The following is a 56,184-nucleotide window of genomic DNA, read 5'->3' on the forward strand; positions in this document are numbered from 1 at the left end:
CAACGCCGTGAAGTACACCGCGGCCGGCGAGGTCCCGGCGGTGACGCTGCGCTCGGACGACGACCGTGAGCCGGGCTGGGTGCGGGTGGAGGTCGTCGACCGGGGCATCGGCGTGCCCGAGGGCCAGGAGGAGCAGATCTTCGAGGAGTTCCACCGTGGCCCCGCCGAGGGACGCTCGCAGGGCACCGGCCTGGGGCTGGCGCTGACCCGGCGCATCGTGGCGATGCACGGGGGTCAGATGACGGCGCGGCGCAACCCCGACGGGGGCAGCACCTTCGCCTTCACCGTCCCAGCGGCCTGACGCCGAAGCCCGGGCGACCCGCGCCGGTGCCGCGCATGCCGATGTTGACCAGCAGCCCGATCGCCATCATCGAGGCGAACATCGACGACCCGCCGTAGGAGACCAGCGGCAGCGGCACGCCGGTGACCGGCATGATCCCCAGGCACATCCCGATGTTCTGGAAGGCCTGGAAGGCGAACCAGCAGGCGATGCCCGCCGCGGCGACCCGGCCGAACATGTCCTCGGCGTGCCGGGCGATGAGCAGCGCGCGCCACAGCAGCACCGCGAACAGCACGATGACCAGGCCGGCGCCGACCAGGCCCAGCTCCTCGCCGGCGACGGTGAAGATGAAGTCGGTGTGCTGCTCGGGCACGAACCGCGAGCGCGTCTGCGAGCCGTCGAAGAGCCCCTGGCCGAAGAGCCCGCCGTTGCCGATCGCGATCCGGGCCTGGGTGGTGTTGTAGCCGGCGCCCCGGGGGTCGAGGTCGGGGTTGGTGAAGGCCAGGAAGCGGTTGACCTGGTAGGCCTTGAGCACCCCGGCGGCCACCACGAGCATCGCCAGGGTGAGCCCGCCGGCGAGGAGCCCGACCAGCCAGCGGCGCGGCACCCCCGCCACGGCGAGGACCCCGAAGACGGTGGCGGTGAGCACCAGCATGGTGCCGAGGTCGGGCTGGGCCATGATCAGGATCGCGGGGAGGCCGGCGACCGCGCCCATCAGCGCGACGTCGACCAGCCCGACCTTGCGGCGGCGGGAGTTCTCGGTGCGCTCGGCGACGATCATCGCCATCCCGATCACCACGGCCAGCTTGGCGAACTCGGCCGGCTGGATGGACAGGCCGCCGATCATCAGCCAGGACCGCGAGCCGTTGATGGTGCTGCCCATGACGAGCACGAGCAGCAGCCCGACCACCGACCCGGCGTACACCAGGGGGGTGACGATGCGGACCCACCGGTGGTCGGTGGCCATCACCACCGCGCCGAGCACGAGGCCGATGACGACGTTGACGAGGTGCTTGTGGAGGTACGCCGTGGAGTCGCCGCCGGTGAGCACGTCGTTGGTGGCGGTCGCCGACCACACCAGCAGCGTGCCGATGGTCATGATCAGCCCGGCGCAGCCCACGAGCACCCAGTCCAGCGGCGGGACCACGACGCGGCTGCGGGCCACGGAGAACCGGGCGAGCGGCAGGACGGTCACGGCGTCAGTCCCCCTTCGGGCGCGAGGTGGCGGGCGGCAGGATCGAGCCGTCGTCGGCGAAGGTGGGCAGCTCGGCGGGCGGCGTGGTGCCGGCGATGGCGGCCTGGCCCGGCCGGACGTCGGTGCCCTTGACGCCGTAGAGCTTCTCCCAGATCTTGCGGATCGCCGGGCCGGACGTGCCCGAGCCGGTGCCGCCCTGGCTGACCATCATCACCACGACGTAGTCCTCGGTGTAGGAGGCGACCCAGGAGGTGCTCTGCTTGCCGTAGACCTCGGCCGAGCCGGTCTTGGCGCGGATCGTCACCTCGTCCAGCGGGAACCCCTCGAGGCGCCAGGCCATGGTGCCCACCGAGGCGACGTTCTTCAGCGCGCCGTCGATGTAGTCGAGCACCGCCTGCTTGACCGGCAGCTTCTTGTCCACGACCGGCGGCAGCTCCTTGATGAGGTCGCCGTCGGGGCTGACGATCGCCTTGGCGACCCGCGGCTCGTAGAGCGTGCCGCCGTTGGACAGCGCGGCGTACGCCCGGGCGAGCTGCAGCGGGGTGACCACCGTGTCGCCCTGACCGATCGCGAAGTTGACGGCGTCGCCGGCGCGGTAGTGGCTGCCCTCGACGCAGAACTCACGGGCGAAGCGGTGCTGGAAGTCGCTGCCCTCCTGCTTGCCGATCTTGCAGTAGTAGTCCTTCATCGACTCCCAGTAGGCGAGCTTCCACTTGCGGTCGGCGATCCGGCCCGAGGCCTCGCCCGGGAGGTCGATGCCGGTGGGCTTGCCGAAGCCGAAGGTCTTGGCCATCGAGACCAGCGGGTCCTTGGCCTCGACGTCGGTCTCGTCGCTGCCCAGCTCCTGCCAGTAGTCAAAGCCGATCTTGTAGAAGAACGTGTTGCAGGAGACCTCGAGCGCCTTGGCGAAGGTGATGTTGCCGTAGGCGCCGGACTCGTAGTTCTTGAAGGTGCGGTTGCCGACCTGGAAGCCGGACCCGCAGGCGAGCACGGTCTCGGGGCTGTAGCCGTTCGAGAGCGCGGCGGCGGTCATCATCGGCTTCCACGTCGAGCCCGGTGCGAACTGCCCCTGCGTGGCGCGCGAGAGCAGCGGGGTGCCGGCCTCCTCGGAGTAGAGCCGTTCCAGCTGCTTGCTGGTGATGCCGCCCGACCACACCTCGGGGTCGTACGTCGGCTGGCTGGCCATCGCCACGACCCGGCCGGTCTTCGCGTCGAGCACCACGGCCGCCCCGCTGTCGGCGGCGTAGCGACGGCCGGTGACGGTGTCGGTGGTCCCCCGCGCGGTCTGGATGGTCTGGGCGAGCTGCTTCTCGACGTAGCCCTGGACCTCGGCGTCGATGGAGGTGACCAGGGTGGCGCCCGGGGTCGACTCGACCTCGCCGGAGTCGCCGAGGACGCGGCCCATGGAGTCCACGGCCACCTTCTTGTAGCCGGGGGTGCCGCGCAGGTAGCGGTCGTAGGCCTTCTCCACGCCGGCCCGGCCGACCACCGAGGCGCCGTTGACCGAGGTGTCGCTCTCCTTCTCGGCCTCCTCGAGCTCGCCGCCGGTGATCGGGCTGAGGTAGCCCAGGACGTGGGCGCCGTTGACGCCGAAGGGATTCGGGTAGGCCCGCACGCTCTCCTGCTGGGCGAGCACCGCGGGGAACTCCTCGGTGCGCTCGAGCAGCTTGACCGCGACCTGCTGCGGCACGTCGCGTGCGACCGGGACCGGCTGGTAGGGCGAGCCGTTCCAGCAGCTGCCGGCCTCGGCGCCGCTCTGGCCGCAGACCACCATCCGGGCATCGATCGTCGCGCGCTCGACCTTGACCACGCCGGCGAGCCGGTCGAGGGTCCGCTCGCGGATGTCCTCGGGCAGCTTGCCCAGCAGGGTGCGGTCGACGCTGACGACCCAGCTGCTGCGGTTGGCCACGAGCGGACGGCCGACGTCGTCGACGATCAGGCCGCGGGCCGGCTGCACCACCACGTCGCGCACGGACTGCTCCGCCGCGGCGGCCTGGTAGCCCTCGCCGGTGGCGACCTGCATGTACCAGAGCCGGACGAACAGGGTGAGGAACAGCGAGACCACCAGCGCCTGGACGACGAACAGGCGCAGCCTGCTCTTCTCCGAGGCGTTGGGGCGGATCAGGACGGCAGCCATGAGGCCCTTCTAGACGGCGAGCTCGCGCGCGGGGCTGCGCTCGAGCAGCCGCATCAGCACGGGGAGGACGAGGGGGGCGACGACCACGTCCCACAGCAGGGCGAGGAACACCACGCCGATCATCTGGCCGACCGGGACGGCGTGGTCGCCGAGCACCTGGCCGGACAGCGCGAAGACCGAGGTCGCGACGAAGGAGCAGGCGCCCACGGTGGCGAGCGCGGCGAGCGGGCTCTCGCGCGCGTCGCCGCGCACGCGGCCGGCGAGGATGGCGGCCAGCACGAACGCCAGGGCCCAGCGGCCGGCGACGTGCTCGGCGGGCGGGGCGAGGTCGAGCAGCATCCCGGCGGTGAAGCCCACGGCGACACCGACCTCGGGGCCGCGCACGAGCGCGGCGGCCACGACCACCAGCAGCGCCAGGTTGGGCACCACGCCGTTGACGGCCACCACCGGCAGCACGGCGACCTGCGCCACGACGGCGAGGACGACCACCGCCGCGAGCACGAGGGTGCGGTAGAGGACCGACATCACTGACCCGCCCGTCCGTTGACGACGATGCGGTCACCGTCGGTGTCCTCGTCCACCACGACGCCGACGACGTCGAGGGAGGTGAAGTCGACGTAGGGGTCGATCACGGCCCGCTTGGCCAGCTCGCGCGGCGTGGAGTACACCGACTCGACGGTGCCGATCGGGATGCCGGCGACGTAGGGCCGACCGTTCTGGCTGCCCCAGGTCACCACCACGTCGCCCGTGGCGGGGCTGGCGGCGTTGTCGACGAGGTCGAGGTCGAGGCGACCGCGGTCGGCGGTCACGCCCCGGCCGCGCAGGAAGCCGATCTCGAGGTTGGAGCCGAGCCGTCCGCCCACCACCGACTCGGTGTCGACCACCAGCAGCACGGTCGCGGTGCTGGAGGTCGCGCTGATGACCCGGCCCACCAGGCCGTCGTTGTTGAGCACCGTCATGTCGCGCGTGACGCCCGAGGAGGTGCCGGCGTCGATGGTGACGGTGCGGGAGAAGGACTGCATCGGGCCCATGCCCACCACCCGGGCCGCGACCAGCGCCTGCCCGGTGCGGTTGGCGGTGCGGGTGAGGCCGTCGAGCTCGGCGAGCCGGTTGCGGTCCAGCGGCACCTGCTCGGCCTCGGAGCGGAGCTGGGAGTTCTGCGCCGACAGCGTCGCGACCTCCTCGCGCAGCGACCGGTTGGAGCTGAAGTAGGCCAGTGCCTCGCGCAGCGGGCGGGCGGCGGTGGCGCTGCCGGTCTCGACCGGGCCCACCACGGTGCCCACGGCGTGCCGGACGGGGTCGACGGGCGACTCCTCGCCGCCGGCCGCATCGACGGTGATCACCGCGACCGAGGCGGCGACCATGAGGCCGGCCACCACGCGCGAGGAGCCCGAGCGGCCGCGGCGGCCGAAGCCGGTGCCGCGCTCGCCGTCGGAGAGGGAGGGACGGGCGGTGGTGCGGCGCCCGCCGCGCAGTCGTTGCCGAGCCACCCGCTACCGCCTGCGATCCGTGACGAGCACCTGCTGGAGCGCCTCGAACTCCTCGACGCACTTGCCCGCGCCGAGGGCGACCGAGGTCAGCGGGTCGCTGGCGATGTGGACCGGCATGCCGGTCTCGTGACGGATCCGCTCGTCCAGGCCGAGCAGCAGCGCGCCACCCCCGGTGAGCACGATACCGCGGTCCATGATGTCGCCGGCCAGCTCGGGCGGCGTCTGGTCCAGCGTGGTGCGGACGGCGTCGACGATGCTGTGCAGCTGCTCCTCGATCGCCCGCCGGATCTCGGGGCTGGAGACGTTGACCGTGCGGGGCAGCCCGGAGACCATGTCGCGCCCGCGGACCTCGGCCTGGCGCTCCTGCGGGAGGGGGAAGGCCGAGCCGAGGGTCATCTTGATCTCCTCGGCGGTGCGCTCCCCCAGCATCAGGGAGTGCTCCTTCTTCATCCACGCCACGATCGCCTGGTCGATCTCGTCGCCGGCGGTGCGCACGCTGAGCGTCGTCACGATGCCGCCCAGCGAGATCACGGCGACCTCGGTGGTGCCGCCGCCGATGTCGACGACCATGTTGCCGGTCGCCTCGTGCACCGGCAGTCCGGCACCGATGGCGGCGGCCATCGGCTCCTCGATGATGTAGACCCGGCGGCCACCGGCCTGGTAGCCGGCCTCCTTCACCGCACGCTGCTCGACCGCGGTCACGCCGCTGGGCACGCAGATGATCATCCGGGGCTTGGCGAAGTAGCGACGCTTGTGCACCTGCTGGATGAAGAAGCGGAGCATCTCCTCGGTCGCGTCCAGGTCGGCGATGACGCCGTCCTTGAGCGGGCGGATGGCGGTGATGCCGTCCGGCGTACGCCCGATCATGCGCTTGGCCTCGTGGCCGACGGCCAGGATCTCCTGGGTCTGCTCGTGGAGTGCGACCACCGACGGCTCGTCGACGAGGATGCCGCGGCCACGCACGTAGACGAGCGTGTTGGCCGTGCCGAGATCCACCGCCATGTCACGGCCGATCAGACTGTTGGGCATCGCTACGCCTCGCTGTTCCCGGGGAAGCGGGAGGCCGCACGTCCTCCCGTGATGCGAGGGTATGAGCCCGGGAAGGGCCTACGGCGACGACACGCCGCCGGTCCAGGACCTCAGCGCGCGGGGAACCAGAGCGCGATCTCGCGCTCGGCCGACTCGGGGCTGTCGGAGCCGTGCACGAGGTTCTCGCGGTTGGACAGCGAGAGGTCGCCGCGGATGGTGCCCGGGGCCGCCTTGCGGCCGTCGGTGGCGCCGTTGAGCGCCCGGACGACCTCGACCGCCTCGTCGCCCTCGAGCACGGCGGCGAGCAGCGGGCCGCTGGTGACGAAGTCGCGCAGCGGCGGGTAGAAGTCGCGCTCGACGTGCTCGGCGTAGTGCGCGTCGGCCTGGGCCGCGTCGATGTGGCGCAGCTCGAGCGCCACCAGGCTCAGGCCCTTGGCCTCGAAGCGGGAGAGGATCTCCCCCACCAGGCCCCGGCGGACGGCGTCGGGCTTGAGCAGGACCAGGGTGCGCTGAGACATGGGAGCAACCTAGGGCAAGGAACGGACCGGGCGGCAGACTGGGCCCATGCGCGTGATGGAGTTCGACGAGTACGGCGGTCCCGAGGTCCTCCACGAGGGCGAGCGGGACGCACCGCACGCGGGGCCCGGGCAGGTGCGGGTGCGCACCACGGCGGTCGGGGTCAACCCCTACGACTGGAAGGTCCGCTCCGGCGCGATGTCGGCCTTCGCCCCGGTCGCGTTCCCGCACGTCCCCGGCAGCGAGGCCGCCGGCGTCGTCGACGAGCTCGGCGAGGGCGTCGAGGGCGTGGCGATCGGCGACCGGGTCCTCGGCTCGGGAAGCGCCGCCACCGCCGAGCACGTCGTGCTGCGGCGGTTCGTGCGGGTGCCCGAGGGGCTCAGCGACCCGGAGGCTGCGGCGCTGCCCGCCGCGGCGGAGACCGCGGCCCGCGCGCTCGGCCTGCTGGAGCTGGGGCCCGGCGACCTGCTCGTGGTCGACGGCGCCGCCGGGGGCGTCGGCACCGCGGTCGTGCAGCTCGCGGTCGCCCGCGGGATCGCGGTCGTCGGCACTGCCTCCGCCCGCAACCACGACCACCTGCGGGAGCTCGGTGCAGCCGCCACCACCTACGGCCCCGGGCTGCCCGGCCGCGTCCGGGCGCTGACCGGCGAGCCGGTCACCGGCGCGCTCGACCTGGCCGGGCGCGGGTCGGTGCCCGAGCTCGTCGAGCTGGTGGGCGACCCGCGCCACGTCCTCACGCTGGTCGACTTCGGGGCGGCCGACCTCGGCGTCCAGGTCAGCGACGGCAGCGAGCCCGCCGGCCCCGCCCTGGAGGAGGTGGCCGAGCTGGTGGCCCGGGGCCGGTTCCGGGTGGTGCTCGACGAGGTGCTGCCGTGGACCTCGGTCGCGCAGGCGCACGCGCGCAGCCAGCAGGGCCACGCCCGCGGCAAGCTGGTGCTGCGGGTCGACTAGGACCCGTCGGGGCCCGGCTGCGGAGCGCCGGGGAAGCGCCCGGTGGCGGTCCACTCGGCCCGCTCGCGCTCGATCTTGGCCCCCAGGAAGTACGCCGTGGCCCACAGCGCCAGGAAGACCAGGCCGAGGAACACCATGGCCCGGACCTCGATGCCGACGGCGATCGCGGCCACCTGCACGGCCCACCCGACCGCGTAGGCCCAGCGGAACCGCAGCAGCCCGGCCACCAGCACGCAGGCCACGAGCAGGCCCACCCCGATGACCACGGCGGTGCCGGCCGGGACCCCGGCCACGGCGATCAGCACCGGGGTGCTCAGCCCGAACGCGATCGCCTCGAGGCTGAGGATCGCGGCGCACAGCCGTCGCTGCATCAGGCCTCCTTCTCGCGGGTGTGCTCGCGGGTCCGGACCAGCAGGCTGCGGGCCTCGCCGACGGTGACGACGGAGCCCGTGACCAGCACGGCCCCCGAGCCGATCGCCTCGCCGAGCGCCCCGCCGGCCTCGGCCAGCGCGGCCGCCTGGTCGATGGCGTCGGAGAGCCGGTCGGCCTCGCTGACCCGGTCCCGGCCGAAGATGCCGCGCGCGACCTCGGCGAGCTCCGACGGGGAGGTCGAGCGGTCGCTGCTGTTGCGGGTGCACACGACGTGGGCGAGGACCGGCTCGAGCTCGGAGAGCAGCCCCTCGACGTCCTTGTCGCCCATCACCCCGATCACCCCGATCAGCGGGGAGAACACGAAGGAGTCCTCGAGGGCGGCGACCAGCGCCGCGGCCCCGTGGGGGTTGTGCGCCGCGTCGAGCACGACGGTGGGCGATCGGCGTACGACCTCGAGGCGGCCGGGCGAGGTCACCTCGGCGAAGGCGGCCTGCACCACCTCGGCGTCGAGCGGGTCCTCGCCCCCGACGAAGGCCTCCACGGCGGCCAGGGCGAGGGCGGCGTTCTGCGCCTGGTGGGCGCCGTAGAGCGGCACGAACAGGTCGTCGTAGCGACCCCGCAGGCCCTGCAGCGAGAGCACCTGCCCACCGACCGCCGGGGTGCGCGCGGCGACACCGAAGTCGATGCCCTCGCGGGCGAGGGTGGCGCCCACCTCGGCGCACCGCTCCGCCACCACCACGGCCACGTCGTCGTCCTGCACCGCGCTGACCACGATCGCGCCCGGCTTGACGATGCCGACCTTCTCCAGCGCCACGGCCGCCGGGGTGTCGCCGAGGTACTGCGCGTGGTCGACGGCGATCGGGGTCAGCACCGCGACCTTGGCGTCGACGACGTTGGTGGCGTCCCAGGTGCCGCCCATGCCGACCTCGACCACGGCCGCGTCCACCGGGGCGTCGGCGAACGCGGCGTACGCCATGCCGACGACGGTCTCGAAGAACGACAGCGGGTGGGGGCCGTCCTCGTCGACGAGGTGGGTGTACGGCGCGACGTCGTTGAAGGCGGCGACGAAGGCCTCCTCGCTGATCGGTCGGCCGTCGAGGCTGATCCGCTCGGTCATCGACTCCAGGTGGGGGCTGGTGAAGCGGCCCACGCGCAGTCCCAGGGCCGCGACCAGCGTCTCGACCATGCGCGCGGTCGAGGTCTTGCCGTTGGTGCCGGTGAGGTGGATCGCGGGGTAGCCGCGCTGGGGGTCCCCCAGCAGCTCGAGGAACGCGGTGATCCGGTCGAGGGAGGGCTCGAGGCGGGTCTCCGGCCAGCGGCTGAGCAGCGCGTCCTCCACCTCGGCGTAGGTCTCGGCGGGACGGGCCTGCGGGGGGAGCTCAGTCATGACCCCCCGAGTCTAGGTGGGGGCGGGTGCGCGGGGTCGCGGGCACCCGGACCCACCTGCGGGTACCGGTGGAGCCCCGGGGGCGCGAGGTGCTGCGCACCGGGCGGGTGGAGGTTTCGTAGGATTCGGGCATGACCTCCCCCTCCCCGTCCGACGCGTCCACGACGACCGCAGCGCCCGCGGTCGTCGTACCGGACCGGGCGGCGCTGGAGGGCCTCGAGGCGACCTGGTCGCAGCGCTGGAAGGAGCAGGACACCTACGCCTTCGACCGCACCCAGCCGCGCAGCAACGTCTACTCCATCGACACCCCTCCCCCGACGGTGTCGGGGTCGCTGCACGTCGGGCACGTCTTCAGCTACACCCACACCGACCTCGTCGCCCGGTTCCAGCGGATGCGCGGCAAGTCGGTGTTCTACCCGATGGGGTGGGACGACAACGGCCTGCCGACCGAGCGACGGGTGCAGAACTACTTCGGCGTGCGCTGCGACCCCTCGCTGCCCTACGACGCCGACTTCACCCCGCCGGAGAAGCCCGACCCCAAGCGCCAGGTCCCGGTCAGCCGGCCCAACTTCGTCGCGCTGTGCGAGCGGCTCGTCGAGGAGGACGAGCAGGTCTTCGAGCAGCTGTGGCGCACGCTCGGCCTCTCGGTCGACTGGTCCCAGCACTACACGACCATCGGGCCCCGGGCCCAGACCGTGAGCCAGCGCGCGTTCCTGCGCAACTTCGCCCGCGGCGAGGCCTACCTGCAGGAGGCCCCCACGCTGTGGGACGTCACCTTCCAGACCGCGGTCGCCCAGGCCGAGCTCGAGGCCCGGGAGTACGCCGGCGCCTACCACCGGGTCGCCTTCCACGGCGCGGACGGTCCGGTCCACATCGAGACCACCCGTCCCGAGCTGATCCCGAGCGTCGTGGCGCTGATCGCCCACCCCGACGACGAGCGCTACGCCTCGCTGTTCGGCACCACCGTGACCTCACCTGTCTTCGGCGTCGAGGTGCCGGTGCTCGCCCACCCGGCGGCCGAGCCCGACAAGGGCGCCGGCATCGCGATGTGCTGCACCTTCGGCGACCTGACCGACGTCACCTGGTGGCGCGAGCTGCAGCTGCCGGTGCGCACCGTGGTCGGGCGCGACGGTCGGCTGACCCGCGAGACCCCGTCCTGGCTGGCCGCGCCGGCGGCAGCAGCGGCGTACTCCGAGCTGGCGGGGAAGACCACCTTCAGCGCCCGCGAGGCCATGGTGGCCGCGCTGCGCGAGTCCGGCGACCTCGACGGCGAGCCGAGGCCGACCCAGCGGATGGCCAACTTCTACGAGAAGGGCGACAAGCCGCTCGAGATCGTCGCGACGCGGCAGTGGTACCTCACCAACGGCGGCCGCGACGCCGACCTGCGCGGCGAGATGCTCGACCGGGGCGCCGAGATCACGTGGGTGCCGACCCACATGAAGCACCGCTACGACAACTGGGTCGGCGGCCTGAACGGCGACTGGCTGATCTCGCGGCAGCGCTTCTTCGGCATCCCGTTCCCGGTCTGGTACCCCCTCGACGCCGACGGCGAGCCCGACTACGAGCACCCGCTGATGCCCCGCGAGGAGCAGCTGCCCGTCGACCCCTCCACCGACGCCCCCTCCGGGTTCGGCGAGGACCAGCGCGGCCGTCCGGGCGGCTTCATCGGCGACCCCGACGTGATGGACACCTGGGCGACCTCGTCGCTGACGCCGCAGATCGCCGGTGGCTGGGAGAGCGACCCCGACCTGTTCGAGCGCGTCTTCCCCATGGACCTCGCCACCCAGGCGCACGACATCATCCGCACCTGGCTGTTCTCCCGCGTCGTCCGCGCGCACTTCGAGAACCACGCCGCCCCGTGGAGCCACGCGCTCATCTCGGGCTTCATCGTCGATCCCGACCGCAAGAAGATGTCGAAGTCCAAGGGCAACGTCGTGGTGCCCTCCGACGTGCTCGAGCGGTACGGCGCCGACGCGGTGCGCTGGCGCGCCGCGATGGCCCGCCCCGGGCTCGACTCGCCGTTCGACGAGACCCAGATGAAGGTCGGCCGTCGGCTGGCCATGAAGGTGCTCAACGTCGCCAAGTTCGTGCTCGGCAGCGTGGGCGCCACCACGGTGGACCCGGCCCTGGTCACCGTCCCGGTCGACCGCGCGCTGCTGGCCCGGCTCGACGCCACCGTGACCGAGGCGACGCGCGCCTTCGAGGCCTACGACTACACCACCGCGCTCGAGGTCTCCGAGCGGTTCTTCTGGGACTTCTGCGACGACTACGTCGAGCTGGTCAAGGAGCGGGCGTACGGCGAGCAGGGCGACGCCGACGACCCGGACACCTCCTCGGCCCGGGCTGCGCTGGCGACCGCTCTGCACGTGCAGCTGCGGCTGTTCGCCCCGTTCCTGCCCTACGCCACCGAGGAGGTCTGGTCGTGGTGGCAGCAGGGCTCGGTGCACCTCTCGGCCTGGCCCGGCACCGACGAGCTGGGTGACACCAGCGGCGGGGACGCCGCCGAGCTGACGGCGGTGGCAGCGGTGCTGGCCGGCGTCCGCGGCGCCAAGTCCACCGCCAAGGTCGGCATGCGCACCCCGGTGCTGCACGCCCGGGTCTCGGGTCCCGCCGCGGCGCTCGACGCCGTCCGGGCCGCCGAGCGCGACCTGCGCGCCGTCGGGTCGATCACCGGCGACGTCGAGATGGTCGAGGCGGACGGCGAGGTCTCCGTCGAGGCCACCCTGGGCGACCCGCCGCCCAAGCGCTGAGGCCGCGCCGCCGGGCCCGGGCACGCGTGGAGGTCACCGAGGTGGCCGACGGTGCCCGGGGTGCTGCCTGGGCTCAGCGGCCCCGGCCGCGCCCGCCGTGCGAACCGTGCGACTTCCCGTGGCCGCGCTCGTCGCGGGCGGCGCGGTCGTCCCGCCGGGCACGATCGGGTCGCTCACGCTCGACCCGCGTGGGGCGCTCGACCCGAGGCCGCTCGACGCGTTCGGGCCGCTCGGCACGCACCCGGTCGGGCCGCTCCTGACGCACGGGACGCACCGGGCGCTGCGGCCGGACGACCGGAGCCGGGGTCGCCGTGGGCGCCGCGAAGGACGGGCGTCCACCGGAGCTGCCCTTGCCGGCGTTGCCCTTGCCGGAGCTCCCCGTGCCGGAGCTGCTGGGCGGCTCGGGGGTGGCGACCACGCCGGCCTGCGGCTGCGGTGTGGTCGGCTCGGACGGCCCGGCGGGCCGGGTCGGGGCGAACGGCCGCACCGTCACCGGGCGCGTGGTGGGCCGTGGCGACGGGCGGGGCTTGGTGGCCCCGTTGCCCGCGGTCGGACGGGCCGCGGCGGTGACGGGACGGGCTGCCGTGCTGCGGGTCGAGGCCCTGGCCCCGACGGTGCGCGCGAGGACGGTGGTCACCGCGGACGTGCTGCTGGCCGCGGTCGGGGCGCTCGTGGGGCTGTCGGCGGGGGTGCCGGCCGTGGCGGTGGCGGCGGCGGTCGGTCCGACGACGAACGGAACCCCGAGCGCCTCGGGCAGCGGGGTCGCGGGCGCTGCGGGCCGCGGCGTCGGCTGGGCCGCGAGCTGCTCGCCCAGGAGCAGCGTGGTGCCCCGGACGTCGCGGGCCTGCGCCATCGCCGCCTGCTCGTCGCGCACGTCGGTCGGCCGGCTCAGCGCCTGGCCCAGGATCAGGGCGGCCAGGCAGCTCACGCCCAGGAACGCCAGCAGCGGCCGCCGGTGCTGTGCCTGCATGCTGCCTCCCCCGCCTTCACGACCCTGTGGGCCGCCCCCGTAATGGCAAGAATACGGGCAAAATCGGACTTGCGGTGGGTGGTCTAGCAAAGCGGGCAGGTGGTCTACCCCGGAGAGGCTCGGGGCTAGGCCGACTTCTTCTTCTTGGGCTCCTCGCGGGGCACCAACGTCGGGTTCACGTGGTCGGAGACCACGTCGCCGGTCACCACGACCTTGCCGATGTCGGTGCGCGAGGGCACGTCGTACATCACGTTGAGGAGGACCTCCTCGATGATGGCGCGCAGTCCGCGGGCACCCGTGCCGCGCTCCATCGCCTTGTCGGCGATGGCCTCGACGGCGTCGTCGGTGAACTCGAGCTCGACACCGTCGAGGTCGAACAGCTTCTGGTACTGCTTGATCAACGCGTTGCGGGGCTCGGTCAGGATCTGCACGAGCGCGGCCTGGTCGAGCTTGTTGACGCTGGCGATGAGCGGGAGCCGGCCGATGAACTCGGGGATCAGCCCGAACTTGACGAGGTCCTCGGGACGCACCTGGTCGAACATCTCGTCGGGGTCGGTGTCGTTGGTCGCCCGCATCTCGGCGGTGAACCCCAACGACTTCTTGCCCACGCGCTGCTCGACGATGTGCTCGAGGCCCGCGAACGCACCGCCGACCACGAACAGGATGTTGGTGGTGTCGATCTGGATGAACTCCTGGTGGGGGTGCTTGCGCCCACCCTGCGGCGGCACCGAGGCGGTGGTGCCCTCGAGGATCTTCAGCAGCGCCTGCTGCACGCCCTCGCCCGAGACGTCGCGCGTGATCGAGGGGTTCTCCGCCTTGCGGGCCACCTTGTCGATCTCGTCGATGTAGATGATGCCCGTCTCGGCCTTCTTGACGTCGTAGTCGGCCGCCTGGATCAGCTTGAGCAAGATGTTCTCGACGTCCTCGCCGACGTAGCCGGCCTCGGTCAGCGCCGTGGCGTCGGCGATGGCGAAGGGGACGTTGAGCATCCGCGCCAGCGTCTGGGCGAGGTAGGTCTTGCCGCAGCCGGTGGGGCCGATGACGAGGATGTTGGACTTGGCCACCTCGACCGCGTCCTCACGGCTCTTCGACGAGCCCGACGCCACCCCGGCCTGCACCCGCTTGTAGTGGTTGTAGACCGCGACCGCGAGCGACTTCTTGGCCTGCTCCTGGCCGATGACGTAGGAGTTGAGGAACTCGAAGATCTCCCGCGGCTTGGGCAGCTCGTCCAGACCGACCTCGGAGGTCTCGTTGAGCTCCTCCTCGATGATCTCGTTGCACAGGTCGATGCACTCGTCGCAGATGTAGACCCCGGGGCCTGCGATGAGCTTCTTGACCTGCTTCTGGCTCTTGCCGCAGAAGGAGCACTTCAGGAGGTCTCCCCCGTCACCGATCCGTGCCATGCACACCCTCTTCGTCGGACTGGGCCCCGGCGACCCAGTGCATCCGGCACCGCCTCGCGGCGGTGTCTCGAAACCGTACTCCGATGTCGTCCCTCCCACGTGGGGACACGACGACCCGGACGGCGCAGGAACGGGCTAGCGCCCGGCCCCGATCGCCACGGCCTTGCGGGACTCCAGCAGCGAGTCGATCAGGCCGTAGTCCAGAGCGCCCTGGGCGGTGAGGATCTTGTCGCGCTCGATGTCGAGGTTGACCTCGGCGGGCGTCTTGCCCGAGTGCTCGGCGATGAGCCGCTCGAGCAGCTCGCGCATCCGCAGGATCTCGTTGGCCTGGATCTCGATGTCCGAGCTCTGGCCGTAGGTGCCCTCGGTGTAGGGCTGGTGGATCAGGATCCGGCTGTTGGGAAGCGCCAGGCGCTTGCCCGGCGCGCCGGCGGCCAGCAGCACGGCCGCGGCGGAGGCGGCCTGACCCAGGCACACCGTCTGCACGTCGGGCTGGATGAACTGCATCGTGTCGTAGATGGCGGTCATCGCCGTGAACGATCCACCGGGGCTGTTGATGTAGATCTGGATGTCGCGCGAGGGGTCCATCGACTCCAGGCACAGCAGCTGCGCCATCACCGCGTTGGCGATGTCGTCGCTGATCGGGGTGCCGAGGAAGATGATGCGGTCCTCGAAGAGCTTGGCGTAGGGGTCGATGCGACGGACGCCGTAGGACGTCCGCTCCTCCCACTGCGGGATGTAGTAGTTCATGTCGAGCTCGATTCTGGTCGCGTCGGGACGGTCGGGAGGGTCACTTGCCGCGGGCCGGGCGGCCCTCGTCGGCCGCCTCGCGGGCGCTGCTGATGACGTGGTCGATGAAGCCGTAGTCCTTGGCCTGGCTGGCGGTGAACCAGCGGTCGCGGTCGGAGTCGCGCTCGATCTGCTCCAGGGTCTGGCCGGTGTGCTCGGCGATCAGCTCCTGCATCACCTTCTTGATGTGCAGCGACTGCTCGGCCTGGATCCGGATGTCGGACGCGGAGCCGCCCATGCCGCCGGAGGGCTGGTGCATCATGATCCGCGCGTGGGGCAGCGAGTAGCGCTTGCCCGCCGTGCCGGCGCAGAGCAGGAACTGGCCCATCGAGGCCGCGAGGCCCATGGCCACGGTCGCGACGTCGTTGGGGATGTAGTTCATGGTGTCGTAGATCGCCATGCCGGAGTCCACCGAGCCGCCGGGGCTGTTGATGTGGAGGAAGATGTCGGCCTCGGGGTCCTCCGCGCTCAGCAGGAGCAGCTGCGCGCAGATCGCGTTGGCGTTCTGGTCGCGCACCTCCGAGCCGAGGAAGACGATCCGCTCGCGGAGCAGACGCTGGTAGATGTGGTCGTCGAGACCGTAGGACGACCCGCCGTTCATCTGCGGTGCGACGCGGTCGGGCCGGTCGGTCGTGGAGTTCTCAGTCACGGGACCGACCCTAGACGGCTGCTCCGACAATTCCACGGGCCCACCCCCCGTGTTCGCCCACAGCGGATCAGACGGGTGCTTCCTCGCGGGTCGGGGGGTCGGTGCGGTCGCGCAGCCAGCCCTTGAGGGCGGCGTACACGTCGTCGTGGTTGAGCAGGTCGAAGTGACCGCCCCGGATGTGCAGCGTCTCGGCCCCGGGGAACATCTCCTGCCCACGCCGAGGCCGGCCCAGCGCCGAGGCGTAGGGCACGAGCATGTCGCCGAGCGAGGCCGCCGAGACCGAGCCCGACGACCTCGACAGGGTCGCGGCCACCAGCCGGTAGCGGGCCCGCGGCAGGTTCTGCACGTCCCGGGCCAGGCCGTGGCGCAGGTCGAGGATGCCCACGGAGCGGTACTCCAGGATCCGGCCGAAGGGCGCGGACTCCGGCAACCGGCCGAGCGCCGCGACGCCGCGGTTGACGACCCGCTCCAGCGGTGCGCCGAGGTGCGGCGTGCCGAGGCACACCACGTCGGTGACGAGGTCGGTCCAGGGGGTGTCGCGGTCGGTGGTCACGGCGCACGCGGCCCGCAGGATCAGCCCACCCATCGAGTGCCCCACCAGCGCGAGGCGGCGCACGTCGCTCGGCCAGCACGCCACCAGCCGGTCGAGCAGCGCCGCCATCGCGACGCCGTTCTCGGCCACCGGGAGCCCTGTGTTGACCCGGACGAAGACGGGGGTCCACCCGTCCTCGGTCCGCAGCCGCTCGCCGTAGCTGGTGGTGACCGCGGACCGGACCTCGGGACCGACCGGGCCCTCGGTGGCGGGGTCCTCGCGCCGCGGTCGCGCCTCGCGGTTCCAGAACGCCTCGTTCTCGCACAGGCCGTGCACGAACACGACCACCTTCTCCCCCGCGTCCGGGAACGCCGCGGCCACCCCGGCGGGGTCGAGGACGACGTCCTGGTGGCCGACCCGCACGCCCATGTCGAAGGCGAAGGGGTGGGCCTCCTCGGCCAGCCGGTCCCCGATCAGCCCGTTGACCGCCGAGGTGAGGAAGCGGCCGTGGGGCGTGTCCTCGAGCCGGCCCCCGACGCCGGTGCGGCCGACCTGGGTCAGGCCTCGGGCCCCGGCCTTGAGACCGACGCTGATGCCGCCGTAGACGCATCGGGCGATGCCGTCGTGCAACCGGTGGGAGACCGTGGGCCCACCGCCGTTGAGCTTGTCGTTGATCCCGTGGATGCGCCCGGCGATCGCGCCGTGCACGTCACGGACCGTGCCGAGGAGGAGGTCCTCCGCATAGTGGGCCGCCAACGCGGCCGCGTCCAGGTTGTTCGCCTCTGCCTGCTTCACAGTGAACAAGTGTTCACCGAAAAGCGGGGCCGGGTCAACGACCCGGCCCCGCTCGTCGCGTGGTGATCTGCTCAGGACTCCTTGGTGTCGCCCTCCGCGTCCGCGGCGGGCTCCTCCGAGGACTCCGTGGCGGTGTCGGTCGCGGCCTCGTCGGCGGGCGCCTCGACGGCGTCCTCCGCCTCCTCGGCCGCGGGCTCACCCAGGCTGCCGTCGGGACGGAGGTTCTTCAGGTCGACCGGGTTCCCGGACTCGTCGGTGACGGTCGCGGACTCCACGATGCTCGCCAGCGCCTTGCCGCGCACGACCTCGGAGACCATCTCGGGCACGTGGTTGTGCTCGAGCATGTGCTTGATGAACTCCTCGGGGTTCTGGCCCGACTGCTGCGCACGGCGCATCAGGTGGGCCTGCAGCTCCTCCTGCTCGACGCCGATCTCCTGGCTCTTGGCGATCTCGTCGAGCAGGAACTGCGACGCCACGGCGTCGCGCACGCGCTTCTCGAGCTCGGCCTCGAACTCGTCGATGGTCTGCTCCTCGGAGTCGAGGTAGGCCTCCATCGTCATGCCGGCGTAGGCCAGCTGCTGCTCGATCTCCTGCCGACGGGCAGCGAGCTCCTCGGTGACGAGGCTCTCCGGCAGCGGCACCTCGGCGCCGTCGAGCAGCTGCTCGAGGACCGCGTCACGGGCGGCCGCGGCCTGCTCGAGGCGCTTGCCACGCTCGAGCCGGGTGGTGACGTCGGCGCGCAGCTCCTCGACGGTGTCGAACTCCGAGGCGGTCTGGGCGAAGTCGTCGTCGAGCTCGGGGAGCTCCTGCTCCTTGACGGCCGAGACCTTGACGGTCACCGAGACGTCCTGGCCGGCGAGGTCGCCGCCGACGAGCTGGGAGGTGAAGGTCGACTCCTCGCCGGCGGAGAGGCCGCGCAGCGCGTCGTCGATGCCCTCGAGCATGTCGCCCGAGCCCACCTTGTAGGAGTAGTCGGAGACCTGACCGCCCTCGATGGCCTCGCCGTCGGGGGTGGTGGCCTCGAGGTCGATGGTGACCAGGTCGCCGTCGGCGGCAGCGCGCTCGACGTCCTTGAGGGTGGCGAACCGCTCGCGCAGCGCCTCCACCTGCTCCTGGACGTCCTCGTCGCTCACGGCCAGGTCGTCGACCTGCACGCTGAGCCCCTCGTACGACGGCAGCTCGATGCTCGGCCGCACGTCGACCTCGGCGGTGAACTCGAAGAGCGTGTTGTCCTCGAGCCGCGTGACGTCGATCTCGGGCTGGGCCAGCGGCTGCAGGTCGTTCTCCTGCAGCGCCTGCACGTAGAGCTGGGGCAGCGCGTCGTTGATCGCCTGGTCCAGGACGGCGCCGCGGCCGACCTGGCGGTCGATCACCGGCGGCGGGACCTTGCCCTTGCGGAAGCCGGGGATGTTCACCTGCTTGGCGATGGACTGGTAGGCCGCGTCGAGGCTCGGCTTGAGCTCCTCGAAGGGCACCTCGACGGTGATCTTGGCCCGGGTCGGGCTCAGCGTCTCGACGGCGCTCTTCACAGGTCTGTCTCCTCGTTGTGGTCGGTGGTGCGTCGTGGGGTCGGGGCGACAGGACTCGAACCTGCGGTCTCCTGCTCCCAAAGCAGGCGCGCTAGCCACTACGCTACGCCCCGCGAAGGGCTCTCCCACGGGCGTGGGAAGGCCCTTGCAGAGCGGATGACGGGAATCGAACCCGCGTCATCAGTTTGGAAGACTGAGGCTCTACCATTGAGCTACATCCGCGCGCCCGGGCGCGCGTCAGCGCGCCTGTGCTTCTCGGGCACGGACCATCGTGCCACAGCCGCGTGCCCTGGTCCGAACCAGCCCCGGGCGGGCTACCAGCGTCGGTGCACCACGATCAGGGCGCGGTCGTCGTTGGTGTGGGTGATCGCGGAGACGGTCCGCTCCGCGGCGCCGTCGAAGCCGCGCTGCAGCATCCCCTCCCCCAGCCCCGCGAGCTTGTCGATGCCCAGCGAGATGTCGCGCGTGGCGGTCTCCACCAGCCCGTCGGTGAACAGCATCAACCCGTCGCCGGCCGCCAGGCGGCCACGCACGCACTCGAAGTCGGCGTCCGCGATGAGCCCCAGCACGGGACCGTCGGAGGCCACCACCGTCCACCGGCCGGACCCCGCGTGCAGCCAGACCGCCGGCGGGTGACCGGCCTTGCGCAGCTCGAAGTCACCGGTGGCGAGGTCGAGGTGCAGGTGGACGGCGGTGGCGAAGCCCTCGTCCCAGTCCTGCCCCATCAGGTAGGTGTTGGCCGCGGGCAGGAACTCCTCGCCGGGCAGCGCCGAGACGATGCCGTTGAAGGCCCCCGAGAGGAACAACGAGCGCGAGCCCGCCTCGACCCCCTTGCCGGACACGTCGACCAGGACGACGTCGAGCCGGTCGTCGACCGAGCGCCGGGCGACCACGAAGTCGCCGGCGAACTGGGTGCCGCCGGCCGAGCGCACCACGGCCTCCACCGACCACCGGTCGGGCAGCTCCGGCAGCACGCCCTGGCGCGAGATCCGGTCGCGCAGGTCGACGAACATCGACTCCCCGCGCGGACCGGACACGCCGAGCCGGCTGCGGCGGAAGGAGGTGAACAGGATGATCGTCGCGACCGCGAAGATGGTGCCGGTGCGCACGGCCGACCTGGCGTTGAGGTTGACCTCCGGGGCCAGCAGCATCACGCACACGCCGAGGCAGACCAGCACCGTGAACCACGGCAGCGTGCGCGGGCCGAGCCACAGGCTGCCGATGATCAGGGGCAGCACCAGCGTGGTGGTGGGCACCCACTCGTAGGCCACGAGACCGGCCACCACGATGCCCACGGTGAGGACGACGAGCACCACGAGCGCCGGGGTGTCGGACGCCGAGAACGACGCCCGCAACCGACGGCGTGCGTCGGGGAGGGACAGGGACTCCAGCAGGCTCACGATCGGCCTACCCTACGGCGCGCGAGCGGAACACGGGCTGGCAACGCGGACACCAGAAGGAGTTGCGGTGCTGCAGCTCCTCGGTGCGCACGGTCGCCCCGCACACCAGGCAGGGCTGGCCCTGCCGGCGGTAGACGTAGTTCTTGACCCGCCGGCGCTCGACCTTGGATGCCTCCCGCGCGACGGCGGCGTGCTCGGGGCGCAGGGTGCGGATCTGGCCCGCACGCACCCCGTCGTGCAGCAGCACCACGAGGTCCTCCCACAGGGCGGCGAACTGGCCGCGGCGCAGCGTCCTGCCGGGCCGCAACGGGTGGAGCCGGTGCCGGAAGAGCACCTCGGCGCGGTAGACGTTGCCGACGCCCGCCACCACCGCCTGGTCCATCAGCAGCCCGCCGATCGGCGCCCGGCTGCGGCTGATCCGGGCCCAGGCACGCTCGGGGTCGGCGCCCGGGTCGAGCGGGTCGGGACCCAGCCGGTCCAGGATGCCCTGGCGCGCCTCCGGGGTGACCAGCTCGCAGGCCGTGGCACCGCGCAGGTCGGCGTACGCCGATCCGGAGACCAGCCGCCACCGCACCTGCCCGACCGGGTCGGGCGCCGGACCGGGCTCGGGGACGGCGCGCACCACGAACTTGCCGTAGAGGCCGAGGTGCACGTGCACGGCGCGGTCCTGCTCGAAGTCGACGAACAGGTGCTTGCCGCGCGAGCTCGCGCCCAGCAGAGTCAGCCCGTCGAGCTGCTCGGCCGAGTCCTGGAACCGCCCCTGCGGGCTCCCCGAGGCCACGACGTCGCCCGCGAACGCGTCGCGCAGCGAGGTGGCCAACCGGAAGAGGGTGTGGCCCTCAGGCATCCGGGCCGAGCCCGACCGCCGACTCCGGCAGCGGCGGCAGCTCGCCGGTGGTCTCGTACGCCGAGAGCATGCCGATCCGCCGGGAGTGACGCTCCTCGCCCGAGAAGTCGGTGCCGAGGAAGACCTCCACGAAGCGGGTCATGTCCTCCAGGCTGTGCATCCTCCCCCCGACCGAGACCACGTTGGCGTCGTTGTGCTGGCGCCCGAGCGCGGCGGTCTCCTCGCTCCACGCCAGCGCGCAGCGGACACCGTCGACCTTGTTGGCCGCGATCTGCTCGCCGTTGCCGGAGCCGCCGACGACGACGCCGAGGCTGCCGGGGTCCGCGACCACGCCCTGCGCCGCCCGCAGGCAGAACACGGGGTAGTCGTCCTGGGCGTCGTGGACGAAGGGGCCGTGGTCGACCGGCTCGTGCCCCTGCTCCCGCAACCACCCGACGAGGTGGTCCTTGAGCTCCAGGCCGGCGTGGTCGGAACCGAGGTGCACGCGCATGGCGCCAGGCTAGTCCGCGGCCCGGGGGCGCGCTTCAGCGGGCGAGCAGGGCGTCCAGCCCCACGGCCATCGAGGCCGCGAGCCGGAAGTCGATCCGGGGGTCGGGCACGGTGACGGTGTAGCGGTCGCGCAGCGACATCTGCCGCTCCGAGCTCATCACCACCTGGCCGGTCTGGTTGTCGACGAAGTCGAAGTGGAACGAGAACGGCAGGTCGACGAAGCGCCGCAGGATGGCCACCACCTGGTTGCGCTCGCGGCCGGTCGCCTCGAGACCGGGGGCGCTGAGGTGGAAGGTCGAGCGCAGCAGGCTCTGCCCGAAGTCCTTGCGGAACGAGCCGAGGTGGCCGCCCTCCGCGTCGCGCACGTCGTAGCCCGCGTTGAGGTCCATCCGCTGCCGTGCGGCGAACGAGAAGGCCGGCTGGGTGCGGCCCTCGTCGCGGAAGAAGGTCACCTGCTCCTTGAAGGCCATCCGCTTCTGCTGGGCGATCGCCATCAGCCGTCCGTCGGACCCGTCGGGGTTGGCCTCGGTGATCGCGTAGCGGTTGACCATCATGGTCACCTTCTGGCGGACGTAGAACCGGGGCAGGTGCATCTGGGCGCTCATGGCGCACACCCTAGGAGGCCGGGGCCCGGCTCAGGGGTGCATCCGCAGGAAGCCCGCGACCTGGCGCGTCAGCGGCTCCGCGGCGTCGAAGACCGACGGGTGGCGCCAGAAGCCGTGGACCTGCCCGAGGTAGCGCGTCGCCGTGACCTCCACGCCCAGCTCGGCCAGGCGCCGCGCGAGCAGCTCGCCCTCGTCGCGCAGCGGGTCGCCCTCGGCGGTGGTGACCAGCGTCGGCGGCAGCGTGGCCAGCCGCGCGTCGCTGGATCGCAGCGGGGCGAGGTCGGGGTCGTCGAGGTCGGCGGGCGTCGCGGCGTACTGCTGCCAGTACCACTCCGCTCCCCCGCGCTCGAAGCCCACGCCCTCCAGCCCGTACGACCCGCCCTCGCCGTGCGGGTCGAGGAACGGGTAGGTCAGCGCGAGCGCGGCGAACCGGCCGGGGTGGCGCAGCGCGGCGACGAGGGCGAGGTTGGCGCCCGCGCTGTCTCCGTGGGCGTACGCCGGGCCGGCGAGCCCCTCCGCGTCGGCGTGCGCGTCGAGCCAGCCGACGACCGTCGAGACGTCGTCGGGCGCGGCCGGGAACCGGTGCTCGGGCGGCCGGCGGTAGTCGACGCTCAGCACGGCCAGGCCGCACCGGTCCGCCAGCCGCCGGGCGGCGTTGTCGTGGACCTCGACGTCGTTGAGCACGAACCCGCCGCCGTGGAGGTGCACCACCACGCCCGGCGCGGCAGCCGCGGGCACGTAGAGGCGGCAGGGCACCCCGTCGGCGTCGACGTCGCGCACGTCGGCCACCGGCTCCCGGGGCTCGGCCAGCGCCGCGCGCTGCGCGTCCGCGCGCGCCGCGGCGACGTCGAAGCCGGGGTCCTGCACGGGGGTGTCGCCGGCGGCGGCCTCGACCGCGTGCCGGGCCTGCGGGAACAGCATCAGGACGCTCCTCCGTCGGCCAGCCGCGCGAGCTCCTCGTCGACGACCTCGGGGTCGAGCTTGGTGAAGACCGGGGTCGGCTTCGCGACCGGGGTGCCCGGCACCACCGGACGGCGCTCCCAGCGCGCGGCGGTGGTGTAGTCGCCGGTGAGCACCGGGTAGCCCGGACCGCCGTCGAGGTCCTCGGACTCGACCAGCTCGGGCATGGGCTGCACCCGGCCCTCCCCGCCCAGCACGAGGTCGACCGCGTTGGCCGAGAACGGCAGGAACGGCGAGAGCACCGTGTTGAGGTCGGCCACGCACTGGGTCAGGACGTGCAGCACGGTGCCCAGCCGCTCGCGCTGGTCCTCGCCCTTCAGCGTCCACGGGGCGGTGTCGGTGACGTAGCGGTTGACCTCGCCCACGACCTTCATCGCCTCGCCGATCGCGGCCTTCTGCCGGTGCCGGGCGATCAGGTCGCCGACCACGGTGAAGCTCTGCTCGACCCGGGCCAGCAGCGCCTCGTCGGCCTCGGTGAGGGGTCCGGCCGCCGGGACCTCGCCGAAGCTCTTGGCCACCATCGAGGCGGTGCGGTTGACCAGGTTGCCCCACCCGGCGACCAGCTCGTCGTTGGTGCGGCGCACGAACTCGGCCCACGTGAAGTCGCTGTCCTGGTTCTCCGGGCCGGCGGCGGCCACGAAGTAGCGGAACGCGTCGGGCTGGTAGCGGCTGAGCAGGTCGCGGACGTAGATCACGACGCGCTGCGAGGAGGAGAACTTGCGGCCCTCCATGGTGAGGAACTCGCTCGAGACCACCTCGGTGGGCAGGTCCAGCTCGCCGAGGCGGCCGGGCTCGCCGCCCTTGTCCCCCTTGCCGGAGTAGGCCAGCAGCTCGGCCGGCCAGATCTGGCTGTGGAAGGTGATGTTGTCCTTGCCCATGAAGTAGTACGACAGCGCGTCGGGGTCGTTCCACCACTGCCGCCAGGCCTCGGGGTCGCCGGTCCTGCGGGCCCACTCGATGCTCGCCGAGAGGTAGCCCACGACCGCGTCGAACCACACGTAGAGGCGCTTGCTGGGGTTCTCGCGCCAGCCGTCCAGCGGGACCGGGATCCCCCAGTCGATGTCGCGGGTCATCGCGCGGGGCCGGATGTCCTCGAGGATGTTCTGGCTGAACTTGATGACGTTGGGCCGCCAGGTGCCGCTGGCCTCGCGCTCGTCCAGCCACTCCCCCAGGGCACCGGCCAGGGCGGGGAGGTCGAGGAAGAAGTGTTGGGTCTCCACGAACTCCGGCGTCTCGCCGTTGATGCGCGAGCGCGGGGCCTTCAGGTCGGCGGGGTCGAGCTGGTTGCCGCAGTTGTCGCACTGGTCGCCGCGGGCCTTGTCGTAGCCGCAGATGGGGCAGGTGCCCTCGATGTAGCGGTCGGGCAGGGTGCGCCCGGTGGAGGGGCTGATGGCGCCGTACGTCGTCTGCTCGAGGAAGTAGCCGTTGGCGTGGACCCCGGTGAACAGCTCCTGGACGACCGCGGTGTGGTTGCGCGTCGTCGTACGGGTGTAGAGGTCGTAGGAGATGCCGAGGGCCGCGAGGTCCTCGGCGATGACGCGGTGGTTGCGGTCGGCGAGCTCCTGGGGGGTGACCCCCTCCTCGTCGGCCGCGATCAGGATCGGGGTGCCGTGCTCGTCGGTGCCCGAGACCATCAGCACGTCGTGGCCCGCCATCCGCATGTAGCGGCTGAAGACGTCGGAGGGGACGCCGAACCCGGCCACGTGGCCGATGTGGCGGGGGCCGTTGGCGTAGGGCCACGCGACGGCGGACAGCACTCTGCTCATGACGGTGATCCTAGGTTCCGGCGACATCTCGCACGCGTGGCGGGGAGGCGGGTCGACCGACGCCACCTCCCTCAGCAGCGGGGTGGGGGCGCCTTCCGCGCAGGCACTGCCTACCGTCGTGGCATGACCCCGGAGTACACCTCGACCGGCGAGAAGCTGCTGCTCCTGCTGCTCGACGACGAGTCGGGGCTGCTCAGCCGCGCCGACCGCCTCGACGCCGTGCTCGGGGCCGCCCACCTGCTCGACCTGGCCAGGCTCGGCTACGTCACGGTGCAGGCACCCACGCGCAGGTGGGGGTTCCTGGTCGGGGGCACGGTCCGGGTCGTGGGGACGCTGCCCGGCCTCCCGGTGCTGCGCTCGGCGTACGACGTGGTGGCCGCGGAGGAGGGCGACTCCCTCGCCGTGGTGAAGCGGCTCGGCCGAGGACAGCGCGACGCGCTCCTGCAGCGACTGGTCGACCGGGGCCTGGTGGAGCGGCGCCGGGGCCGGTTCCTCGGGCTCCCCGCCACGGTGTGGCCGGCGGTCGACGGGGAGCAGGAGAGGCGCACGCGCGGTGCGCTGACCGCCATCCTCGTGCACGGCTACGCCGCCGACGCGAGCTCCGCCGGCCTGGTCGCCCTGCTCCACGGCCTCGGTCTGTCCCACGCGGTGGTCGAGCGCGGCCCGGTCCCGGCCGCGACGGTCTCGGCACGGGCCAGGGCGATCGTCGAGGGCGACTGGGAGGACGACTACGTCGCGCGACGCGTGCCCTCGGTCCAGGCGGCCATCGAGGTGGCCCACCGCACGGTGAACGCGGTGACCCCCGGCCGGGCTAGCTGAAGTCCAGCTCGGCCGAACGGCTCCGCTTGAGCTCGAAGAACAGCGGGTACGACGCCACCGCGACGCAGCCGTCCCACAGCTTCCCGGCCTCCTCGCCGCGCGGCGCCTTGGTGATCACGGGGCCGAAGAACGCGGTGCCGTTGATGTGGATGGTCGGCGTGCCGACGTCGTCGCCGACCGCGTCCATGCCCTCGTGGTGGCTCTTCGCTACGGCCTCGTCGAGCGAGGCGTCGTCGTAGGCCTCGATCAGCTCGGCCGGGAGACCGGCGTCGGCGAGGGCGTCGACCGCGATCTGCCTGCCGAACTCCTGGCCCTCGACGTGGATGCGGGTGCCCATGGCGGTGTAGAGCGGCAGCAGCACCTCGCTGCCGTGCTCCTGCTCGGCCTTGATGCACACCCGCACCGGACCCCAGGCCGCGTCGAGCATGTCGCGGTAGTCCTGCGGGATGTCCTTGTCCTTGTTGAGATAGGCCAGGCTCATCACGTGCCAGTGCACCTCGACGTCACGCACCTGCTCGACCTCGAGCATCCAGCGTGAGGTGATCCAGGCGAAGGGGCAGCGGGGGTCGAACCAGAAGTCGGCGCGGTCTTTGCTCATGGTGGGCGAACCTAGCCGGACGGCCGCTGATTCCCGAGTGACATGATCGGTCCCATGCCTGGAACCAACCTGACCCGCGACGAGGCGCAGCAGCGCGCCCGCCTCCTGGAGGTGGCGTCGTACGACGTCGCGCTCGACCTCACCTCGAGCGAGACCACCTTCGAGTCGACCACCACGCTGCGCTTCCGCTGCGCCGAGACCGGGGCGGAGACCTTCGCCGACCTGGTCGGCGCGACCGTGCACGAGGTGGTCCTCAACGGCACCGCCCTCGACGCCTCCCAGGTGTACGCCGACCACCGCATCGCGCTGGCCGGGCTGCAGGCCGACAACGAGCTGGTCGTGCGCGCCACGCTCCCCTACTCCCGCACCGGCGAGGGCCTGCACCGCTTCGTCGACCCCGCGGACGACCGGGTCTACACCTACTCCCAGTTCGAGGTCCCCGACGCCCGCCGCGTCTACACCACCTTCGAGCAGCCCGACCTCAAGAGCCGCTTCACCTTCCACGTGACGGCCCCCGCCGACTGGGTCGTGGTGAGCAACGCCGCCACCCCGGAGCCCGAGGCCCTCGACGGCAGCCGCGCGGTGTGGCACTTCCCGGCGACCGAGCCGATGTCGACCTACATCACCGCGATCGTGGCCGGCGAGTACCACGCGGAGCACGACGTCTACCGCGGCAAGCACGGCGACATCCCGCTCGGCCACTACTGCCGGCAGTCGCTGGTGGAGCACATGGACACCGCCGAGCTGGTCAAGCTCACCAGCCAGGGCTTCGCCTTCTTCGAGGAGGCCTTCGACTACCCCTACCCGTTCGGCAAGTACGACCAGCTCTACGTGCCGGAGTACAACATGGGTGCGATGGAGAACGCCGGCGCCGTCACGCTGCGCGACGAGTACCTCCCCCGCAGCCGCCAGGACGCCTCGTTCTACGAGTTCCGGGCCTCGGTGATCCTCCACGAGATGGCCCACATGTGGTTCGGCGACCTCGTCACCATGCGCTGGTGGGACGACCTGTGGCTCAACGAGTCCTTCGCCGAGTGGGCCTGCTACCACGCGGCGGTGGAGGCGACCGAGTTCGACGAGTCGTGGACCGGCTTCACCAACGCCCGCAAGAACTGGGCGCTGCGCCAGGACCAGCTCCCCAGCACCCACCCGATCGCGGCCGACAACCACGACCTGCAGGCCGTCGAGGTCAACTTCGACGGCATCACCTACGCCAAGGGCGCCTCGGTGCTCAAGCAGCTGGTCGCCTGGGTCGGGCTCGAGAACTTCCTGGTCGGGCTGCGGGCCTACTTCCGGGCCCACGCCTTCGGCAACTCCGACTTCAGCGACCTGCTGAGCGCGCTGGAGACCGCCTCGGGCCGCGAGCTGGACTCCTGGGCCAAGGAGTGGCTGCAGACCAGCGGCGTCAACACCCTCACCCCGCGCTCGGAGACCGACGCCGACGGCGCCTACACCGCGTTCCGCATCGAGCAGACCGCCACGGTCGAGCACCCGACGCTGCGCCGCCACCGGCTCGGCATCGGGCTCTACGACGAGGTCGACGGCCACCTGGTGCGTCGTACGTCGGTGGAGGTGGACGTCGACGGCGAGACCACCGAGGTCGCCGAGCTGGTCGGCGTACGCCAGCCCGACCTGCTGCTGCTCAACGACGGCGACCTGACCTACGCCAAGATCCGGCTCGACGAGCGCTCGCTCGCCACCGTCGTCGGCGGCCTCGGCCGGCTCGACGACAGCCTGGCCCGCGCCCTGTGCTGGGGCGCCGCCTGGGACATGACCCGCGACGCCGAGATGCGGGCCACCGACTTCGTCGAGCTCGTGCTGGGCAACATCGCCGGCGAGACCGACGCGTTCGGCTCCTCCCGCATCCCCGGCTACGCCAGCCAGGCCGTGCACCACTTCTCCGACCCGGCCCACCGGCCCGCGCTGCGCGCCCGGTGGGAGGGCGGCCTGCGCGACCTGCTCGACGCGGCCGAGCCCGGCAGCGACCACCAGCTGACCTTCTCCCGGGCGCTCGCCTCGGCGGCGCGCAGCGAGGAGTCGGTGGCGCTGCTGGAGGGGTTGCTGGACGGCACCGCCGGCATCGAGGGCCTGGTCGTCGACACCGACCTGCGGTGGACGCTGCTCTCCGCGCTGGCGCGCGAGGGTGCGGCCGACGACGCGCGCATCGACGCCGAGCTGGAGCGCGACCACACCATCTCCGGCCAGGAGCGCGCGGCGTCCGCCCGCGCCGCCCGGCCGACCGCGGAGGCCAAGGCCGCCGCGTGGGAGCTGGCCGTGGTCCGCGACGACGTGCCCAACGAGACCCAGCGCAGCGTGGTCCTGGCCTTCATGCAGCCCGGCCAGGAGGAGGTGCTGCGGCCCTACGTCGCGCGCTACCTCGAGGTCGCGGAGACGCTGTGGGAGGACAAGGGCACCCAGCGCGCCTCGACGGCGCTGGAGTGGCTGTTCCCTCGGCCGATGGCCTCGCCCGAGCTGCTCGAGCAGGTCACCACGTGGCTGCGCGAGTCACCGGCCAACCCGGCGGCGAAGCGCTACGTGCGCGAGGGTGCGGCCGACGTGGAGCGCTACCTCGCCGGTCAGGCGCACGACCGGGGCTAGCGCCGAGCGGGCACGTGTGCTGAGCCCGGCGACGCCGAGCGGGCACTTCTGCTGAGCCCGGCGACGCCGAGCGGGCAGGTGTGGCCAGCGCGCCGGCGTACGACGCGGCACAACTGCCCGGTCGGCGAGTTCTGGCCGAGCACAGCTGCCCGGTCGGCGAGCCCCGGCGCCCGCCGCTCGCGCTGCGGCTCAGCTGCCGTGGAGCGAGCGCGGTGCGCGGGCCGCGTCGGCGAGCTGTGACACGCCGTGCTTGACGCCACCGACGACGTCGCCGGCGGCGAAGGAGCTCTGCATGCCGGCGACGGCGAGGCGGACGGCCTCGTCGCTGAGCGTGCGGCGCACGACCTCGCCGGTGACGACCTCGAGCCGGCGGGCGGCCGGGTCGACGAGCACCATCACGCTGCGGGCCGGGTTGGCCAGCGCGGCGTGCAGCCGGTGGGCGTAGGCACCGGGCTCGCCCTGCGCGGCACCGACGTAGACCGAGAACTCGTAGCGGCAGACCGTCTCGGCGTTGCGGATGGCGCGGTCGATCTCCGCCTGCTGGGCGCCGTTGAACTCACCAGTGGGCACTGGTGCCACCCGCGCCCTTGCCGGCCGACTCGATCTGCTCCGGCGTCACCTGGTCGGCGGCGCCGAGGCCCTTGGTGGGGCCGCCGAACCACTCCGGCTCGCCCCGCCAGGCGGCGCCCTGCTCGTAGCCCTTGTCGCGGGCCATCGAGGGCAGCACCGTCAGCAGCGCCACCACGGCGGCGATGCCGACCGGGATGATCACGAGCACGAGCAGGAAGCCCAGGACCGAGACGTCGGGCGCCTGCTCCCACGCGGCGGGGGTGTCGGCCGAGGCCGGGGTCACCGCCGCCGCCGCGAGCACGAGGCCCAGGGCGCCGGCGGGCGCGAGCAGGGTGCGGCGGACACGGCGGGCGCGACGGCCGGAGTCGTGAGTCAACACACTCCCAGGATAGCCGGGCTGGGCTTGGTCGGGCTCCACGCGGGCTCGTAGCCTCCCTCACATGCTCGTCCCCACCCCCCTGCTCGACATGCCGACCCAGTGCCAGGAGAGCGACAGCTGGACCTGCGCCGCCGTCTTCGAGTGGACCGGCAACGAGGCGTTGGCCCGGGCGGCCACCTGGCTGATCGGCAAGCCGGCCGCCATCGTGGCCATCCTGGTCGGCGCCCTCGTGGTGCGGTGGCTGGCCAGCAAGGCGGTCGACCGCGTCGTACGCCGCGCCACGGTGACGCCCGCCCCCGGCGGCCGCGCCGGCCACACCCGCCGGGCCCAGCGCGCCCGCAGCCTGGGCACGCTGCTCAAGAGCATCGGCACCACCGTGGTCTTCGGCATCGCCTTCGTGATGGCGCTCTCGGAGATCGGCGTCGACGTCGCCCCGATCCTGGCCAGCGCCGGCGTCCTGGGCCTGGCCATCGGCTTCGGCGCCCAGAACCTGGTCAAGGACTTCCTCTCCGGCGTGATGATGATGATCGAGGACCAGTACGGCGTCGGCGACGCCGTCGACCTCGGCGAGGCGGTCGGCACCGTGGAGGCGGTGGGCCTGCGCGTGACGCGGGTGCGCGACGTCAACGGCACCGTCTGGTACGTCCGCAACGGCGAGATCCTCCGCGTCGGCAACCAGAGCCAGAACTGGGCGCGCACCGTGCTCGACGTCAACGTGGGCTACAACGAGGACCTCGTGCGCGTGCGTCGGATCCTCGAGGAGGTCGCCCACGGCCTGTGGGACGACGAGGACTTCCGCGACCTGGTCATCGAGGAGCCCGAGGTCTGGGGCGTGGAGAACCTCGGCCCCGACGCCGTGGCGGTGCGGGTGACGCTCAAGACCGCGCCGCTGGAGCAGTGGGCCGTCGCCCGGGAGATGCGGCAGCGGATCAAGGCCCGCTTCGACCACGAGGGCATCGTGATCCCGCTCCCCCAGCGGGTGGTGTGGCACCACGACGCACCCGGGGCCCCTGCGGCTCCTGCCTCCCCGGCAGGGGCTGAGTAGGGCTACTCTCCGCGGTCGAGTAGCGCGCCGGACGGCGTCGGGCCCCGCCCGGGCCGATGATCGGGCCATGAGCCGACTCGCCGACCCCCGCGTGTGCCCGGACTGCCGGGCCGACCTGGACCCGGACGGCCGGTGCCGCGGCTGCGGGCTGCACCTGCGCGGCCCCCTCGCGGTCGAGCTGTGGGGGGTGATGCAGTCGGCCGACGCGCTGGTCGAGCGGCTGCGCGCGGCGGTCCCGGTCGCCGTCCCGGCGAGCGTCCCGGCGAGCGTCCCGGCGAGCGTCCCGGCGAGCGTGCCCGTGGCCGCCCCCGCCACCGCTGCGACGTCGTCCGCGCCGGTCCCCCCGCCGCCTCCCGGTCGCGGCACCGGCGTCCCGGCGTCGTCGGTCCCGGTCGTGCTGCTCACCCTCGGCGGGCTGTGCCTGATGGTCTTCGCGCTGATCTTCGTCGGCGTCGCGTGGAGCCTGCTCGGGCTGCTGGGCCGCACCCTCGTGCTGCTGGCGGTCACGGCGTCCCTGGGCGGCGTCGCCGGCCTGATGACCCGCCGCGGCCTGCGGGCCTCGGCCGAGGTGATGTGGGTGGTCACCGCCGGCATGCTCACGATCGACCTGTACGCCGCCCGCGCCTCGGGCCTGCTCGGGCTCGACGCGCTGCCCGACCGCGCCGGGCACGCGCTGGTCGGCACCGCCCTGCTGGGCCTCGGTCTCGGGGTCGCGCTGCTGGCCCGTCGTACGCCGCTGGGCACGGTGTGGTCGATGCAGGCGGTCGCCGTCGCCGGGGCCGCCCTGGTGGCCGCCGCCCAGGCGTGGACCCGCCCCGACCCCGCGCTCGCCTCGACGCTGGCCGTCGTCGTGGCCACCGGGCTCGGGCTGGTCGTCCGGCCCCGTGTGCGCGGGGCCGGCCTCGGGCTGCTGGCGCTGGCCCCCGTGAGCTGGCTGGTGCTGCTGGCCGCCGGCGTCGTCCGCAGCCTCGAGCCGCTCGAGGCCGCCACCTGGTGGGCCCAGGGCCGCTGGTGGCCGCTGCTCGCGGCGGCCCTGCTCGCCGCGGTCGCGGTCCACGCGCCCCGGGTGCCGCCCCTCGCCCGGCCCTGGGCGGCCGGGCTGGCGCTGCTCCCGGTCGTCGCGGCCGCCAACGCGCCCGCCACGCTGGGGTCGTCCTCGGCCGACGAGGTGGCGATGGTCGTCTCGGTGCTCCTCCTCGCTGCGGTCAGCGCCCTGGCCTCCCCGACCTGGGCACGGGCCGGCGCCGTGCTGGCAGCCGTCGGCACGCTGCTGCTCGGCCTCGTCCTGGCGGGCCGGTCGCTGGTGGTCGTCGGCGAGGTCGCCACCGGGCCGACCGCACCGGCCACCGGCCTGCTCCCGGCGCCCTCCGACGGCGCGGTGTCCTCCTGGACGGCCGCCGTGATCGCGGTCGGCGTCGTGCTCGGCGCCGCCTCTCTGCTGCGGCACGCGGCCGAGCCCGACGTCCCCGTCTCCCCCGCCACGGCCCGCGGCATCGTCCTGGCCGCGGCTCCCGGCGTGCTGGCGCTGGGCCTGCTCGTGCTGCTGCTCGGCCTGGAGCCGGTGCGCTGGACCGCCGCCCTGGGCGGTCTCCTCGCCACCGGGGTCGCGGCCGGGGCGGCCTGGTGGTGGCGCCACGAGGTGCCGGCCGCGGTCGCCGCGTCGGCGGTCGCGGCGTACGTCGCGATGCTGGCCCTGGGCCTCTCCGCCGGGTCCGACGAGGCCTGGCTGCCCGCCGCCGTCGCCACCGCGCTCGCGGTGCCCGCGCTGGCCGCGGCGCTGCTGCGCGACCGCGAGCGGGCCGCGACCTCAGCCGCGCTGCTGGCCGCCGTCGGCGTGCTGCTGGGCGGGGTCGCGCTGCTGACCTGGGGCGCCCAGCTCGACGTGGGCGAGACCGCGCAGGCCGTCACCCTCGCGTCGTACGCCGCCGTGGTGGGCCTGCTCGCCGCGCCGGTGACCCGGCTGGCCGCCACGCGGGTCGCGCTGGAGGCAGCCGCCCTGGTGGCCGCGGCGGGGGCCGTCGCCCTCGCCCCCGGCGCCGCGGAGGCCGCGGTCGCGCTCACCGTCACCGGCTCGGCGGTCGCCCTGCTGGCGGTGCTGCACCGCGACCGTGAGCCGCTCGCCTGGCTCGCCACGGCCCTGCTGGCGACCGCCACGCTGCTGCGGGTGGTCGCCGAGGTGACGGCGCCCGAGCTGGTGACGCTGCCGGCCGCCGCGCTGCTGCTCGCCGTCGGCACCCTGCGGCTGCGTCGCGACGCGACGATCGGCAGCGCCCGGGTTCTGGGCTCAGGTCTGGTGCTCGCGCTCGTCCCGAGCCTGCTGCTGGCCCTGGCCGACCCGGTCTCGCTCCGCGGCGCGCTGGTCGGCGCCGCCGCCGTACTGACCCTGGCGTGGGGCGTCACCCAGCGGCTCGCGGCGCCCTTCGCCGTCGGTGCCGCGGTCACCGCCGTGCTGGTGCTGCGCCACCTCGGGCCGGTCGCCGACGCCGTCCCCCGCTGGGTCACCATCGGCGCCGTCGGGGTGGCCCTGCTCGTCGTGGGCGTCACCTGGGAGTCCTCGCTGCGCAGCATCGACCGCGCCCGGCGCTACGTCACCTCGCTGCGCTGACCGTCGGGCCCGGCCGTCATGATGAGGGGGTGAGCACCTTCTACGACGAGATCGGCGGCAGCCCGACGATCCGCGCCATCGTGCACCGCTTCTACGCGGGCGTAGCGCAGGACGAGGTGCTGCGGCCGATGTACCCCGAGGCCGACCTCGGTCCCGCCGAGGACCGCTTCGCCTCGTTCCTCGAGCAGTACTGGGGCGGGCCCACCACCTACTCCGAGCGTCGCGGCCACCCGCGGCTGCGGATGCGGCACGCGCCGTTCCCGGTGACGCCGACCGCGGCCCAGCACTGGCTGCGCCACTTCCGCGACGCCCTCGACGAGGTCGCACTGCCGCCCGAGCAGGACCAGCAGTTCTGGGACTACGTCACCCACGCCGCGCAGTTCATGGTCAACACCCTGGAGGAGCCCGAGGAGGTCCCGCGCCCCGGGCGGTAGCCGGCCGGTCAGGCCAGCTCGGCCCGCAGCCGCTCCCGCTGCGGGTCGGTGAGCGCGACCGGTCGCTGGGTGTCGAGGTCGAAGCCGACCAGCACCACCAGCCCGGTCGCGAGCACGGCGTCCCCGGCGTCGGGGTCACGCAGCTCCGAGCGCACGACGAACGACTTCTGCCCCACGTGGGCGACCCACGCCTGCACGTCGTACGCCGCCGCGCGCGGCCGCACCGGGGCGAGCAGCCCGACGTCGGTGCGGGCCACCACGACGCGGCCCCAGTCCTGGCCCCGCTCGTGCAGGTCCATGAAGTAGAGGATGCGGCTCTCCTGGAAGAACTCCACGACCGCGTCGTCGCGGACCAGCCCGTCGGCACCGAGGTCGGAGCCGCGCACGGACAGCGCCAGGTGGTGGCGACCCGGTCGGCGCTCGCCCCGCACCTCGCGCCAGGCGAGCGGCTCGTCGCGCAGGTCCTCGAGCCGGGCGCGGAGGCTGTGGTCGGGCGCGTCGTCCAGCACCACCGTGGTCTCGGCCCGGAGGTGGGTGACGCTGCCCGACGGCGCCTCGTCCCGGACGAGGTGGGCGAGCCGCAGCTCGGCTCCGTCGACGTCGCTCACCCAGGTGTCGACCAGGACCGGGCGCCGGCCGAAGACCAGCGGGGCCGCGAAGTCGATCCGGTGGCCGGTGACCCGCCCCGACCCGGCCCCCAGGTCGGCGAGGAACGCCGCGCGGGCCTGCGCCAGGTAGTCGAGGTAGGTCACGTTGTTGACGTGGCCGAGCAGGTCCATGTCGGCCCAGCGCAGCGGAACGGCACAGGTGTGGGGCACGCGCAGATGCTCCCAGAGGCGGATCAGTGACCCAGGGCGAGGTGGCCGTAGTAGTGCAGCACGCCCTCGTGGCGGCGCAGCCGGGTCCGACGGTTCTGCGCCACGACCGGCGTGGTGGCGACGAGCGCGACCGCGGCGAGGACCAGCGCGAGGCCGGTGAGGACGGCGAAGCCGACCAGGAAGGTCAGCAGGTGGGGCAGCACGACGATGCTCATGGGGGGACATCCTTTCTACGTGTGTAGAACCGACTCTACGTCTGTAGAAAGACCGGGACCAGGCGGCCGGTAGTGTCCTGCGTCACCGACGCACCGCTGGAGGAGGGAGACCCGTGGCAGCGCCCTCCCCCGGCTTCTCCGAGCGCCAGCGGCGACTCCTCGAGGCGGGCGTCCGGGTCGTCGCCCGCGCGGGGCTGCGCGGCCTGACCCACCGGGCGGTCGACCAGGAGGCGGGGCTCGCGCAGGGCACCTGCTCGGCGTACATGCGCACGCGGCTGGCGCTGCTCACCCGCCTCACGGAGTACGTCGTGCACCGGCTCGCCGCGGACATCGACGCCCTGACCGCCGACCTCGAGGCCCACGGGGTCGACCCCGACCACGCGCTGCGGGCCACCTCGGCGGTGCTGCGCGGCTGGCTGCGCGACCCCGACCTGCTCGTCGCGCGCATGGAGCTGTCGCTGGAGAGCACCCGCCAGCCCGAGCTCGCGGTGCCGGTGCGGGCGCACGGCGAGCGGCTCGTCCACGTCGTGGAGCACGCCGTCGCCCGCGCCCATCCGGCCTGGACGGCCCAGGAGACCTCGCTGCGGGCGAGCACGCTGGTCGCGGCGCTCGACGGGGTGCTGCTGCGCAGCCTGCGGGAGCCTCCGGAGGGGCGGGCCGCCGGGCTGGAGGCCGCCGTCGGCCTGCTCCTGGAGCAGCTCGTGGCCGCCCGTCCCTGACCCCGCGGAGGGGCGTCTAGGCTGGCAGGCGGCTACCGGTCGGTAGTCACCTCCGAGACCAGGGAGCACCCATGCCCGAGGCAGTGATCGTGTCCGCAGCCCGCACCCCCATCGGGCGTGCCAACAAGGGCTCGCTCAAGGACTTCCGTCCCGACGACCTCACGGCCCTGGCCGTGCGAGCCGCGCTGGACAAGATCCCGGCCCTGGACCCGACCACGATCGACGACCTGATCCTGGGCTGCGGCCTCCCCGGCGGCGAGTCCGGCTTCAACATGGGCCGCGTCGTCTCCACGCTGCTGGGCCTGGACTCCGTGCCGGGCACCACCGTGACGCGCTACTGCTCCTCCTCGGTGCAGACCTCCCGGATGGCGCTGCACGCCATCAAGGCCGGTGAGGGCGACGTGTTCGTCTCGGCCGGCGTCGAGACCGTCTCGCGGTTCGCCAAGGGCACCTCCGACCACCTCCCCGGCACCGTCAACCCCCGCTTCGACGATGCCCAGTCGCGCAGCGCGAAGCTTGCCGAGGGCGGCCAGGACTGGCGCGACCCGCGCGAGGACGGCGACCTGCCCGACATCTACGTCGCCATGGGCCAGACGGCCGAGAACGTCGCCAACCTGCGCGGCCTGGACCGCCGGGAGCTGGACGAGTTCGGCGTGCGCAGCCAGAACCTCGCCGAGAAGGCCATCGCCGATGGCTTCTGGGCCCGCGAGATCACCCCGGTCACCACCCCCGACGGCACCGTCGTCAGCGCCGACGACGGCCCGCGCGCCGGCGTCACCTACGAGTCGGTCGCCGGCCTGAAGCCGGTCTTCCGGCCCGACGGCGTGGTCACGGCCGGCAACTGCTGCGGCCTCAACGACGGTGCGGCCGCCGTGGTCGTCATGTCCGACACCAAGGCGGCCGAGCTGGGCCTGACCCCGCTCGCGCGCATCGTCTCGACCGGCGTCAGCGGGCTGTCCCCCGAGATCATGGGCCTCGGCCCCGTCGAGGCGACCAGGCGGGCGCTGGCCATCGCCGGCATGTCGATCGGCGACATCGACCTGGTGGAGATCAACGAGGCGTTCGCGGCCCAGGTCGTCCCGTCGTACCAGGAGCTCGGCATCGACCTCGACCGGCTCAACGTCAACGGCGGCGCCATCGCCGTCGGTCACCCCTTCGGCATGACCGGGGCGCGGCTGCAGAACACGATGATCAACTCGCTGGACTGGCACGACAAGTCCACCGGCCTGATCACGATGTGCGTCGGTGGCGGCCAGGGCATGGCCATGATCCTCGAGCGCGTCTGACCCACGGCCCGACCCGACGCCGCCGCTTCACGCCCCTCCGGGTGGGTCGCGGCGGCGTCGTCGCACCTACACTCCGGCCATGGGGAGTGGACACGACGAGGTCACGTGGCTGGAGACCGGGCAGCAGCAGGCCTGGCGCGCCTTCATCATGGGCTCGGAGCTGCTGCTCCACCAGCTCGACCGTGAGCTGCGCGCGGAGCACGAGCTCTCGTTCAGCGAGTACGAGATCCTGGTGCGGCTGTCCGAGGCCGAGGACGGCCGGATGCGGATGGCGCTGCTGGCCGACTCGATGTCGCACTCGCGCAGCCGGGTGACGCACACGATCGCGCGGATGGAGCGGGCCGGCCTGGTCGAGCGCCACGCCTCGGCGTCCGACGGCCGCGGGGTGGTGGCGGTGATGACGCCGCAGGGCCGCGACCTCCTGGTACAGGCGGCGCCCACGCACGTGCGCGGGGTGCGCCAGCACCTCGTCGACCTCGCCTCGCCCGAGGACTTCGCCGCCCTGGGTCGGATCTTCGACGAGGTCAGCGACCGCCTGCTGCGCGACCTGCCGGCCGGCGCCGACATCCGCGACGAGGCCCAGCGCCCGGGCTGAGCCCGGGCGCTGCTGCCCTCACTCGCGGGTGAGGCGGCGGTGGGTCACGCGGTGCGGCCGCGCGGCCTCGATGCCGAGGCGCTCGATCTTGTTGGCCTCGTAGGCCGCGAAGTTGCCCTCGAACCAGAACCAGCGGCCCGGGTCCTGCTCGGTGCCCTCCCACGCCAGGATGTGGGTGGCGGTGCGGTCCAGGAACCACCGGTCGTGCGAGGTGATCACCGCACAGCCCGGGAACTCCAGGAGCGCGTCCTCGAGCGAGGACAGCGTCTCAACGTCGAGGTCGTTGGTGGGCTCGTCGAGCAGCAGCATGTTGCCACCCATCTTCAGCGTGAGCGCCAGGTTGAGCCGGTTGCGCTCGCCGCCGGAGAGCACGCCGGCCTTCTTCTGCTGGTCGGGGCCCTTGAAGCCGAACGACGCGACGTAGGCGCGGGAGTTCATCTCGAAGTTGGCGACCTTGATGAAGTCCAGGCCGTCGGAGACGACCTCCCAGACGTTCTTGCGGGGGTCGATGCCGCCGCGGCTCTGGTCGACGTAGGAGATCTTGACGGTCTTGCCGACGTCGAGCGTGCCCTTGTCGGGCTCCTCCTGGCCCACGATCATCCGGAACAGCGTGGTCTTGCCGACGCCGTTGGGGCCGATGACGCCGACGATGCCGGCCCGCGGGAGCGAGAACGACAGGTCGTCGAGCAGGGTGCGGCCGTCGAAGCCCTTGCCGAGGTGCTCGGCCTCCAGGACCACGTCGCCCAGCCGGGGACCGGCGGGGATGTTGATCTCGGAGGTGTCGATCTTGCGCATCCGGTCGGCCTCGGCCGCCATCTCCTCGTAGCGCGCGAGGCGCGAGCGGCTCTTGGTCTGCCGCGCCTTGGCGTTGGAGCGGACCCACTCGAGCTCGCGCTCGAGGGCCTTGGCGCGCTTGGCGTCCTTCTGCCCCTCGATCTTGAGGCGGTCCTTCTTGGTCTCGAGGTAGGTCGTGTAGTTGCCCTCGTAGGGGTGTGCGCGACCGCGGTCGAGCTCGAGGATCCAGGTGGCGACGTTGTCGAGGAAGTAGCGGTCGTGGGTCACGGCCAGGACGGCGCCGGGGTAGCTCGCGAGGTGGCCCTCGAGCCAGGCCACCGACTCGGCGTCGAGGTGGTTGGTGGGCTCGTCGAGGAGCAGCAGCGAGGGCTGCTGGAGCAGCAGCTTGCACAGCGCGACGCGGCGGCGCTCACCACCGGAGAGGTGGTCGACGATCGCGTCCGGCGGCGGGCAGCGCAGCGCGTCCATCGCCTGGTCGAGGCGGCTGTCGAGGTCCCAGGCGCTGGCGTGGTCGAGGTCGGTCTGCAGGTCGCCCATCTCGGCGAGCAACCGGTCATAGTCCGCGTCGGGGTCGGCCAGCTCCTCGGAGATGGCGTTGTAGCGGTCGAGCTTGCCCTTGATCTCGCCGACCGCCTCCTCGACGTTCTCCAGGACGGTGCGGCCCTCCGACAGCGGCGGCTCCTGCTGGAGCATGCCGACGGTGGCGTCGGGGGCGAGCATCGCGTCGCCGTTGTTGGCCTGGTCGAGCCCCGCCATGATCTTCAGCAGGGTGGACTTGCCGGTGCCGTTGGGTCCGACGACGCCGATCTTGGCGTCGGGCAGGAACGACAGCGTGACGTTGTCGAGCACCACCTTGTCGCCGTGGGCCTTGCGGACGTTGTAGAGCGTGTAGACGTAGTCAGCCATGGTGGTCCCAGCCTAAGGGCTCCCGGGAGCACCGTCCCGCTCCCCTCCTCGCCGGCACCCCGCCACCAGCGCGGCCAGCGCCCGGTCGAGCTCCTCGTCGGTGCAGCCGCCCACCCCGAGCACGAGGCCGGTGTCGCCCGCCCGCCGGCAGTGGTCGGCGAGCATCGGGACCTCGAAGCCGGCCTCGCGGGCAGCGTCGCGGGCGGCCCGAGCCCGGTCCGCGGGCATCCGCCAGGCGACGTACATCCCGGCCGGCGGCGCGGTCAGCTCGGCGTACGGCGACAGCGCCTCGACGACCCGCGGCAGCCGGTCGGCGTAGACGCGACGCCCGGCGCGGACCACGCGGTCGACGTACCCGTCGCGCAGCAGGGACAGGAACGCCCGCTGCACCGGCCACGGCACCGCGTCGTGGGTGGCCGCGCGCAGCGCGACGACCCGGTCGTGGATCGCCGGCGGCGCCACCAGCCAGCCCAGCCGCAGGCTCGGCGACACCGACTTCGACGCGGTGCCGACGTAGGCGACGCGGTCGCGGTCCAGCGCCGCCATCGCCGGGACGGGCGCGACGTCCCAGCGGAACTCCGAGTCGTAGTCGTCCTCGACGACCAGCGTCCCCGCGGCCCGGGCCACCTCGAGCGTGGCCAGCCGGGCGGGCGCCGGGAGGACGGTGCCGAGCGGGTGCTGGTGCGCCGGGGTGAGGTACGCCGCGGCGCAGCCCGCGAGCGACGCCGGGGCCCGACCCGGCTCGAGGTCGACCACCTCGCGCCCCACGGCCCCGGCCAGCGCCACCACCGCCCGGTAGCCCGGGTCCTCCACCGCGACGGCACCCGGCGGCAGGCTCAGCAGCAGGTGGCGCAGCGCGTCGGTGGTGCCGTTCGTGGTCATCACCTCGTCGGGGTGGACCGCCAGGCCGCGGGTCCGGGCCAGGCGCTCGGCGATCGCCTCGCGGAGGGCGTGCAGGCCGCGCGGGTCGTCGTAGCCGGGCGGCGGGTGGGCGGCCGAGACCTCGCGCCACGCCCGGCGCCAGCCGGCCCGCTGCCGCGGGTCGACCCACGGCGTGCCCGTGTCCAGGCGGACCAGGTCGCCCGACGGCTCCGGGACGCGCGGGCCACGCTGCGAGGTCGGCGTGAGGCCGGTGGACGCGACCACCGTGCCGGACCCGTGGCGGGCAGCCGCCCACCCCTCCGCGACCAGCTGGTCGTAGGCCTGCTGCACCACGGCCCGGGACACCCCGAGCTCGACCGCCAGGGTGCGCGACCCCGGCAGCCGGTCGTGCAGCACCAGGGTCCCGTCGAGCACCAGCGCCCGCACCTGGGCCGCCACCTGCGCCGGCAGCGGAGCCGGGTCGGTGCGGTCCAGCGGACGCAGCGGCAGGCTGGGGTGCGCCACGGCGGCTCCTGACTGGACTGCTGGTCTGGGCCTCAAGTGGACCATGACACCGGTCCACTTCACCCTCAGGCTGGACCCATGACCTCCTCCGCCCTGTCCTCGACCCCCGGCACCCGGATCACGCGGCTGCGCGAGCGCGGCCGCACGGACCCGGCCTCGCTGCACGCCCTGCTCGCCGACGGACTGGTCGCCCACGTCGGCGTGGTCCGGGACGGACGCCCGGTCGTGCTCCCCAGCGCGTACGCCGTGGACCCGGCCGGTCCCGACGAGGGCGGCACCCTCTACCTGCACGGCTCGGTCGGCGCCGGCTGGCTGGGCCGGATGGAGGGCACCGAGGTGGCGGTGACCGTGACCGAGCTCGACGGCCTGGTGCTCGCCCGCTCGGCGTTCCACCACTCCATGAACTACCGCTCGGCCGTGGTCCTGGGCCGCGCCCGGCTGGTCACCGACGCGGACGAGCGCCACCGTGCCCTGGACGGCATCGTCGACCAGGTCGTCCCCGGCCGCGCCGCGACGCTGCGCCCGATGTCCCGCAAGGAGCTGGCCGCCACCGTCGTGCTCGCGGTGCCGCTCGCGGAGGCCTCGGTCAAGGTCCGCGAGGGCGACGTCGGGGACGACGCCGAGGACGTGTCCGACGGGGCCTGGGCAGGCGTGCTGCCGCTGCGCCGCGCCTGCGACGGGGTGGTCAGCAACCCCGACTCCCACGACGAGGTGCCCGACGACGTCCGACGCCGCGCCGAGGCGTGGGGAGCCCCGACCGGACGCGCCTGACCGGGCCTGTCCGGGGCCCGGTCTCAGGCGGCCGGGCGGCCCTCCTCCACCACCGGCTCGACCGCCGGTGCGCCGGCCGGCTCCACCGCCGGGCCGGGCTCGGCGGCGGAGCCGTCGCGCCGCGCAGGCCGGGTGAAGGTGGCCGTGCCGCGGTTGAGGTCGTGCCCCACCGAGGTGGCGTCGACCACCACCGTGGTCGAGGTCGACCCGTCGTCGCGGGTCCAGGTGTCCACGCGGAGCCGGCCGTGCACGACGACCGCGTCGCCGCGGCGCACGGACCCCGCGACGTGGCGCGCCAGCCCGCGCCAGCAGTTGACGGTGAACCACGACGTGGGCCCGTCGACCCACTCGCCCTGGCGCTGGTAGCGCGGGGTCGAGGCCAGGCGGAACGACGCCACCTGGCTCTCCCCCACCTCGCGCAGGTCGACGTCGCCGCCGACCCAACCCGGCACGATCACGGTGCTCTCGTTCACGACTTCTCCTCCACGGTGCTCGGTCTCGACACCGACGAGTCCAGCCGTGACGGCCCGCCCGCGCACCCCCGGCTCCCGAGCTGTGGAGGACCGTGCTGCCGGACCGCCCTGTGGAGGCGAGGTGGCGCCTCGCGGGACCTAGCGACGCGCGGTGCGCAGACCCTCGACCGCGCGCCGGTGCGCGGCCAGCTCCGCCTGCAGCGGGCCCACGACGAGGTCGTCGGCCACCTCCACCACGCCCACGCGCAGCCGCTTCTCGGCCCGGCGGGCCCGGGAGCGGGCCGTGAGGCGGATCAGCAGCCGCGACAGCAGCGCCAGGCCGAGCCCCAGCACCACCCCGCCGAGGAGCAGCAGCGTCGGCACCGGGAGCCCCTGGTAGTCGGGCGCCGCCAGGTCGGCCAGCTGGAGGTAGGCCAGGAACGCCAGCGCCCCCAGCCAGAGCGCGCCGACCACCGCGGCCACCAGCAGCACCCACTGCAGCAGGCGTACGCCGCGGGTCCACGCCGGCAGCCCGTCCATGCCGAGGTCGGTGGTGCTCGCGACCCGGTCGAGCCGGTCGTCGAGCTCGTCGAACCGCGAGGTCGAGGCGCGTCGTACGGCACGCGACCAGTCCGGGGACAGGCCCTCGGCCACCCGGTCGCTGAGGCCGCGCACCGCGGACTCGACCCGGGCGTGCTGCACCTGCCCGGGGCCGGGCAGCGACGAGCGGGCGGCGACCACGAGGTCCTTGCCGCTCGTGCGGCGATCGAGGTGCAGCCGTCGCAGCGGGTCGGGCCGGAAGCGCGAGAGCCAGGCCGTCACCGGCCACCCCGTGGCCTGACGGCCCCGGACGGTGGTGGCGCGCGCCACCGCGTCGACGACGACGGGCACACCGGCGGCGTCGGCCAGCGCGTCGTGCAGGCCGCGGCGGTCCTTCTCGCGCAGCTCGCGCGGGTCGGCGCCCCCGGTGGCGGCGGCCAGCCCCTGGGCGGCGTCAGTGACGTCGCCGGCGAGCCGGGCGCGGGAGGCCGCCTTGTCGCGGACCCGGGTGGCGATCTCCGAGCGGAGCTCGTCGACGCCCTCGCCGGTGCGGGCCGAGGTGGCCAGCACGGGCACGCCCTCGAGGCCGTCGAGGGCGAGGAGGCGGCGTACGTCTCCCATCACCGCGTCGCGGCGCTCGGCCGGGACCCGGTCGACGTGGTTGAGCACGACCAGCATCACGTCGCGGTGGGTCGCCAGCGGCGCCAGGAAGCGCTGGTGGAGCGCCGCGTCGGCGTACTTCTGGGGGTCGAGCACGAAGACCATGAGGTCGGTCATCGCGATCAGCCGCTCCACCTCGAGGTGGTGGGCGACCTCGGTGGAGTCGTGGTCGGGCAGGTCGAGCAGCACCAGGCCCTCGAGGGCGGCGTGGTCCTCGCGCACCTCGTCGTCGAGCAGCGAGTCGCGCACCACCCGGTGGCGCGGCGGCACCTCGAGCCAGTCGAGCAGCTCGGTGGCGGGGTCCTCGCCCCAGGTGCAGGAGGCGGCGTGCGACGTCGTCGGGCGGCGTACGCCGGTGGCGGCGATGTCGAGCCCCACCAGCGCGTTGTACGTCGAGGACTTGCCCGACCCCGTCGCGCCGGCCAGCGCCACCACGGTGTGTCCCCCGGCCAGCCGCAGCCGCGTGCCGGCGCGGCGCACGACGGCGTCGGCCCGGTCGACCACGGCGTCGTCGACCCGGCCGCGGGAGGCCTCGGCGGCCTCCTGCAGGCCGGCGACGCGTTCCTCCAGCCGGTCGCCGCGTCGCAGCAGGCGACGGGCGCCCTCGACCACCCCGCTCACGAGGCCTCCCCCCCACGCTCGGCGAAGCGGAGGTCGTCGACGCGACGGGCGAGCGCCCGCAGCTCCACGGCGGCGTCCTCCCCGGTGTCGAGACCCTCGACGAGCTCGACGAAGCGGGCCCGCTCGTGGTCCATCAGCTCGCGCACCCGGCGCTCGAGGTCGGCCCGGGCTGCCTCGGCGAGACGTCGCACCGCCTGGTCGCCGAACACCGCCTCCAGCAGCTTCTGGCCCACCACCGCCGAGCCGCCGGCGATGCCGACCTCGGCTCCGAGCAGGCCACCGGTGGAGGCGAAGACGACGACCATGAGCGCGACCGTCAGGCCGTTGACGCCGAAGGCGAGGAAGCGCGCGGTGCTGCGCTTCTCGGCGCCCTCGCTGCGCACCAGCTCCAGCACGCCCTGCTGCCAGTCGCGCACCAGCCGCTCGCTGCGGTCGCGGCACTCCCGCGAGGCCCGCGAGAGGTCGCGCCCGCCCGCCTCGAGCACCTGGCGCCCGGCCGGGCTCCCCCGCCAGGCCGCGTCGGCGCGCTCGGCGGCGGCCTCGGCGTGCTCGAGGAGCAGCGACTGCAGCCCGGTCTCGAGCGCGACGGTGACCCGCTCGGCCTGCTGCGGCTTGCCCCGCAGCACGTTGGTGACGCGGTCGCGCAGCCAGCTGATCCGCGACTCCAGCGCCCGCATCATCTCGCCGGTGCCGACGAAGTCCTGCCAGCGCGCGAGCACCTCGCCCCGGAGCAGGGTGCCGTCGGCCGTGGCCTCGTCGACCTCCCGCACCGCGTGGTCGTACGCCGCGTCGACGTCGGTCATCAACGAGGCCCGCGCCGCCGACTGCGCCTCGCACGCCTGGGCGACGGCGAAGCTGTCCTTGGCCACGGTGCGGATCGCGCCGTCGAGGGTCTGCCGGACGACCTGGCTGCGCGCCTCGGCGTCCGCGCCGAGCTCGGCCAGCCAGCCACGGATCTCCTCGACCCCGGCCGATCCCGGCAGCAGCCCGGAGCCGTCCAGCGGCGCCTCCTCGACGGTGAAGAGCGGGGAGTCGCGCAGGCCGCGCGAGCTCAGCATCCGGGCGAGGTCGTGGGAGACCTCCACCACGGCCTCGGGCGGCGTCCGGTCGAGCACGATGGCCACGGCCGCGCTGCGCTCGGCCGCGGTGCGCAGGAAGTCCCACGGCACCTGGTCGGCGTACCGCGCCGCCGACGTCACGAACAGCCACAGGTCGGCCGCGCCGAGCAGCTGCGTGGCCAGCGTGCGGTTGCGCTCCTCGACCGAGTCGATGTCGGGCGCGTCGAGCAGGGCCAGCCCCTGGGGGACGCTGGCGGCGGCGACGAGCCGGAGCGCGCCGGGGTCGTCGGTGGCGCGGGCGGTGCGCTCGAGCTCGGGCAGCACGCGCTGGCGGTCGAACCAGCCGGCGTCGTCGGGGTGGTGCACCAGCACCGGGCTGCGGGTGGTCGGGCGCAGCACGCCCGGCTCGCTGATCACCTGGCCGACGAGCGAGTTGACCAGCGTCGACTTGCCGGCGCCGGTCGAGCCGCCGACCACCGCGAGCAGCGGGGCATCGATCTGACGCAGCCGGGGCAGCACGTAGTCCTCGAGCTGCTCGGCCAGCTCGCGGCTGCGGGTGCGCTGGGCCGCGACACCGGTGACCTCCAACGGCAGCCGCACCTGCGACAGCACCGTGCGGAGCCGGTCGAGCACCTCGAGCATCGTCGTCGCGTCGCTCACCAGGGACCTCGATCCTGCGCCTGCGCGGACTGCGGGGACTGCTGCTGGTGCACCACGGGCATGTGGCCGGGCGTGTCCCGGGAGGGCTGCGGCCAGAGCAGGCCGGGCCGCAGGACGCGCATCGCCTCGACGTGGGACTGGCCGCGCACGGCGAAGTCCGACGGCGCGACGCCGCGCAGGTAGCGGTGGTGCAGGAAGCCCAGCTCCACGGCCTCGCCCTGGTAGGCGACCATCACCCGCCGGCCCTGCTGCCCGCCGGCGCGCTCGGCGTACCTCCGGGCGAAGCGGCGCGCGGAGATGCGCGCCAGCCACGGCACCTCGGCGGGGTCGAGGAAGCCGCGGCGCGCGCAGTCGTCCAGGGCGCGGGTCAGCACCCGGCGCTCGCGCTGGCGCGACCAGACCGCGAACCCGCTGAGCAGCAGGAAGGCCGGCACCATGAGGAAGAGGTAGGTCGTGAACGCGTTGGCGCCGTCGTCGATCACCAGGGAGCCGTTCCAGGCCCCGTGGGCCAGCACCGCGAGCACGTAGCCGCCCAGCGGGGCGAGCACGCGGACCGCCCAGCTGCGGCTGGTGACCGCGAGGCCGACACCGATGCCGATGAAGGAGGTGAAGAAGGGGTGGGCGAACGGGCTGAAGATCCCTCGTACGACGAACAGGCCGACCGCGCCGGAGAAGCCGCCCGGCACCCCGTCCTCACCGGCGTACGCCGAGGTCAGGTAGAGGATGTTCTCGGTGAAGGCGAAGCCGATGCCGACCATGCCGGCGTACACCAGGCCGTCGAGGACGCCGTCGAGCTCGTGACGCCGGAAGAAGAGCAGCAGCAGGATGAACAGGCCCTTGGTCGCCTCCTCGGTGACCGGGGCGACCACGGCCGAGGACCAGCCCTCGCCGGTGCCGAGCACAGCGCTGTCGGCGAGCTGCAGCACCAGCGCCACCGAGGTCGCGACGAACGCTCCCCAGCCCAGCGCCAGCACCAGCAGCGAGCGCGGCTCGGGCTCGTAGCGGTCGAGCCACATGTAGACGCCGACCAGGGGGGCCACGGGCAGCGCTGCCAGCACCAGGCCGACCGCCAGCGCCCCGGGGGTGCCGCTGAGGAAGAGCACCAGGCCCATCACCAGCGCCCCGACCAGCATCACGACCGAGACGACGACGGTGAACGCGGCGGAGCTGCGGCGTCGTTGCATGGCCGACAGCGTATCGGCGTGACGACCGGCGCCGGACGTAGCATGACGCGGTGAGCGAGAACCAGAGCGAGCAGCACGTCGAGAGCCACGACCCGCCCGTCCCGGACGCCTACGCCGCGTTCATGCGCACCGGCTGGGCCGACCGCGAGCGGGTCCTCACGCCCCACCCGGTGGTGCCCTGGGCGGCGGCCCGACGGGAGCGGCTGGCCGAGCAGTTCTCCGGCGAGCGCCTCGTGGTGCCGGCCGGCGGCTTCAAGGTCCGGGCCAATGACACCGACTACCGCTTCCGTGCCGAGACCGCGCACACCCACCTGAGCGGCAACCAGACCTCCGACGCGGTGCTGGTCGTGGAGTCCGGCGAGAGCGTGCTCTACGCCCGGCCGCGCAGCTCGCGCGAGACCGACGAGTTCTTCCGCGACCGGCAGTACGGCGAGCTGTGGGCCGGCAGCCGCCCCTCCCTGCGCGAGCTCTCGGACTCCCTGGGCGTCGAGACCCGCCACGTCGACGAGCTCCCCGACCGGCTCACCGGCGCCGCCAAGACGCGCGTGCTCCGCGGTGTCGACGCCCGCGTCGACGGGCTCGTGGCCGCCGACGAGGGCCGTGACCAGGAGCTGGCCCGGGTGCTCTCGGAGCTGCGGCTGGTCAAGGACGCCTGGGAGCTCGACGAGCTGCAGGCCGCCTGCGACATCACCACGCTCGGGTTCGAGGACGCGGTGCGCGAGTGGGACCGGGCGCTGGAGTTCGGCGAGCGCTGGATCGAGGGCACCTTCTTCCGTCGCGCCCGCGCGATGGGCAACGACCTCGGCTACGACTCGATCGTGGGCGGTGGCTCCCACGCCACGACGCTGCACTGGATCGAGAACACCGGCCAGCTGACCCCCGGCACGCTCGTACTGCTCGACATGGGCGCCGAGGCGACCTCGCTGCACACCGCCGACGTCACCCGCACCCTCCCGGTCGACGGGCGCTTCACCCCGCTGCAGCGCGACCTCTACACGCTGGTGCTGCAGGCGCAGCAGGCCGGCTTCGAGGCGGTGCGGCCGGGCAACGCGTTCCGGGCGCCGCACGAGGCGGCGATGCGGGTGCTGGCCCACGGCCTGGCCGACCTCGACCTGCTGCCGGTCAGCCCGGAGGAGGCGCTCGCCCCCGACAGCCGCGTCTACGCCCGGTGGACGCTGCACGGCACCAGCCACATGCTCGGGATGGACGTCCACGACTGCGCGGCGACCGACCCCTCGACGTACCCCGGGGGGCCGCTGGAGGAGGGCATGGTGCTCACCGTCGAGCCGGGGCTCTACTTCCAGGAGGACGACCTGCTGGTGCCTGCGGAGCTGCGCGGCATCGGCATCCGCATCGAGGACGACCTGGTCGTGACGTCCGACGGGTGCCGCAACCTCTCCGAGGCCCTGCCGCGCGAGCCCGACGCCGTCGAGGAGTGGATGGGCCGCCTGCGCGGCTGAGCAGGTCGGGCGCCTGGGCGCCGGGGCCGTCGGCCGTCAGCCGGCGCGGTCGGTGTCGATCAGCCAGCCGCCCTCGCCGTCCTCGACCAGGCCCTCGACCTTGTTCTCGGTCGAGGTGCTGCCGTCGGCGCGGGTGTAGACGAGCCGCACCCGGACGTCGTCGCTGCCCTCGGTGGCGCCGACCTGCTGCACGTCGACCGACTCGATGCCGCGCCAGAACCGGTCGTAGGAAGCACGCCCCTGCGCCTGCAGGCTCGGACCCAGCATCGCCCAGGCCTCGTCCGTGCCTCCCGGGGCGGCGGCGTAGTAGTCGCGGACGGTCTGCTCCTTGGCCGCGACCTCGCCGGCCGGGGCCGACGCGCTGGGGCTCTCGCTCGGGCTGGCGGTCGGGCCCTGGCTCGGAGAGGCGGTCCGGCTCCCCCCGGACTGCTCCTGCGACGGTGAGGCGGTCGGCTCGGCCGCACCCGCACCGGCGTCGCCCTCGCCGAGCTGCCGGGCCACGAGCCAGGCCCCGGCGACGAGACCGACCACGAGCAGGGCGGCCAGGACGAGCGGCCAGGCCCGGTGCCGCGAGCGGTCGTCGCCGCGGCGGGGACCTGACGGCGGCGTCGCCGCGATCACGACCGGTGCCGTACGCCGCGGCTCCTCCTCGGCGCGCTGGCGGGACGGCTGCGGGGTCGGACGGGGGGCCGCCGCCGCGGCCGCACGGGTCTGCTCGCGGGTCTGGTGCAGCGTGGCGTCGCCGCGGTGCTGGTCGGCGACGCGGCGCAGCACGTGGGCGGCCTCGTCCATCGACCAGCGCGACCCGGGGTCGCGGTCCAGCATCCCCTCCAGCGCCTGGGTCAGCACGCCGGCGCGGGTCGGCGGGGCGGGCGGGCTCGAGACGATCTCGTGCAGCACGGCGATCGGGTTCGGCTGCTGCTCGTAGGGCGGTCGGCCCTCGACGGCGGCGTACAGCGTCGCACCGAGCGCCCAGACGTCGTCCTCGGGCGCCGGGGAGCCGCCGCGGGCGAGCGACGGGGAGAAGTACGTCGGGGTGCCGGTCATGCTCCCGGCGTGGGTGAGCGTGGCGTCACCGGCGGTCCGGGCGATGCCGAAGTCGCTGATCTTGGCGACGCCGTCGTGGCGCACCAGCACGTTGCCGGGCTTGACGTCGCGGTGGACCGTGCCCTCCGCATGCAGGGCCGCCAGCCCGTCGGCGACCTGCGCCCCGAGGTCGGCCACCGCGGCGGGCTCGAGCGGCCCGTCCTGCTTGATGATCTGCGACAGCGACCGGCCGGGGACCAGCTCCATCACCAGCCACAGGTGGCCGGCCTCCTCGACGACGTCGAAGACGGTCACGACGTGCGGGTGGTTGAGACCGGCCGAGGACCGCGCCTCGCGCAGCGCGCGGGCGGAGTCGGTCACGGACTCACCGGGCAGCCGACCCACCTGCTTGACGGCGACGACGCGGTGGAGCGTCTCGTCACGGGCGGACCACACGGTGCCCATGCCCCCGCGGCCGATCACGTCCTCGACGCGGTAGCGGCCGCCGATCAGCTCGGGCTGCATGGGTCTCCTCGCGGCTCGACGACGTGGGCGGTGCGCTTCGGCGTACCCAGGCGGCCCGACGCTACTCGCCCCGCTCCCGGCTCAGTGGCTCGGCAGCCGCCCGGTGAGACGACCGTGCCGCTCGGCGCTGGCGCCGTCCAGCCCGACGATCTCGACGTGCTTGTGCTTGCGGGCGTACTTGGTGGTGATGGCGTCCAGCGACGCCACGGTGGAGGCGTCCCAGACGTGCGCGCCGGACAGGTCGATGACGACGCGGTCGGGGTCGGCGGCGTACTCGAACTGGGTGTAGAGGTCGTTGCTGGAGGCGAAGAACAGCTCGCCGGTGACGGTGTAGACGGCCGTGGTCGTGCCGTCGGCGCTCTCGACGACCTCGCGGTGGGTCTCGGTCAGGTGCGCGACCCGGCGGGCGAAGAGGGTCATGGCGACGAGGACGCCGACGACCACGCCGATGGCGAGGTTGTGGGTGGTGACGGTGACCACGACGGTGGCCAGCATGACGGTGGTCTCCGACTTGGGCATGCGGCGCAGGGTCGCGGGCTGGATGCTGTGCCAGTCGAAGGTGCCGACCGAGACCATGATCATCACCGCCACCAGGGCAGCCATCGGGATGATCGCGACCACGTCGCCGAACCCGACGACCAGGATCAGCAGGAACACGCCGGCGAGGAACGTGGAGATGCGGGTGCGGGCGCCGGAGGCCTTCACGTTGATGAGGGTCTGGCCGATCATGGCGCAGCCGCCCATGCCGCCGAAGAACCCGGTGATCACGTTGGAGGCGCCCTGGCCCCAGGCCTCGCGGGTCTTCTCGGAGTGGGTGTCGGTGACGTCGTCGACGAGCTTGGCCGTCAGCAGCGACTCGAGGAGTCCGACCAGCGCCATGGCCAGGGCGTAGGGGGCGATGACCTGCAGCGTCGCCCACGACAGCGGCACGTCGGGGAAGAACAGTGCGGGCAGGCTGTCGGGCAGCTCGCCCTCGTCGCCGACGTCGGGCACGGTCAGCGAGGCGAGCACGGTGAACGCCGTCAGGGCGACGATGGCCACCAGGGGCGCCGGGACGATCTGCGTGACCCTGGGCAGCCCGACCATGACGGCGATGCCGACGGCGATCATCGGGTAGACCAGCCACGGCACGTCGACCATGTAGGGCACCTGGGCCAGGAAGATCAGGATCGCCAGCGCGTTGACGAAGCCGACCATCACCGAGCGCGGGACGAAGCGCATCAGGCGCGCCACGCCGGCCAGGCCGAGGACGACCTGGATCACCCCGCCGAGCAGCACCGTGGCGATCAGGTAGTCGTAGCCGTACTCGCGCATCACCGGCGCGATGACCAGCGCGACGGCGCCCGTCGCGGCCGAGATCATCGCCGGTCGCCCGCCGAGGAAGGAGATCGAGACCGCCATCGTGAAGGAGGCGAACAGGCCGATGCGGGGGTCGACGCCGGCGATGATCGAGAACGAGATCGCCTCGGGGATCAGCGCCAGGGCCACGACCAGGCCGGCCAGCACCTCGGTGCGCAGCAACCGGGGCGAGCGCAGGGCGGCGCGGACGGTCGGGGTGTCGTCGGGGGCTTGGTGCAGGGCGGGGGCGGGCGTGCTCACGGGCGGGCTCCGTTCGACGTCCGCGGCGTACGGCGCGCGGACGGGTGCGTGGGCGGGGAGTGACTCGGGAAGGGATCGGGAGAGGATGGGCCGGCGCGGTGACCGCGCGAGCCGGCGTCGTGGCCGGCAAAGACTGACCCCGACCCTACCCTCACGTTGCGTGAGGTTTGAAATCGAGTGACCGGGAGGCGACGTGATGCACATCGGCGAGGTGGCCGCACGCACCGAGCTGTCCCTGCGCAGCCTGCGGCACTGGGACGACGTCGGCCTGCTGCGGCCGTCCGGGCGCACCGACGGCGGCTTCCGGCTCTACACCGAGGCGGACGTCGAGAAGATCCTGGTGATCCGCCGGATGAAGCCGCTCGGCTTCACCCTCGACCAGATGGCCGTCGCCATGCGCGACCTCGAGGCCCTCCGCGACGACCCCACGGACACCGCCGCGCGCGAGCGGCTCGGTGCCGTCCTGGAGGACGCCGCCGCCCGCCGCGAGAAGCTCGTCCTCCAGCTCGGCATGGCCGAGGAGTTCCTCGACGTCCTCGGCCGCGAGCTCGCCTGAGCGCGGCGGGTCTCGCTGCTGCCCCGGCCGGGACGTCATCAGGACCGTGGGCTCGAGGCCACGATCTCGATGACGTCCCGGGGCGGGCGTTGCGGCAGACTGACCCCGGATCGGCCCCGCGTCGATCACGCCTCCGTAGCTCAGCTGGATAGAGCAAGAGCCTTCTAATCTCTAGGTCGCAGGTTCGAGTCCTGCCGGGGGCGCCACTGCGCCAGCCGAGCGGCCGCACACCAGCCTCGGGCCGCGAGCTCCCCCCGGCACGACCTCCTCGGCGACGCACCGCTGCCGTGCCGACTGGGCCGCCCAGTGCACGGGCAGGTCCCAGGCAGGCGGGACATCTGCCGCGCGCGGGTGTAGAACGGACGGGTCTCCTGCACGTGGGGCACGTCGGCCGCGAGGCCACTTCGACGAGCGCCGGGCCACGCCTCGTCGGGAGCCGGGCCGGGGGCGGCTCGCGGCGAGGCGAGTAGGCTCGCCCCAGGCCCACGACGAGAGGAGCCTCGTCGTGCACGACTATGGCGAGCGCGTCGTCGAGGCGGCTCCGGACGCGGTTCTGGAGTGGCTGAAGAGCTCCGCCGGCTCGGCCGGCTGGACGCTCCTCGCGGTGGACGACTTCGGCCGCGGACAGCACGTCACGTGGGTCGATGCCGGTGACCGCAGCAGCCGCAAGGCCCAGCTCGTCGCGGTCGTGACGCCGCTGGACCGCGGCGGCTGCCGCGTCCACCTGCGCGAACGCTAGGACCCGTCGCCGGCGGCCAGGTGGTCGTCGATCTCGGCGAGCACCCGACGGCGTACGTCGTCCGGCGCGAACGAGACCTCCACCGCCGTCCGGGCGAGGTCGGCGACGCCCGCCTCGTCGAGGTGGAGCAGGTCGGCGGCGATGCCGTACTCCCGGTTGAGGGAGGTGCCGAACATCGACGGGTCGTCGCTGTTGATCGTCACCCGCACCCCGGCCTCGACGAAGGCCGGCAGCGGGTGCTCGGCCAGCGACGCGACCGCCTTGGTCGCGACGTTGGAGGAGGGGCAGACCTCGAGCGGGATGCCCTGCTCGGCGAGGTGCGCGAGCAGCGCCGGGTCCTGTGCGGCGGAGGTGCCGTGCCCGACCCGCTCCGCCCCCAGCAGGCGCAGTGCGTCCCACACCGTCTCCGGTCCGGTCGTCTCCCCCGCGTGCGGGATGGCGTGGAACCCGGCGGCCCGGGCGGCGTCGAAGTGCGGCTGGAACTGCGGCCGGGGTACGCCGATCTCCGGGCCGCCGAGCCCGAGCGCGACCAGCGCGTCGGGCGCGTGCTGGAGCAGGTAGCCGAGCGTGGCGTCCGCGCCGGGGACGCCCAGCTCGCCGGGGATGTCGTAGATCCAGCGCAGCACCAGCCCGAAGTCCCGCTCGGCCGCGACGCGCGCGTCCTCGATCGCCTCGGTGTAGGCCTCGATCGGCACCCCGGCGAGCACCGAGGTGTGGGGCGTGCAGGTGAGCTCGGCGTACCGGACCTGCTGGCCGGTGGCCAGCTCGCGGGCCACCTCGTAGGTCAGCAGCCGGACGTCCTCGGGCGTCCTGACGAGGTCGACGACGGCGAGGTAGAGCTCGATGAAGTGGGCGAAGTCGCGGAACCGGAAGAACTCGGCCAGCGCGTCGGGGTCGGCGGGCACGACGCCGGGGTGGCGCTGCGCCAGCTCGGCGACGATCCGCGGTGACGCCGACCCGACGTGGTGCACGTGCAGCTCGGCCTTGGGCAGGCCGGCGACGAAGGCGTCGAGCCGACCGGTGGGGAGGTCCTGGGGCATGGCGCTCAGCATGGCACCGGAGTGCCTCACGAGCCGGCCAGGGTCCGTTCGAGGGAGTCGACCATGTCGCTGATGGAGGAGCCCTCCAGCGGCTCGCCGTCGAGCAGCACCGTGGGGGTCCCGGTGACGCCGGCCTGCTCGGCCTTCGCGTCCGCCGCGTCGACCAGCTGCTGGTCGATCTCGCCCTCGGAGATCCGCCGGAGCAGCGCCTCGTCCTGCACCCCGGAGTCCTTCGCCCACGCGGCGAGCTGGGCGTCGTCGGGCTTGCTGGCGCTCGCCTCGTAGGGCTGCTCGTCGTAGAGCTTGTCGTGGAAGGCGGCCGCCTGCTCCGGGGTGCCGTCGGCGAGCACCAGGCCCCAGGCGTTGAGCGCGCGCTCGGAGTAGTCGTCCTGCAGCAGGTGGAAGGGTCGGTACTCCACCTGCACCGACCCCGTCGCGGCGTCGGCGCGCAGGAAGTCGCGCGAGCCGTTCTCGAACTCGCGGCAGTAGGGACACAGGAAGTCCTCGTAGACCACGACCGTGTGGGCCGCGTCCTCCCGCCCGAGCACGAGGGCGCCCCCCTCCGCCCGCGCGGGCACGGCGCTCGGCGGCGGCGTCTCCTCGCCCCGACCGCTGAGGACCACCACCCCGGCCACCACGGCCAGCACGGCCACGACGGCGGCCACGCCCAGCAGCAGCCGGCGTCGTTCGCGGCCGGCGGCCTCGCGGCGCAGCTGCGCGGCCCGGCTGGTGCGGTGGGGCAGGTCGGTCGGGGTGCTGGGCACGGGTTCCTCCAGGGTCGGGTCAGGCGGGGAAGACGACGTTGTCGAGGGCGAGCCGGGTGCGGCGTACGACGAGGACGAAGGCCGAGGCGAGCAGCAGACCGACGTCGCGGGCGATCTCCCAGGGGTACTGCGCGAACGCGTCCGGGTCGTAGCCGCCCCCTCCGAAGCAGCCGCAGTCGATCGGGATGCCGCGCAGCCAGACCGACACGATGCCGACCACGAACGCAGCGAGCAGCAGCGCGGAGACGACCGCCGCGATCCGGGACAGCAACCCCAGCACGAGCAGCAGCCCGACCCCGATCTCGACGGCCGGGAGCACCCGACCGACGGCGTCGGCGACGTCCGGCGGCAGCAGCTGGTAGGCGCGGACGGCGGTGGTGCTCGCCGCGGGATCACCGACCTTGAGCCAGCCGGCGTACAGCCAGACATTCCCGACGACGAGGCGAGCCAGGAGTCCGAGCCAGCCACGCACGTCCTCCACCGTAGGTCGCGGCGCTGGACGCAGCATGAGACGAGCCCGTGAGTAGGCTGAGTCGTTGTGACCGAACGACTGGTGTGGATCGACTGCGAGATGACCGGGCTCGACCTCGAGCACGACGCCCTGGTCGAGGTGGCGGCGTTGGTGACCGACTTCGACCTCAACGTCCTCGGCGAGGGCGTCGACGTGGTGATCAAGCCCCCTGCCGCGGCGCTGGAGCAGATGGTCGAGTTCGTCCGCGACATGCACACCTCCTCGGGGCTGCTCGACGAGCTCGCCGGCGGCGTCTCGCTCGAGGAGGCCCAGGACGCGGTGCTGACCTACATCCGCTCGCAGTGCCCCGACGGCTCGCGGCCGCCGCTGGCCGGCAACTCGGTGGCCACCGACCGCGCCTTCATCAGCCGGGACATGCCCGAGCTGGAGCAGGCCCTGCACTACCGGCTGGTCGACGTCTCCTCGATCAAGGAGCTCTCGCGTCGCTGGTTCCCCCGCGCCTACTACAACGCGCCGACCAAGGGCGGCAACCACCGCGCCCTGGCCGACATCCAGGAGAGCATCGAGGAGCTGCGGTTCTACCGGGAGGCCGTGTTCGTGCCCTCCCCGGGTCCCGACTCCGCCACGGCCAAGCAGATCGCGCGCCGCCACGGCGGCTCGCTGACCGGCAACGGGGCCGATTCGTAGCAGCCGGGGAGATTCGTCTAGACTGCCTCTCGGCTTCGGACCCCAGGATCCGACGTCGTGGTGGGTATAGCTCAGCTGGTAGAGCGCCGCCTTGTGGTGGCGGATGTCGCGGGTTCAAGTCCCGTTACTCACCCCGCAACGCCCCGCAGGTCAGAGCACAATCTGACTTGCGGGGCGTTCTCCGTTTCCCCAGATTTACCCTGGACGGTGGTAAGGTAGGTGCAACCTACTTGCCGATGGGGGCAACCATGACACCGACCAGTGAGCGTAAGCCGCTCGGGTTCCTGTACGACGAACTCGGCGACGACATGGATGCGGCCTACGCGGAGCGCCGCAAGCACAAGCCCGGCACGCCGGAGTACGTCGCGGCCGACGAGAAGATCGAGTCGGTCTACGCCGCCCTGCGCGTGCTCAACATCGAGGCGAAGGCACTATGAGTGCCGACCGGTGCTGTCCTGGCGAGGGTTCGATGGCGCACGTTCGTGGCTGCGTTCGTCATCCGGAAAGCGCGCACTGCGTCTGTGAGCAGGTGCCATGCGCCCACACGTTCGCACTCACTCCCCCCGCGGGTCAGCGTGAGTGGCGCATCGACGAATGGCTTGCGCTACCCGACACCTGCGCCATTCGCGGCTGTGAGAACGATGAGGCCGACCAGCGAGGCCCCGTGTTTTTCAACGACGGGTCGATGCACAAGGTCTGCCCTGAGCACTGGGAGCCGATCTTCCGCGTCCTCGGTGAGCAAGCAACCTGGGAGGAAGACG

Annotated in this window: 54 protein-coding genes and 4 tRNA genes (2 of these 58 running past the window's edge); 20 read left to right on the top strand and 38 right to left on the bottom strand. The window is 73.3% G+C overall.

The annotated features are described in order from the left end of the window. Positions 1–301: the 3' portion of an ATP-binding protein gene (locus EDD33_RS12490; RefSeq protein ID WP_211332537.1), read on the top strand. Its footprint begins 1,637 nt before the window's first position; only the last 301 of its 1,938 coding nucleotides appear in the window; its start codon lies beyond the left edge, outside the window; its stop codon occupies positions 299–301. Here the strand turns inward: EDD33_RS12490 and rodA are convergent. From rodA to ndk, 6 genes are all read right to left on the bottom strand, one after another. Then, positions 282–1,475: a rod shape-determining protein RodA gene (gene rodA / locus EDD33_RS12495; protein ID WP_246003500.1), complete on the bottom strand. Its 1,194-nt coding sequence runs from the start codon at positions 1,473–1,475 to the stop codon at positions 282–284. The two genes, EDD33_RS12490 and rodA, sit on opposite strands and share 20 nt — an antisense overlap. 4 nt (positions 1,476–1,479) lie before the next feature. Further along, positions 1,480–3,612: a penicillin-binding protein 2 gene (gene mrdA / locus EDD33_RS12500; protein WP_123391253.1), complete on the bottom strand. Its 2,133-nt coding sequence runs from the start codon at positions 3,610–3,612 to the stop codon at positions 1,480–1,482. 9 nt (positions 3,613–3,621) lie between these two features. Next, positions 3,622–4,137: a rod shape-determining protein MreD gene (mreD, locus tag EDD33_RS12505; protein ID WP_123391254.1), complete on the bottom strand. Its 516-nt coding sequence runs from the start codon at positions 4,135–4,137 to the stop codon at positions 3,622–3,624. Further along, entirely contained in the window at positions 4,137–5,102 is a 966-nt protein-coding gene (gene mreC / locus EDD33_RS12510; RefSeq protein ID WP_246003501.1) for a rod shape-determining protein MreC, read from the bottom strand. The genes mreD and mreC overlap by 1 nt, the downstream gene beginning before the upstream one ends. A gap of 3 nt (positions 5,103–5,105) precedes the next feature. Then, positions 5,106–6,131, bottom strand: a complete 1,026-nt coding sequence (locus EDD33_RS12515) for a rod shape-determining protein (RefSeq protein ID WP_056544316.1) — start codon at positions 6,129–6,131, stop codon at positions 5,106–5,108. A 110-nt stretch (positions 6,132–6,241) separates the two neighbouring features. Next, positions 6,242–6,649 (bottom strand): nucleoside-diphosphate kinase, encoded by a 408-nt coding sequence (gene ndk, locus EDD33_RS12520; protein WP_123391255.1) that lies wholly within the window; start codon positions 6,647–6,649, stop codon positions 6,242–6,244. Between the two features lie 46 nt (positions 6,650–6,695). On the opposite strand from ndk, the gene EDD33_RS12525 reads away from it, so the two are divergent. Beyond that, positions 6,696–7,598: an NADP-dependent oxidoreductase gene (locus EDD33_RS12525; RefSeq protein WP_123391256.1), complete on the top strand. Its 903-nt coding sequence runs from the start codon at positions 6,696–6,698 to the stop codon at positions 7,596–7,598. On the opposite strand, the gene EDD33_RS12530 is transcribed toward EDD33_RS12525, so the two are convergent. Then, positions 7,595–7,969, bottom strand: a complete 375-nt coding sequence (locus EDD33_RS12530; protein ID WP_123391257.1) for a DUF4233 domain-containing protein — start codon at positions 7,967–7,969, stop codon at positions 7,595–7,597. The two genes, EDD33_RS12525 and EDD33_RS12530, sit on opposite strands and share 4 nt — an antisense overlap. Further along, entirely contained in the window at positions 7,969–9,357 is a 1,389-nt protein-coding gene (locus tag EDD33_RS12535; RefSeq protein WP_123391258.1) for a bifunctional folylpolyglutamate synthase/dihydrofolate synthase, read from the bottom strand. The genes EDD33_RS12530 and EDD33_RS12535 overlap by 1 nt, the downstream gene beginning before the upstream one ends. Before the next feature lie 131 nt (positions 9,358–9,488). Between EDD33_RS12535 and valS the strand changes: the two genes are divergently transcribed. After that, the gene (valS, locus tag EDD33_RS12540) at positions 9,489–12,107 is read left to right on the top strand and encodes a valine--tRNA ligase (protein ID WP_123391259.1); all 2,619 of its coding nucleotides are present in this window, start codon (positions 9,489–9,491) and stop codon (positions 12,105–12,107) included. A gap of 73 nt (positions 12,108–12,180) precedes the next feature. Here valS and EDD33_RS12545 read toward each other — a convergent pair whose 3' ends face one another. From EDD33_RS12545 to metG, 14 genes are all read right to left on the bottom strand, one after another. Beyond that, entirely contained in the window at positions 12,181–13,077 is an 897-nt protein-coding gene (locus EDD33_RS12545) for a hypothetical protein (protein WP_123391260.1), read from the bottom strand. A gap of 125 nt (positions 13,078–13,202) precedes the next feature. Further along, the gene (gene clpX, locus EDD33_RS12550) at positions 13,203–14,480 is read right to left on the bottom strand and encodes an ATP-dependent Clp protease ATP-binding subunit ClpX (RefSeq protein WP_123391261.1); all 1,278 of its coding nucleotides are present in this window, start codon (positions 14,478–14,480) and stop codon (positions 13,203–13,205) included. 135 nt (positions 14,481–14,615) lie between these two features. Then, complete coding sequence (locus tag EDD33_RS12555) at positions 14,616–15,230, bottom strand: ATP-dependent Clp protease proteolytic subunit (RefSeq protein WP_123391262.1); 615 nt, start codon at positions 15,228–15,230, stop codon at positions 14,616–14,618. Between the two features lie 40 nt (positions 15,231–15,270). Next, positions 15,271–15,870 carry an ATP-dependent Clp protease proteolytic subunit gene (locus tag EDD33_RS12560; protein ID WP_123393391.1) on the bottom strand — a complete coding sequence of 200 codons (600 nt, stop codon included), beginning with the start codon at positions 15,868–15,870 and terminating at the stop codon, positions 15,271–15,273. A 115-nt stretch (positions 15,871–15,985) separates the two neighbouring features. Further along, entirely contained in the window at positions 15,986–17,245 is a 1,260-nt protein-coding gene (locus EDD33_RS12565) for a lipase family alpha/beta hydrolase (RefSeq protein ID WP_123391263.1), read from the bottom strand. A 71-nt stretch (positions 17,246–17,316) separates the two neighbouring features. Further along, a complete protein-coding gene (tig, locus tag EDD33_RS12570; protein ID WP_170169804.1) occupies positions 17,317–18,774 on the bottom strand; it encodes a trigger factor in 1,458 nt (485 codons plus the stop codon). A gap of 40 nt (positions 18,775–18,814) precedes the next feature. Beyond that, a tRNA-Pro gene (locus EDD33_RS12575) sits at positions 18,815–18,887 on the bottom strand. Between the two features lie 38 nt (positions 18,888–18,925). Beyond that, a tRNA-Gly gene (locus EDD33_RS12580) sits at positions 18,926–18,996 on the bottom strand. Between the two features lie 92 nt (positions 18,997–19,088). Further along, positions 19,089–20,174: a PP2C family protein-serine/threonine phosphatase gene (locus EDD33_RS12585; protein ID WP_123391265.1), complete on the bottom strand. Its 1,086-nt coding sequence runs from the start codon at positions 20,172–20,174 to the stop codon at positions 19,089–19,091. A 7-nt stretch (positions 20,175–20,181) separates the two neighbouring features. Continuing rightward, the gene (locus EDD33_RS12590; RefSeq protein WP_123391266.1) at positions 20,182–21,021 is read right to left on the bottom strand and encodes an Fpg/Nei family DNA glycosylase; all 840 of its coding nucleotides are present in this window, start codon (positions 21,019–21,021) and stop codon (positions 20,182–20,184) included. Continuing rightward, positions 21,014–21,511: a ribose-5-phosphate isomerase gene (locus EDD33_RS12595; RefSeq protein ID WP_123391267.1), complete on the bottom strand. Its 498-nt coding sequence runs from the start codon at positions 21,509–21,511 to the stop codon at positions 21,014–21,016. Before EDD33_RS12595 ends, EDD33_RS12590 begins: the two co-directional genes overlap by 8 nt. 34 nt (positions 21,512–21,545) lie before the next feature. Then, a complete protein-coding gene (locus EDD33_RS12600) occupies positions 21,546–22,115 on the bottom strand; it encodes an LURP-one-related family protein (RefSeq protein ID WP_123391268.1) in 570 nt (189 codons plus the stop codon). A 30-nt stretch (positions 22,116–22,145) separates the two neighbouring features. Further along, on the bottom strand, positions 22,146–23,036 hold the full coding sequence (locus EDD33_RS12605) for an alpha/beta hydrolase (RefSeq protein ID WP_123391269.1): 891 nt from the start codon (positions 23,034–23,036) through the stop codon (positions 22,146–22,148). Continuing rightward, a complete protein-coding gene (gene metG / locus EDD33_RS12610) occupies positions 23,036–24,868 on the bottom strand; it encodes a methionine--tRNA ligase (RefSeq protein WP_425463850.1) in 1,833 nt (610 codons plus the stop codon). The genes EDD33_RS12605 and metG overlap by 1 nt, the downstream gene beginning before the upstream one ends. A 96-nt stretch (positions 24,869–24,964) precedes the next feature. Here metG and EDD33_RS12615 point away from each other — a divergent pair, with 96 nt between their 5' ends. Then, positions 24,965–25,660: a GOLPH3/VPS74 family protein gene (locus tag EDD33_RS12615; RefSeq protein WP_123391271.1), complete on the top strand. Its 696-nt coding sequence runs from the start codon at positions 24,965–24,967 to the stop codon at positions 25,658–25,660. On the opposite strand, the gene EDD33_RS12620 is transcribed toward EDD33_RS12615, so the two are convergent. Further along, on the bottom strand, positions 25,653–26,258 hold the full coding sequence (locus EDD33_RS12620; protein WP_123391273.1) for a mycothiol-dependent nitroreductase Rv2466c family protein: 606 nt from the start codon (positions 26,256–26,258) through the stop codon (positions 25,653–25,655). The two genes, EDD33_RS12615 and EDD33_RS12620, sit on opposite strands and share 8 nt — an antisense overlap. Before the next feature lie 54 nt (positions 26,259–26,312). Between EDD33_RS12620 and pepN the strand changes: the two genes are divergently transcribed. Further along, positions 26,313–28,856, top strand: coding sequence for an aminopeptidase N (gene pepN / locus EDD33_RS12625; RefSeq protein ID WP_123393392.1), 2,544 nt, complete (start codon positions 26,313–26,315; stop codon positions 28,854–28,856). A gap of 189 nt (positions 28,857–29,045) precedes the next feature. Here the strand turns inward: pepN and EDD33_RS12630 are convergent, their stop codons facing one another. Both EDD33_RS12630 and EDD33_RS12635 read right to left on the bottom strand, forming a co-directional pair. Continuing rightward, entirely contained in the window at positions 29,046–29,426 is a 381-nt protein-coding gene (locus tag EDD33_RS12630; RefSeq protein WP_123391275.1) for a DUF5130 family protein, read from the bottom strand. After that, positions 29,413–29,805 (bottom strand): hypothetical protein, encoded by a 393-nt coding sequence (locus tag EDD33_RS12635; RefSeq protein ID WP_123391278.1) that lies wholly within the window; start codon positions 29,803–29,805, stop codon positions 29,413–29,415. The genes EDD33_RS12630 and EDD33_RS12635 overlap by 14 nt, the downstream gene beginning before the upstream one ends. A 61-nt stretch (positions 29,806–29,866) precedes the next feature. On the opposite strand from EDD33_RS12635, the gene EDD33_RS12640 reads away from it, so the two are divergent. The 3 genes from EDD33_RS12640 (at position 29,867) to EDD33_RS12650 (ending at position 33,889) form a co-directional block, all read left to right on the top strand. After that, positions 29,867–30,850: a mechanosensitive ion channel family protein gene (locus EDD33_RS12640; RefSeq protein ID WP_246003502.1), complete on the top strand. Its 984-nt coding sequence runs from the start codon at positions 29,867–29,869 to the stop codon at positions 30,848–30,850. A 67-nt stretch (positions 30,851–30,917) separates the two neighbouring features. Further along, complete coding sequence (locus EDD33_RS12645; protein ID WP_123391280.1) at positions 30,918–33,455, top strand: SCO7613 C-terminal domain-containing membrane protein; 2,538 nt, start codon at positions 30,918–30,920, stop codon at positions 33,453–33,455. Positions 33,456–33,484: 29 nt separating this feature from the next. After that, the gene (locus tag EDD33_RS12650; protein WP_123391282.1) at positions 33,485–33,889 is read left to right on the top strand and encodes a globin; all 405 of its coding nucleotides are present in this window, start codon (positions 33,485–33,487) and stop codon (positions 33,887–33,889) included. An 8-nt stretch (positions 33,890–33,897) separates the two neighbouring features. Here EDD33_RS12650 and EDD33_RS12655 read toward each other — a convergent pair whose 3' ends face one another. Next, entirely contained in the window at positions 33,898–34,707 is an 810-nt protein-coding gene (locus EDD33_RS12655) for an acyl-CoA thioesterase (protein WP_148077071.1), read from the bottom strand. 23 nt (positions 34,708–34,730) lie between these two features. Next, positions 34,731–34,922 (bottom strand): hypothetical protein, encoded by a 192-nt coding sequence (locus EDD33_RS20565; protein WP_123391286.1) that lies wholly within the window; start codon positions 34,920–34,922, stop codon positions 34,731–34,733. A 113-nt stretch (positions 34,923–35,035) separates the two neighbouring features. Here EDD33_RS20565 and EDD33_RS12665 point away from each other — a divergent pair, with 113 nt between their 5' ends. The 3 genes from EDD33_RS12665 to EDD33_RS12675 all read left to right on the top strand — a co-directional run bounded on the left by EDD33_RS12665 (position 35,036) and on the right by EDD33_RS12675 (position 37,522). Then, the gene (locus EDD33_RS12665; protein ID WP_123391288.1) at positions 35,036–35,641 is read left to right on the top strand and encodes a TetR/AcrR family transcriptional regulator; all 606 of its coding nucleotides are present in this window, start codon (positions 35,036–35,038) and stop codon (positions 35,639–35,641) included. Positions 35,642–35,712: 71 nt separating this feature from the next. Next, entirely contained in the window at positions 35,713–36,927 is a 1,215-nt protein-coding gene (locus EDD33_RS12670; protein ID WP_123391290.1) for an acetyl-CoA C-acetyltransferase, read from the top strand. A gap of 79 nt (positions 36,928–37,006) precedes the next feature. Then, positions 37,007–37,522: a MarR family winged helix-turn-helix transcriptional regulator gene (locus EDD33_RS12675; protein WP_123391292.1), complete on the top strand. Its 516-nt coding sequence runs from the start codon at positions 37,007–37,009 to the stop codon at positions 37,520–37,522. A gap of 18 nt (positions 37,523–37,540) precedes the next feature. Here the strand turns inward: EDD33_RS12675 and ettA are convergent, their stop codons facing one another. Further along, positions 37,541–39,223, bottom strand: coding sequence for an energy-dependent translational throttle protein EttA (gene ettA, locus EDD33_RS12680; protein ID WP_123391294.1), 1,683 nt, complete (start codon positions 39,221–39,223; stop codon positions 37,541–37,543). Between the two features lie 12 nt (positions 39,224–39,235). After that, positions 39,236–40,609 carry an aminotransferase-like domain-containing protein gene (locus EDD33_RS12685; protein ID WP_246003503.1) on the bottom strand — a complete coding sequence of 458 codons (1,374 nt, stop codon included), beginning with the start codon at positions 40,607–40,609 and terminating at the stop codon, positions 39,236–39,238. A gap of 78 nt (positions 40,610–40,687) precedes the next feature. On the opposite strand from EDD33_RS12685, the gene EDD33_RS12690 reads away from it, so the two are divergent. Further along, on the top strand, positions 40,688–41,380 hold the full coding sequence (locus EDD33_RS12690) for a pyridoxamine 5'-phosphate oxidase family protein (protein WP_123391296.1): 693 nt from the start codon (positions 40,688–40,690) through the stop codon (positions 41,378–41,380). 23 nt (positions 41,381–41,403) lie between these two features. Here EDD33_RS12690 and EDD33_RS12695 read toward each other — a convergent pair whose 3' ends face one another. The 4 genes from EDD33_RS12695 to EDD33_RS12710 all read right to left on the bottom strand — a co-directional run bounded on the left by EDD33_RS12695 (position 41,404) and on the right by EDD33_RS12710 (position 46,555). Then, on the bottom strand, positions 41,404–41,853 hold the full coding sequence (locus EDD33_RS12695; RefSeq protein ID WP_123391299.1) for a single-stranded DNA-binding protein: 450 nt from the start codon (positions 41,851–41,853) through the stop codon (positions 41,404–41,406). Between the two features lie 138 nt (positions 41,854–41,991). Beyond that, a complete protein-coding gene (locus tag EDD33_RS12700) occupies positions 41,992–43,653 on the bottom strand; it encodes a GTPase (protein ID WP_123391301.1) in 1,662 nt (553 codons plus the stop codon). Then, complete coding sequence (locus EDD33_RS12705; RefSeq protein ID WP_246003504.1) at positions 43,650–45,371, bottom strand: dynamin family protein; 1,722 nt, start codon at positions 45,369–45,371, stop codon at positions 43,650–43,652. The genes EDD33_RS12700 and EDD33_RS12705 overlap by 4 nt, the downstream gene beginning before the upstream one ends. Then, on the bottom strand, positions 45,368–46,555 hold the full coding sequence (locus tag EDD33_RS12710) for a PrsW family intramembrane metalloprotease (RefSeq protein ID WP_123391303.1): 1,188 nt from the start codon (positions 46,553–46,555) through the stop codon (positions 45,368–45,370). The genes EDD33_RS12705 and EDD33_RS12710 overlap by 4 nt, the downstream gene beginning before the upstream one ends. 50 nt (positions 46,556–46,605) lie before the next feature. On the opposite strand from EDD33_RS12710, the gene EDD33_RS12715 reads away from it, so the two are divergent. Next, positions 46,606–48,015 (top strand): aminopeptidase P family protein, encoded by a 1,410-nt coding sequence (locus EDD33_RS12715; protein ID WP_246003505.1) that lies wholly within the window; start codon positions 46,606–46,608, stop codon positions 48,013–48,015. Positions 48,016–48,051: 36 nt separating this feature from the next. On the opposite strand, the gene EDD33_RS12720 is transcribed toward EDD33_RS12715, so the two are convergent. Continuing rightward, on the bottom strand, positions 48,052–49,566 hold the full coding sequence (locus EDD33_RS12720) for a serine/threonine-protein kinase (protein ID WP_123391305.1): 1,515 nt from the start codon (positions 49,564–49,566) through the stop codon (positions 48,052–48,054). 81 nt (positions 49,567–49,647) lie between these two features. After that, positions 49,648–51,165 (bottom strand): SulP family inorganic anion transporter, encoded by a 1,518-nt coding sequence (locus tag EDD33_RS12725; protein WP_123391306.1) that lies wholly within the window; start codon positions 51,163–51,165, stop codon positions 49,648–49,650. Positions 51,166–51,361: 196 nt separating this feature from the next. On the opposite strand from EDD33_RS12725, the gene EDD33_RS12730 reads away from it, so the two are divergent. From EDD33_RS12730 to EDD33_RS12740, 3 genes are all read left to right on the top strand, one after another. Beyond that, positions 51,362–51,721, top strand: coding sequence for a MerR family transcriptional regulator (locus EDD33_RS12730; protein WP_123393402.1), 360 nt, complete (start codon positions 51,362–51,364; stop codon positions 51,719–51,721). Between the two features lie 129 nt (positions 51,722–51,850). After that, a tRNA-Arg gene (locus tag EDD33_RS12735) sits at positions 51,851–51,927 on the top strand. A 299-nt stretch (positions 51,928–52,226) separates the two neighbouring features. Next, positions 52,227–52,460, top strand: coding sequence for a hypothetical protein (locus tag EDD33_RS12740; RefSeq protein ID WP_123391308.1), 234 nt, complete (start codon positions 52,227–52,229; stop codon positions 52,458–52,460). Here the strand turns inward: EDD33_RS12740 and EDD33_RS12745 are convergent. The 3 genes from EDD33_RS12745 to EDD33_RS20040 are packed head-to-tail and all read right to left on the bottom strand — an operon-like array spanning position 52,457 to position 54,736. Continuing rightward, positions 52,457–53,500 (bottom strand): adenosine deaminase, encoded by a 1,044-nt coding sequence (locus EDD33_RS12745; RefSeq protein ID WP_123393404.1) that lies wholly within the window; start codon positions 53,498–53,500, stop codon positions 52,457–52,459. The two genes, EDD33_RS12740 and EDD33_RS12745, sit on opposite strands and share 4 nt — an antisense overlap. A gap of 26 nt (positions 53,501–53,526) precedes the next feature. After that, the gene (locus EDD33_RS12750) at positions 53,527–54,264 is read right to left on the bottom strand and encodes a DsbA family protein (RefSeq protein WP_170169805.1); all 738 of its coding nucleotides are present in this window, start codon (positions 54,262–54,264) and stop codon (positions 53,527–53,529) included. Positions 54,265–54,283: 19 nt separating this feature from the next. Beyond that, a complete protein-coding gene (locus EDD33_RS20040; RefSeq protein WP_246003506.1) occupies positions 54,284–54,736 on the bottom strand; it encodes a MauE/DoxX family redox-associated membrane protein in 453 nt (150 codons plus the stop codon). A 66-nt stretch (positions 54,737–54,802) separates the two neighbouring features. Here EDD33_RS20040 and orn point away from each other — a divergent pair, with 66 nt between their 5' ends. The 4 genes from orn to EDD33_RS19785 all read left to right on the top strand — a co-directional run. Further along, positions 54,803–55,423, top strand: a complete 621-nt coding sequence (orn, locus tag EDD33_RS12760) for an oligoribonuclease (protein ID WP_123391312.1) — start codon at positions 54,803–54,805, stop codon at positions 55,421–55,423. A 60-nt stretch (positions 55,424–55,483) separates the two neighbouring features. After that, positions 55,484–55,556 (top strand) — tRNA-His (locus EDD33_RS12765). 115 nt (positions 55,557–55,671) lie between these two features. Beyond that, positions 55,672–55,860, top strand: coding sequence for a hypothetical protein (locus tag EDD33_RS12770; RefSeq protein WP_123391404.1), 189 nt, complete (start codon positions 55,672–55,674; stop codon positions 55,858–55,860). Continuing rightward, a protein-coding gene (locus tag EDD33_RS19785; RefSeq protein ID WP_148077073.1) for a hypothetical protein crosses the window boundary here: on the top strand, positions 55,857–56,184 show its 5' portion. The gene runs 41 nt beyond the window's last position; 328 of the gene's 369 nt are visible here — the first part of the coding sequence; it begins with the start codon at positions 55,857–55,859; the stop codon falls past the right edge of the window. Before EDD33_RS12770 ends, EDD33_RS19785 begins: the two co-directional genes overlap by 4 nt.

It is taken from the genome of Nocardioides aurantiacus (genome assembly GCF_003752505.1).
Classification (GTDB): Bacteria; Actinomycetota; Actinomycetes; order Propionibacteriales; family Nocardioidaceae; genus Marmoricola; species Marmoricola aurantiacus.

Bases quoted from the DNA above. Each gene is read 5' to 3' on its own strand.
- EDD33_RS12620 (WP_123391273.1), bottom strand. From the start codon at position 26,258: ATGAGCAAAGACCGCGCCGACTTCTGGTTCGACCCCCGCTGCCCCTTC.
- EDD33_RS12600 (WP_123391268.1), bottom strand. From the start codon at position 22,115: ATGAGCGCCCAGATGCACCTGCCCCGGTTCTACGTCCGCCAGAAGGTG.
- EDD33_RS12670 (WP_123391290.1), top strand. From the start codon at position 35,713: ATGCCCGAGGCAGTGATCGTGTCCGCAGCCCGCACCCCCATCGGGCGT.
- mreD (WP_123391254.1), bottom strand. From the start codon at position 4,137: ATGTCGGTCCTCTACCGCACCCTCGTGCTCGCGGCGGTGGTCGTCCTC.
- EDD33_RS12675 (WP_123391292.1), top strand. From the start codon at position 37,007: ATGGGGAGTGGACACGACGAGGTCACGTGGCTGGAGACCGGGCAGCAG.
- valS (WP_123391259.1), top strand. From the start codon at position 9,489: ATGACCTCCCCCTCCCCGTCCGACGCGTCCACGACGACCGCAGCGCCC.
- EDD33_RS12545 (WP_123391260.1), bottom strand. From the start codon at position 13,077: ATGCAGGCACAGCACCGGCGGCCGCTGCTGGCGTTCCTGGGCGTGAGC.
- EDD33_RS12690 (WP_123391296.1), top strand. From the start codon at position 40,688: ATGACCTCCTCCGCCCTGTCCTCGACCCCCGGCACCCGGATCACGCGG.
- EDD33_RS12555 (WP_123391262.1), bottom strand. From the start codon at position 15,230: ATGAACTACTACATCCCGCAGTGGGAGGAGCGGACGTCCTACGGCGTC.
- EDD33_RS12605 (WP_123391269.1), bottom strand. From the start codon at position 23,036: ATGCTGTTCCCGCAGGCCCGGCACGCGGTCGAGGCCGCCGCCGGCGAC.
- EDD33_RS12770 (WP_123391404.1), top strand. From the start codon at position 55,672: ATGACACCGACCAGTGAGCGTAAGCCGCTCGGGTTCCTGTACGACGAA.
- EDD33_RS12590 (WP_123391266.1), bottom strand. From the start codon at position 21,021: ATGCCTGAGGGCCACACCCTCTTCCGGTTGGCCACCTCGCTGCGCGAC.
- EDD33_RS12640 (WP_246003502.1), top strand. From the start codon at position 29,867: ATGCTCGTCCCCACCCCCCTGCTCGACATGCCGACCCAGTGCCAGGAG.
- EDD33_RS12595 (WP_123391267.1), bottom strand. From the start codon at position 21,511: ATGCGCGTGCACCTCGGTTCCGACCACGCCGGCCTGGAGCTCAAGGAC.
- ettA (WP_123391294.1), bottom strand. From the start codon at position 39,223: ATGGCTGACTACGTCTACACGCTCTACAACGTCCGCAAGGCCCACGGC.
- EDD33_RS12615 (WP_123391271.1), top strand. From the start codon at position 24,965: ATGACCCCGGAGTACACCTCGACCGGCGAGAAGCTGCTGCTCCTGCTG.
- metG (WP_425463850.1), bottom strand. From the start codon at position 24,868: ATGTCGCCGGAACCTAGGATCACCGTCATGAGCAGAGTGCTGTCCGCC.
- EDD33_RS12525 (WP_123391256.1), top strand. From the start codon at position 6,696: ATGCGCGTGATGGAGTTCGACGAGTACGGCGGTCCCGAGGTCCTCCAC.
- EDD33_RS12720 (WP_123391305.1), bottom strand. From the start codon at position 49,566: ATGCAGCCCGAGCTGATCGGCGGCCGCTACCGCGTCGAGGACGTGATC.
- EDD33_RS12515 (WP_056544316.1), bottom strand. From the start codon at position 6,131: ATGCCCAACAGTCTGATCGGCCGTGACATGGCGGTGGATCTCGGCACG.
- EDD33_RS12730 (WP_123393402.1), top strand. From the start codon at position 51,362: ATGCACATCGGCGAGGTGGCCGCACGCACCGAGCTGTCCCTGCGCAGC.
- pepN (WP_123393392.1), top strand. From the start codon at position 26,313: ATGCCTGGAACCAACCTGACCCGCGACGAGGCGCAGCAGCGCGCCCGC.
- EDD33_RS12560 (WP_123393391.1), bottom strand. From the start codon at position 15,870: ATGAACGGCGGGTCGTCCTACGGTCTCGACGACCACATCTACCAGCGT.
- EDD33_RS20565 (WP_123391286.1), bottom strand. From the start codon at position 34,922: ATGAGCATCGTCGTGCTGCCCCACCTGCTGACCTTCCTGGTCGGCTTC.
- mrdA (WP_123391253.1), bottom strand. From the start codon at position 3,612: ATGGCTGCCGTCCTGATCCGCCCCAACGCCTCGGAGAAGAGCAGGCTG.
- EDD33_RS12535 (WP_123391258.1), bottom strand. From the start codon at position 9,357: ATGACTGAGCTCCCCCCGCAGGCCCGTCCCGCCGAGACCTACGCCGAG.
- EDD33_RS12645 (WP_123391280.1), top strand. From the start codon at position 30,918: ATGAGCCGACTCGCCGACCCCCGCGTGTGCCCGGACTGCCGGGCCGAC.
- EDD33_RS12530 (WP_123391257.1), bottom strand. From the start codon at position 7,969: ATGCAGCGACGGCTGTGCGCCGCGATCCTCAGCCTCGAGGCGATCGCG.
- clpX (WP_123391261.1), bottom strand. From the start codon at position 14,480: ATGGCACGGATCGGTGACGGGGGAGACCTCCTGAAGTGCTCCTTCTGC.
- EDD33_RS12745 (WP_123393404.1), bottom strand. From the start codon at position 53,500: ATGCCCCAGGACCTCCCCACCGGTCGGCTCGACGCCTTCGTCGCCGGC.
- ndk (WP_123391255.1), bottom strand. From the start codon at position 6,649: ATGTCTCAGCGCACCCTGGTCCTGCTCAAGCCCGACGCCGTCCGCCGG.
- EDD33_RS12710 (WP_123391303.1), bottom strand. From the start codon at position 46,555: ATGCAACGACGCCGCAGCTCCGCCGCGTTCACCGTCGTCGTCTCGGTC.